The sequence below is a fragment of the Arthrobacter methylotrophus genome (genome assembly GCF_039539965.1).
GTDB lineage: Bacteria > Actinomycetota > Actinomycetes > Actinomycetales > Micrococcaceae > Arthrobacter > Arthrobacter methylotrophus.
In genome coordinates, this window is sequence record NZ_BAABED010000001.1 from 4344467 (window position 1) to 4402137 (window position 57671).

The 57671-nt window shown below is 61.8% G+C and carries 45 protein-coding genes and 6 rRNA genes (2 of these 51 running past the window's edge); 23 read left to right on the forward strand and 28 right to left on the reverse strand.

Features of this window, described 5'->3' with window-relative positions; translation table 11 throughout:
* Both ABD884_RS22425 and ABD884_RS22430 read left to right on the forward strand, forming a co-directional pair.
* Positions 1–87 carry the final stretch of a DUF47 domain-containing protein gene (locus tag ABD884_RS22425; RefSeq protein WP_028268034.1) on the forward strand. Its footprint begins 531 nt before the window's first position, so only the last 87 of its 618 coding nucleotides appear in the window; its start codon lies beyond the left edge, outside the window; its stop codon occupies positions 85–87.
* A 1-nt stretch (position 88) separates the two neighbouring features.
* Entirely contained in the window at positions 89–1102 is a 1014-nt protein-coding gene (locus ABD884_RS22430; protein ID WP_345055206.1) for an inorganic phosphate transporter, read from the forward strand.
* 134 nt (positions 1103–1236) lie between these two features.
* Here ABD884_RS22430 and pstB read toward each other — a convergent pair whose 3' ends face one another.
* The 4 genes from pstB to pstS all read right to left on the reverse strand — a co-directional run bounded on the left by pstB (position 1237) and on the right by pstS (position 5364).
* A complete protein-coding gene (gene pstB, locus ABD884_RS22435) occupies positions 1237–2016 on the reverse strand; it encodes a phosphate ABC transporter ATP-binding protein PstB (protein ID WP_028268032.1) in 780 nt (259 codons plus the stop codon).
* Positions 2017–2064: 48 nt separating this feature from the next.
* Positions 2065–3174 (reverse strand): phosphate ABC transporter permease PstA, encoded by a 1110-nt coding sequence (pstA, locus tag ABD884_RS22440; RefSeq protein WP_345052174.1) that lies wholly within the window; start codon positions 3172–3174, stop codon positions 2065–2067.
* Positions 3174–4106 carry a phosphate ABC transporter permease subunit PstC gene (pstC, locus tag ABD884_RS22445; RefSeq protein WP_345052177.1) on the reverse strand — a complete coding sequence of 311 codons (933 nt, stop codon included), beginning with the start codon at positions 4104–4106 and terminating at the stop codon, positions 3174–3176. Before pstC (ABD884_RS22445) ends, pstA begins: the two co-directional genes overlap by 1 nt.
* A 139-nt stretch (positions 4107–4245) precedes the next feature.
* A complete protein-coding gene (gene pstS / locus ABD884_RS22450) occupies positions 4246–5364 on the reverse strand; it encodes a phosphate ABC transporter substrate-binding protein PstS (protein ID WP_345052180.1) in 1119 nt (372 codons plus the stop codon).
* A 279-nt stretch (positions 5365–5643) separates the two neighbouring features.
* Here pstS and ABD884_RS22455 point away from each other — a divergent pair, with 279 nt between their 5' ends.
* Positions 5644–6774 (forward strand): FUSC family protein, encoded by a 1131-nt coding sequence (locus ABD884_RS22455; RefSeq protein ID WP_028268028.1) that lies wholly within the window; start codon positions 5644–5646, stop codon positions 6772–6774.
* A 39-nt stretch (positions 6775–6813) separates the two neighbouring features.
* The gene (gene radA / locus ABD884_RS22460; RefSeq protein ID WP_345052187.1) at positions 6814–8187 is read left to right on the forward strand and encodes a DNA repair protein RadA; all 1374 of its coding nucleotides are present in this window, start codon (positions 6814–6816) and stop codon (positions 8185–8187) included.
* 131 nt (positions 8188–8318) lie between these two features.
* Here the strand turns inward: radA and ABD884_RS22465 are convergent, their stop codons facing one another.
* A complete protein-coding gene (locus ABD884_RS22465) occupies positions 8319–9932 on the reverse strand; it encodes a peptide chain release factor 3 (protein ID WP_345052191.1) in 1614 nt (537 codons plus the stop codon).
* Complete coding sequence (locus ABD884_RS22470) at positions 9914–10063, reverse strand: hypothetical protein (RefSeq protein ID WP_345052195.1); 150 nt, start codon at positions 10061–10063, stop codon at positions 9914–9916. The genes ABD884_RS22465 and ABD884_RS22470 overlap by 19 nt, the downstream gene beginning before the upstream one ends.
* A gap of 193 nt (positions 10064–10256) precedes the next feature.
* Here ABD884_RS22470 and ABD884_RS22475 point away from each other — a divergent pair, with 193 nt between their 5' ends.
* Together ABD884_RS22475 and disA are read left to right on the forward strand one after the other, a co-directional pair.
* Positions 10257–10505 (forward strand): hypothetical protein, encoded by a 249-nt coding sequence (locus tag ABD884_RS22475; protein WP_345052199.1) that lies wholly within the window; start codon positions 10257–10259, stop codon positions 10503–10505.
* 233 nt (positions 10506–10738) lie between these two features.
* Positions 10739–11815, forward strand: a complete 1077-nt coding sequence (gene disA / locus ABD884_RS22480) for a DNA integrity scanning diadenylate cyclase DisA (protein WP_028268024.1) — start codon at positions 10739–10741, stop codon at positions 11813–11815.
* A 26-nt stretch (positions 11816–11841) separates the two neighbouring features.
* On the opposite strand, the gene ABD884_RS22485 is transcribed toward disA, so the two are convergent.
* The 3 genes from ABD884_RS22485 to ABD884_RS22495 all read right to left on the reverse strand — a co-directional run bounded on the left by ABD884_RS22485 (position 11842) and on the right by ABD884_RS22495 (position 13538).
* Positions 11842–12567, reverse strand: coding sequence for a hypothetical protein (locus tag ABD884_RS22485; RefSeq protein WP_345052204.1), 726 nt, complete (start codon positions 12565–12567; stop codon positions 11842–11844).
* 104 nt (positions 12568–12671) lie between these two features.
* Positions 12672–13370 (reverse strand): molybdate ABC transporter substrate-binding protein, encoded by a 699-nt coding sequence (locus ABD884_RS22490; RefSeq protein WP_345052207.1) that lies wholly within the window; start codon positions 13368–13370, stop codon positions 12672–12674.
* 9 nt (positions 13371–13379) lie between these two features.
* A complete protein-coding gene (locus ABD884_RS22495) occupies positions 13380–13538 on the reverse strand; it encodes a hypothetical protein (RefSeq protein ID WP_345052210.1) in 159 nt (52 codons plus the stop codon).
* Between the two features lie 108 nt (positions 13539–13646).
* Here ABD884_RS22495 and ABD884_RS22500 point away from each other — a divergent pair, with 108 nt between their 5' ends.
* From ABD884_RS22500 to ABD884_RS22560, 13 genes are all read left to right on the forward strand, one after another.
* Positions 13647–13796 (forward strand): hypothetical protein, encoded by a 150-nt coding sequence (locus ABD884_RS22500; protein WP_345052213.1) that lies wholly within the window; start codon positions 13647–13649, stop codon positions 13794–13796.
* Between the two features lie 88 nt (positions 13797–13884).
* Positions 13885–14853 (forward strand): HhH-GPD family protein, encoded by a 969-nt coding sequence (locus tag ABD884_RS22505; RefSeq protein WP_345052216.1) that lies wholly within the window; start codon positions 13885–13887, stop codon positions 14851–14853.
* A 155-nt stretch (positions 14854–15008) separates the two neighbouring features.
* A complete protein-coding gene (locus ABD884_RS22510; RefSeq protein WP_345052219.1) occupies positions 15009–15698 on the forward strand; it encodes a hypothetical protein in 690 nt (229 codons plus the stop codon).
* A gap of 172 nt (positions 15699–15870) precedes the next feature.
* Positions 15871–17004, forward strand: coding sequence for a hypothetical protein (locus ABD884_RS22515; protein ID WP_345052222.1), 1134 nt, complete (start codon positions 15871–15873; stop codon positions 17002–17004).
* 214 nt (positions 17005–17218) lie between these two features.
* Entirely contained in the window at positions 17219–18436 is a 1218-nt protein-coding gene (locus tag ABD884_RS22520) for a RodZ family helix-turn-helix domain-containing protein (protein WP_345052225.1), read from the forward strand.
* Between the two features lie 243 nt (positions 18437–18679).
* Positions 18680–21460: a hypothetical protein gene (locus tag ABD884_RS22525; RefSeq protein ID WP_345052228.1), complete on the forward strand. Its 2781-nt coding sequence runs from the start codon at positions 18680–18682 to the stop codon at positions 21458–21460.
* On the forward strand, positions 21457–22476 hold the full coding sequence (gene pstC / locus ABD884_RS22530) for a phosphate ABC transporter permease subunit PstC (protein ID WP_345052233.1): 1020 nt from the start codon (positions 21457–21459) through the stop codon (positions 22474–22476). The genes ABD884_RS22525 and pstC (ABD884_RS22530) overlap by 4 nt, the downstream gene beginning before the upstream one ends.
* A gap of 2 nt (positions 22477–22478) precedes the next feature.
* Entirely contained in the window at positions 22479–23756 is a 1278-nt protein-coding gene (locus ABD884_RS22535) for a PstA family ABC transporter permease (protein WP_345052236.1), read from the forward strand.
* Entirely contained in the window at positions 23753–25450 is a 1698-nt protein-coding gene (locus ABD884_RS22540) for a substrate-binding domain-containing protein (protein WP_345052239.1), read from the forward strand. Before ABD884_RS22535 ends, ABD884_RS22540 begins: the two co-directional genes overlap by 4 nt.
* Positions 25447–26415 carry a sortase gene (locus ABD884_RS22545; RefSeq protein WP_345052244.1) on the forward strand — a complete coding sequence of 323 codons (969 nt, stop codon included), beginning with the start codon at positions 25447–25449 and terminating at the stop codon, positions 26413–26415. Before ABD884_RS22540 ends, ABD884_RS22545 begins: the two co-directional genes overlap by 4 nt.
* 31 nt (positions 26416–26446) lie before the next feature.
* The gene (locus ABD884_RS22550; RefSeq protein WP_345052249.1) at positions 26447–27304 is read left to right on the forward strand and encodes a phosphate ABC transporter ATP-binding protein; all 858 of its coding nucleotides are present in this window, start codon (positions 26447–26449) and stop codon (positions 27302–27304) included.
* Positions 27305–28027: a class F sortase gene (locus ABD884_RS22555; protein WP_345052253.1), complete on the forward strand. Its 723-nt coding sequence runs from the start codon at positions 27305–27307 to the stop codon at positions 28025–28027.
* Positions 28028–28138: 111 nt separating this feature from the next.
* Positions 28139–28627: a hypothetical protein gene (locus tag ABD884_RS22560; protein WP_345052258.1), complete on the forward strand. Its 489-nt coding sequence runs from the start codon at positions 28139–28141 to the stop codon at positions 28625–28627.
* Positions 28628–28649: 22 nt separating this feature from the next.
* Here ABD884_RS22560 and dhaM read toward each other — a convergent pair whose 3' ends face one another.
* The 9 genes from dhaM to lysS form a co-directional block, all read right to left on the reverse strand.
* Positions 28650–29345 (reverse strand): dihydroxyacetone kinase phosphoryl donor subunit DhaM, encoded by a 696-nt coding sequence (dhaM, locus tag ABD884_RS22565; RefSeq protein ID WP_345052261.1) that lies wholly within the window; start codon positions 29343–29345, stop codon positions 28650–28652.
* Positions 29342–29992: a dihydroxyacetone kinase subunit DhaL gene (gene dhaL, locus ABD884_RS22570; RefSeq protein ID WP_028268001.1), complete on the reverse strand. Its 651-nt coding sequence runs from the start codon at positions 29990–29992 to the stop codon at positions 29342–29344. The genes dhaM and dhaL overlap by 4 nt, the downstream gene beginning before the upstream one ends.
* Before the next feature lie 2 nt (positions 29993–29994).
* Entirely contained in the window at positions 29995–30996 is a 1002-nt protein-coding gene (gene dhaK, locus ABD884_RS22575) for a dihydroxyacetone kinase subunit DhaK (protein WP_345052266.1), read from the reverse strand.
* 152 nt (positions 30997–31148) lie between these two features.
* On the reverse strand, positions 31149–31658 hold the full coding sequence (locus ABD884_RS22580; RefSeq protein WP_028267999.1) for an amino-acid N-acetyltransferase: 510 nt from the start codon (positions 31656–31658) through the stop codon (positions 31149–31151).
* Between the two features lie 21 nt (positions 31659–31679).
* Entirely contained in the window at positions 31680–33782 is a 2103-nt protein-coding gene (locus tag ABD884_RS22585) for a S9 family peptidase (protein ID WP_345052273.1), read from the reverse strand.
* 147 nt (positions 33783–33929) lie between these two features.
* Positions 33930–36422 carry an ATP-dependent Clp protease ATP-binding subunit gene (locus ABD884_RS22590; protein WP_345052276.1) on the reverse strand — a complete coding sequence of 831 codons (2493 nt, stop codon included), beginning with the start codon at positions 36420–36422 and terminating at the stop codon, positions 33930–33932.
* Positions 36423–36795: 373 nt separating this feature from the next.
* Positions 36796–37122 (reverse strand): histone-like nucleoid-structuring protein Lsr2, encoded by a 327-nt coding sequence (locus tag ABD884_RS22595; RefSeq protein WP_028267996.1) that lies wholly within the window; start codon positions 37120–37122, stop codon positions 36796–36798.
* 151 nt (positions 37123–37273) lie between these two features.
* Complete coding sequence (locus tag ABD884_RS22600) at positions 37274–37450, reverse strand: hypothetical protein (protein ID WP_197023346.1); 177 nt, start codon at positions 37448–37450, stop codon at positions 37274–37276.
* Positions 37451–37452: 2 nt separating this feature from the next.
* Positions 37453–38982 (reverse strand): lysine--tRNA ligase, encoded by a 1530-nt coding sequence (lysS, locus tag ABD884_RS22605; protein WP_345052287.1) that lies wholly within the window; start codon positions 38980–38982, stop codon positions 37453–37455.
* A 100-nt stretch (positions 38983–39082) separates the two neighbouring features.
* On the opposite strand from lysS, the gene ABD884_RS22610 reads away from it, so the two are divergent.
* Genes ABD884_RS22610 through ABD884_RS22620 form a run of 3 tightly spaced genes read left to right on the forward strand, consistent with a single transcriptional unit; the run spans position 39083 to position 41700 of the window.
* A complete protein-coding gene (locus ABD884_RS22610) occupies positions 39083–39976 on the forward strand; it encodes an alpha/beta fold hydrolase (protein WP_345052291.1) in 894 nt (297 codons plus the stop codon).
* 4 nt (positions 39977–39980) lie between these two features.
* Entirely contained in the window at positions 39981–40835 is an 855-nt protein-coding gene (locus ABD884_RS22615) for an alpha/beta fold hydrolase (RefSeq protein ID WP_345052297.1), read from the forward strand.
* A 31-nt stretch (positions 40836–40866) separates the two neighbouring features.
* On the forward strand, positions 40867–41700 hold the full coding sequence (locus ABD884_RS22620; RefSeq protein WP_345052303.1) for an alpha/beta fold hydrolase: 834 nt from the start codon (positions 40867–40869) through the stop codon (positions 41698–41700).
* Between the two features lie 209 nt (positions 41701–41909).
* On the opposite strand, the gene rrf (ABD884_RS22625) is transcribed toward ABD884_RS22620, so the two are convergent.
* From rrf (ABD884_RS22625) to ABD884_RS22640, 4 genes are all read right to left on the reverse strand, one after another.
* Positions 41910–42026, reverse strand: a 5S ribosomal RNA gene (gene rrf / locus ABD884_RS22625).
* A gap of 146 nt (positions 42027–42172) precedes the next feature.
* Positions 42173–45310: ribosomal RNA gene (locus tag ABD884_RS22630) — 23S ribosomal RNA — on the reverse strand.
* 544 nt (positions 45311–45854) lie between these two features.
* Positions 45855–47379 (reverse strand): 16S ribosomal RNA (locus ABD884_RS22635).
* The 16S, 23S and 5S rRNA genes sit together here, the layout of an rRNA operon.
* A 578-nt stretch (positions 47380–47957) precedes the next feature.
* Positions 47958–48224, reverse strand: a complete 267-nt coding sequence (locus tag ABD884_RS22640) for a hypothetical protein (protein WP_345052305.1) — start codon at positions 48222–48224, stop codon at positions 47958–47960.
* Positions 48225–48614: 390 nt separating this feature from the next.
* Between ABD884_RS22640 and ABD884_RS22645 the strand changes: the two genes are divergently transcribed.
* Positions 48615–48842, forward strand: a complete 228-nt coding sequence (locus tag ABD884_RS22645; protein WP_345052308.1) for a hypothetical protein — start codon at positions 48615–48617, stop codon at positions 48840–48842.
* Between the two features lie 27 nt (positions 48843–48869).
* On the opposite strand, the gene ABD884_RS22650 is transcribed toward ABD884_RS22645, so the two are convergent.
* The 6 genes from ABD884_RS22650 to panC form a co-directional block, all read right to left on the reverse strand.
* Positions 48870–49124: a hypothetical protein gene (locus tag ABD884_RS22650; RefSeq protein ID WP_345052311.1), complete on the reverse strand. Its 255-nt coding sequence runs from the start codon at positions 49122–49124 to the stop codon at positions 48870–48872.
* 646 nt (positions 49125–49770) lie between these two features.
* A 5S ribosomal RNA gene (gene rrf, locus ABD884_RS22655) occupies positions 49771–49887 on the reverse strand.
* Between the two features lie 146 nt (positions 49888–50033).
* A 23S ribosomal RNA gene (locus ABD884_RS22660) occupies positions 50034–53171 on the reverse strand.
* A gap of 544 nt (positions 53172–53715) precedes the next feature.
* Positions 53716–55240 (reverse strand): 16S ribosomal RNA (locus tag ABD884_RS22665).
* A gap of 673 nt (positions 55241–55913) precedes the next feature.
* A complete protein-coding gene (locus ABD884_RS22670) occupies positions 55914–57362 on the reverse strand; it encodes an MDR family MFS transporter (protein WP_345055210.1) in 1449 nt (482 codons plus the stop codon).
* Positions 57363–57509: 147 nt separating this feature from the next.
* A protein-coding gene (panC, locus tag ABD884_RS22675) for a pantoate--beta-alanine ligase (protein ID WP_345052316.1) crosses the window boundary here: on the reverse strand, positions 57510–57671 show its 3' end. Its footprint extends 741 nt past the window's final position; only the last 162 of its 903 coding nucleotides appear in the window; the start codon falls outside the window, past its right edge; it ends in the stop codon at positions 57510–57512.

Here is a 57671-nt window from a genome sequence, read left to right on the forward strand (position 1 = left end):
GATGTCGCCAACCAACTGGTGGACGTCACCAAGGACATGCGCCGCGTCGCCACTCAGGTGGGCAGCATCATCGTCAAGGAAGCATGAGGTGGCGGTCGCGTTCTTCGCCCTTGTGGTGGTACTGGCGGCTGGCTTCGCATTCCTGAACGGCTTCCGCGACGTCTCCACCGCCGTCGCGCTCTCCGTGCGGACACGCGCCCTCACTCCATCTGTTGCCGTCATCTTGGCGGCCGTTTTCAACTTTGGCGGCGTGCTGCTCAGCGGCGGTTTTGCGATGATCTTCAGCCAGTCGTGGGTGCGTCTACCCTCAGGGACAACTGGGCTGATTGTGCTCATCTCAGGGCTGTGCAGCGCCATCCTTTGGGGAATCTACGCTTGGTGGCGTGGGATACCCCTCTCGTCGACCCATGCCCTGGTGGGGGGCTTGGTGGGCGCCGGAGTTGCAAGCGCCGTCATGGGAGGCAGCCCCGTCAACGGGGAGGACAATATTTTGCTGGTGCAGGTGATCTTGCCCCTGCTTTTGTCCCCCGTCGTAGCCTTCCTTGGCGCCTATCTTCTCGTGTGGCCTGTCACGTGGGCGGCGCGATACACCCAGCCTGATGTGGTGCACGGCCGTTTCCGTCATGCCCAATCCGTCTCGGCCGCCGCGGTTGCATTCGGCCACGGCTTGCAGGACGGGCAGCGAACCGTCGCAGTGTTAGTACTCGGGGCTGTGGCCGCCGGGGTGTCAGAGCCTGACGCCCTCCCAGCCTGGGTCGTTCTTCTGACAGCTGTCATGCTCACGGCGGGGACGCTTTGCGGCGGCTGGCGCATCTCCTACACCCTCGGTTACAAACTGACCAGGGTGGATCCGTTGCGGGGATTCATCGCCCAAAGCCTCACCTCGTTGATGCTTTTCGTCGGCGCCATCGGCCTGCACTTGCCGCTTTCCACCACTCACACCGTGACGTCGGCGGTGCTCGGCGCCGGAACCAACCAGAACTTTTCCGTCACCAACCGGCGCATGGTGCTGCGGATCCTGGGGTTCTGGGTGGCGACGCCCATCGTCACCGCCGCAGCCGCCTTTGTCTTGGGATTGGCACTTTCTCCCCTATCCCGCTGAGTTCAGGGAAACCCGCCAAGCACGCAAAAGCCCGACGCCGGCGTTCACCCGGAAGGTGGCTGCCGCCGTCGAGCTTGGGCCCACAGCGGCGAGGGCCCCGGCCTGAGCTTGCGAAGGTTGGGAGCCGGTGGGGACTATCCGAAGCGGCCGGAGACGTAGTCTTCCGTGGCCTTCTGGGACGGATTGTTGAAGATGGTGGTGGTGTCTGCGAACTCGATGAGCTTGCCAGGCTTCCCGGTGCCGGCGATGTTGAAGAACGCCGTTTTGTCGGAAACACGCGCGGCCTGCTGCATGTTGTGGGTCACAATGACCACGGTGTATTCGTCTTTGAGCTCATTGATGAGGTCCTCGACGGCCAAAGTGGAGATGGGGTCCAGCGCGGAGCAAGGCTCATCCATGAGGATGACCTGCGGTTCCACGGCGATGGCGCGGGCGATGCAGAGACGCTGCTGCTGGCCGCCGGAGAGTCCTGAACCCGGCTTCTCGAGGCGGTCCTTGACCTCGTTCCAGAGGTTGGCGCCCCGCAACGATTTCTCCACGAGGGCGTCCGCGGCCCCCTTGCTGATCCTCTTGTTGTTCAGCTTCACGCCGGCCAGCACATTGTCGCGGATGGACATGGTGGGGAACGGGTTGGGCCGCTGGAAGACCATGCCGATCTGGGCGCGGACCGACACGGGATCCACACCGGGACCATAGAGGTTATCGCCGTCGAGCAACACTTCGCCTTCAACTCGGGCGCCGGGCAGCACTTCGTGCATGCGGTTCAGGGTCCGCAGGAAGGTGGACTTGCCACAACCGGACGGGCCGATGAACGCCGTCACCGATTTGGCTTCGATGTTGATGTTGACGTCTTCAACGGCGAGGAAGCTGCCGTAGTAGACATTCAGATCCTTGACGTCGATCCGCTTAGACATGGTGTTCCTTCGGTGCTGTGGTTGGAAGTTCGTGGAGAGCCTGGTAGCTCAACGGCCGGTCTTGGGGGCGAAGATCCGGGCGATCAGCCTGGCGCCGAGGTTCAGGAGCATCACCAGGATGATCAGTACCAGTGCGGCACCCCATGCCCTCTGGCTCGACGGGTCCGGGTTGGACGGTGAGGTCGGGTTCAGGATCTGCGTGTAGATGAACGTGGGCAGCGAGGCCATCCAGCCGCCGAACACGTTGTTGTTGATGGTGGTGGCAAAACCTGCGGTGACCAGGATCGGTGCTGTCTCGCCAATGACGCGGGCAATCGCCAGGGTGACGCCGGACGCGATGCCCGAGATCGCCGTCGGGATGACCACTTTGAGGATGGTGCGCCATTTGCGGACGCCCAGCGCGTAGGCAGCTTCACGGAGTTCGTTCGGCACGATCTTGAGCATTTCCTCGCTGGAGCGAACCACCACCGGGATCATCAGGACCGAGAGCGCGACGGCGGCAACCGCACCGGTCTTGGTGCCCGGGCCAACCACGGCGAAGAAGAAAGCCGCGGCAAAAAGACCTGCGACGATCGAGGGGATGCCGGTCATGACGTCAACGAAGAATGTAATGGCGCGGGCCAGGGTCCGGTCGTTACCGTATTCCACCAGGTAGATTGCAGTCAGCAGGCCCACCGGCACCGAGATGACAGTGGCCAGGAGGGTGATCTGCACGGTACCCACGAGCGCGTGGTAGACGCCGCCGAGGACCTTCGTGCCTTCATCAACGCTCTTGTTGTCGAGGGATCCTGTGACGCCGTTCATGGATGTCGTCAGGAAGCCGGGGGTAATGATGCCTGGGATTCCATTGACCAGGACGGTCCAGATCACCGAAATCAGCGGCAGCAGGGCCACGAGGAATGAGCCGACAATAAGGCACGTGGCAAGCTTGTCCCTTGCCTTGCGTTCCCCTTCCACGGCAGCGCTCCAGCCGACCAGACCGATCGCAAAGAGGATGGCGGACACGACGCCCCAACCGAAGGCATTGAAACCGATCAGCGCAAGGATCGCTGCGCCGAGGACCAAGGCAACAACCAAGACGACGTACGGTGCGAAGGCGGGCAACTGACCCTTGGTCAAGGCAGAGCGTTTGCGCGCCACGGGGGCTGTGACAGTCATTAGTTGGCTCCCGAAAATTCTTTGTGCCGGGTGATGATCCAGCGTGCAATCATGTTGACACCGAGGGTGATGACGAACAATACCAAACCGGCAGCGATCAAAGTGCTGACCTTGATTCCGCTGGCTTCGGGGAAGTTCAAAGCGATTTCCGCGGCGATGGTCTGGTTGCCAGACTGGATCAGGCTCGCGGTCAGGACACCGGAGGAGAGGACCAGCGCAACGGCCATCGTCTCGCCAAGTGCACGGCCGAGGCCCAGCATGATGGCGCTCACGATGCCGGGACGTCCAAACGGCAGAACAGCCATCTTGATCATTTCCCAACGCGTCGCACCGAGGGCCAGAGCGGCTTCCTCATGGAGCTTGGGGGTCTGCAGGAAGATTTCCCGCGACAAGGAAGTGATGATCGGGAGGACCATGACGGAGAGGACAATGCTCGCGGTCAGGATGGTCTTGCCGGTAGCCGAAGCAGGGCCCTGAAAGATCGGCAGCCAACCCATGTTGCTGGCAAGCCAGCCATAGGCGGGCGAAATCTGCGGGGCAAGGAAGGCCGCCCCCCAGGCCCCGTAGACCACCGAGGGAATGGCAGCGAGGAGGTCCACCACGTAGCCGAGGCCCGAGGCGAGCTTGCGGGGCGCGTAGTGCGAGATGAACAACGCGACGCCGATGGCAACGGGGGTGGCGATGACAAGCGCGATGACCGCGGCAATCAGGGTCCCCACCACGATCGGCCAAATGTAGGCGAAGAAGCCTTGGCCGCCCTGGATGTCAGCAGGCGGAGCCACGAGCGCAGGGATGGCCTGGACTACAAGGAAAAGTGCGACGCCGAAGAGAACCGCGAGGATCAGGCATCCCGCGGCCAAAGTGGCTCCGGAGAAGACCTTGTCCCCGGCGCGTCCGGCACCTTGGGAAGTGGTCAAGGAGTTGGTGGTCACTTCACGATCCTTCAGGTTCACTCAAAAATGGCCAAGTTCCCCGCCCCGTCCGGTGATGTTTCACCAGCGCGGGACGGGGAACCTTGATATTCAGGGTAGTGGTATCGCCGTCAGCGGCACCACTACTCCGTTGTGATCCTTAGGCCTTGGCCTTGATGGAGTCAAGAGCGGCCTTTGCCTTGTCCTGCAGCGCCTTGGAGAGCGGGGCGGACTTGGCGGAGCCGGCGGCAGCCTGCTGGCCGGCGTCGGAGACTACGTAGCTCTCGAATGCCTTGACCAGGTCAGCGGTTTCCTTCTTGTCGTAGGTGGTGCAGACGACGTGGTAGGAAACCAGGACGACCGGGTAGGCCGAGGAATCCGTGATGGTGCGGTCAAGCTTGATGGAAAGGTCGCCGGTGGGGCGGCCAGCAACGGGCTTGCCGAGTTCAACAGCCTTTGCAGCAGCGTCAGCGGAGATCTTGACGAAGTCCGAGCCAACCTTGATCTGCGCGGTTCCGAGCTTGCCGGAGACTGCGGAATCGTCAGCGTAGGTCACGGCACCCGGGGTGTCGGTGACCGTCTTGACGACGCCGGAAGTGCCCTTGGCGTTCTCGCCCTTCAAGGAAGCAGGCCAAACGCCAGCAGCCTTGTCGGTCCAGACCGAGGGAGCAGCAGCGGCCATGTAGTCGGTGAAGTTCTGGGTGGTGCCAGAGTCGTCCGAGCGGTTGACCGGGGTGACCTTGAGGTCCGGAAGCGTGACGCCGGCGTTCAGGGCGGCGATTGCGGGATCGTTCCAGTTGGTGATCTGGCCGCGGAAGATGTTGGCAACCGTGGTGGCGTCGAGCTTCAGGTCCTTGACATTGGGGATGTTGAAGGCGACGGCGATCGGCGAGATGTACACCGGGATGTTGATGGCGCCATCGGGGCCGCATTTGGTCTTGGAGCTGGCCAGTTCGGCGTCAGTCAAGTAGGCGTCGGACCCTGCGAACTGGGCCGAGCCGTCGAGGATGGCCTTGCGTCCTGCGCCGGAACCATCCGGGGAATACTGCACGGTTGCGCCTGCGTTGGCGGAAGCGAAGTTGGTCTTCCAGGCGTCCATTGCGGCGCCCTGCGCCGAGGAGCCGATACCTGTCAGCGTGCCGGTGACCTTGACGCCTGCGGTGGTCTGAGTTGCCGCCGGCGTGTTGGTTGCGTTGTCCGAACCGCAAGCTGTCAGCGCAAGGGCGCCGACTGCGAGGACCGCGATTGCCGCGTTGCGGCCGAAGCGAGTTGCCTTCACTAGGATGTACCCCTTCCAGGGATTCTCTGATGCGTGCCGAGGAGAATCGGCAAAAAAGATTTGCGTACGTGTTTGTACCTTTATTGACGGTAGGAGCCGCAGGTAACGGGATCGGCCCTCCAAAGTGAATGGAAGGTTAACAAGGGGCGACGATTGCCTTACATGCCCGGCGTTGCCCTTGCGCTTGGCGCGCCACAAGGGATTATGTGACACCCCTCACCCGCGGGTCCCCCTCGGCCCGAGCCGACGCCGATGCGATCTCCTGAATAGACTTGAGCCATGGCCGCCCCCCAAGGACTTTCAGCAAGCAAGAAATTCCTGCGGGCGCGGCTGCGCACCGGCTTCGTCCGCAGCCGGAACTCGCTGGTTCCGGCCGTCCAGATGACCGTGTGCGCCGTGGGCGCCTACGCGTTCGCTGAGTACATTTTGGGGCACTCGGGGCCGCTTTTCGCGGCTACCTCGTCACTGATCGCGCTCGGCTTCTCGCGGGATCCACGGCTTCGCCGGGTCGTGGAGGTGGGGCTTGGCTGCACCCTCGGGATCGTCGTCGGCGATTTGCTCCTCCACTGGCTGGGTTCGGGGATCTGGCAGGCCGCCGTCGTTCTTCTTTTCTCCATCCTGTTAGCACGCTTCCTGGACAGCGGCTCCATTTTCACCACCCAACTGGGCCTGCAATCACTGCTCGTGGTGCTGCTTCCTGCGCCGGCCGGCGGACCTTTCACGCGGAGCATCGACGCCGTGGTGGGCGGGGTTTTCGCGCTGCTCGTCACCATGCTGGTCCCCAAGGACCCGCGCCGGGAGCCTCGCCAGGACGTACGCAAACTCCTGCACGAGCTCTCGGAGGTGCTCCGCGAGTGTGCCGAAGCATTGATCAACAGCGACTCGACCCAGGCGTGGCACGCTCTCATCCGGGGGCGGAATTGCCAGCCCTTGGTGGACCGCATGCGCCAATCCCTCAAGGCGTCCGGCGAGGTGGCGACGATCGCTCCCGCGTATCGGCGGCACCGCGACGAGCTGACCATGCTTGCGGAATCGCTGGATTCCATCGACCTCGCCCTCCGCAACGGCCGGGTGTTCGCCCGGCGGCTCACCAGCGCCATCAACCATGCCGCCCTGACGGACGAAGCCACGGACAGCATCTCGGAAGTGCTGCTGGACACCTCCGCGGCCGTCGAGGAACTATCGCTGGGCCTTGCGGAAGTGCACGACGGCGCCCGACGCGCCCACCTGCGCGGCGCGCGGCAGGACTTGGCGGACATTTCCACCCGGCTGCACCCCAAAATGCTCCACGTCCAAAAGCTCGAGGGCGAAACGGTGGTGATGCTCTTCCGCCCGCTCATGGTGGATTTGCTCGAAGCCGCGGGCATGGACCCCCGGGAGGCGAGAGACATACTTCCCGAGCTGCAGTGAGGAGCTTGACTGTCCTACCCCTCCACTAGCCTTGTACGCATGGCTTCCAAGACTTCACGCACCTCCAAAACACCCGCGTACAAGTGTGCCGAATGCGGGTGGAGCACGGTCAAGTGGGTGGGTCGCTGCGGCGAGTGCCAGGCGTGGGGCACCGTGGAGGAAGCAGGCGTCACGGTTGCGCGTACGACGGCGGCAACAACGGTTCTGGAGCCGGCCCGCCGCATTGCCGAGGTAGACGGGACCACGGCCGCGTTCCTGCCCACTGGTGTCGACGAACTGGACCGCGTCCTGGGTGGCGGGCTCGTCCCGGGCGCGGTGATCCTGCTTGCCGGGGAGCCCGGCGTCGGGAAATCCACCCTCTTGCTGGATGTCGCGGCGAAATTCGCCCGCACGGGGCAGGATGTCCTCTATGTCACGGGCGAGGAATCGGCGGCCCAGGTCAAACTCCGTGCGGAACGGATTGACGCGGTCGCGCACAGCCTCTATCTCTCGGCGGAAACGGACCTCGGGCAGGCGCTTGGGCAAGTGGAGAAACTTGAACCGAAGCTCTTGATCGTGGACTCTGTGCAGACGCTCAGCAGCGCCGACGTCGAGGGCAGCGCGGGCGGTGTGTCACAGGTCCGGGAAGTGGCTGCGTCCATCATCGCTGCTGCGAAGCGCCGCGGCATGACCACCCTCCTTGTGGGACATGTGACGAAAGACGGCTCCATTGCCGGCCCGCGTCTCCTTGAGCACTTGGTGGACGTGGTGTGCCAGTTCGAAGGCGAGCGCCATTCCCGGCTCCGCTTGTTGCGCGCGGTCAAGAACCGTTACGGGGCCACGGACGACGTCGGCTGCTTCGACCTGAACGAAGCCGGCATCGAAGGCCTCGCCGATCCCAGCGGCCTCTTTGTTTCACGGACGCGAGAGCCCGTTTCCGGCACCTGCATCACCGTGACCATGGAAGGCCGCAGGCCGCTGCTTGCCGAGGTTCAGTCGCTCCTGGCCGAAAGTGCCAGCTCACAGCCGCGCAGGGCCACCAGCGGGTTGGACAGTTCGCGCGTCGCCATGCTCCTGGCCGTACTCCAACAGCGGGCCGGTTGCATCCTGCACAAGGACGACTCCTACGTTGCCACCGTCGGAGGAGTGAAGTTGAGCGAACCTGCCACCGACCTCGCCGTCGCGCTTGCCGTGGCATCGGCAAAGGCCCGGAAGGCGCTGCCGCAAAGGTTGATTGCCTTCGGCGAGGTTGGCCTTGCCGGGGAAGTCCGCCCCGTTCCAGGGATCAACCAGCGCATCCTCGAGGCCCAGCGGCTTGGTTTCACGCATGCCGTGGTGCCCGCCAGCCCCAACGGGCCGGGCCCGATCCCGGAAGGCTTCTCGGTCCGCGAAGTGGCACATCTGGCCGAAGCCTTGGAACTGCTGATCACTTAGCTTCGATCCACCGGTCGGCCACCACCGGACATGCCCCCTGCACGAACCAGGCAGTGGACATAACAGCATTATGTCCACTCCTCGGCTGATACGAGGGGCATGTCCAGACGGATTGCGGCGCGGTTGGAGGACTATTTCGCGGGGTTGTGCGTGCCGATCGGCAGCAGCGTGAGGTTCGGGTGGTTCTTCTCGATCCGGCGCAGCGCCCAGACGTCGTTGAATAACGCCAGGTATTCGCCGTCGGACCGCAACAGCACCTCAGCGCCAGGGACGTTCGCGAGCGCGGGCATGGCTTCCGCCGTCGAGATCCTGGCCATCGAGTACGGGAGGCGCTCCAAGCGCATCGGGGCGTTGAAGTCGTGGGCCATGCGGTCCTCCACCACTTCGAACTGCATGGGACCGACAGCGGCGAGCACCGGCGCCTGGTCCCCACGGACGTCGGAGCGGAGCACTTGAATGACGCCTTCGTGCTCAAGTTGCTCGATCCCGCGGCGGAATTGCTTGAAGCGGCTGGGGTCCTGGGACCTGGCCACCTGGAAATGTTCGGGCGCAAAAAGCGGGATGGCCGGGAATTCCACGGGCTCTTCCAGGAACAGGCTATCCCCTACGCGCAGGGATGACGCGTTCACCAAGCCAACAACATCGCCGGGGTAGGCTTCGTCGATGACTTCGCGTTCACGCCCGAACACCTGCTGGGCGTACTTGGTCGCGAAGGACTTACCGGTGCGGGTCTGCGTGACCACCATGCCACGCTCAAAGACACCCGAGCACACACGGATGAACGCGACGTGGTCACGGTGGGCCTTGTTCATGCCGGCCTGGACCTTGAAGACAAAACCAGCGAAGGGCGCGTCAACGGAACGGGGCTCGCCGTCGATGTCCGGGCGGGGCGCGGCCGGAGGCGCGAAATCCACCAATGCGTCCAGGATTTCCTTGACCCCGAAGTTCAAGGCTGCCGAGCTGAAGAGGATAGGCGTCGCCGTTCCTGCATGGAAGCTTTCCACGTTGAATTCAAGGTTCGATTCGATCACCAGCCCGGCTTCGTCGACGGCGTCGCTCCAGTTGTTGCCCTGCGTTTCCGCTGCTTCTTCCGGGGTGAAGTACTCAGTGATGGCGATGTTGGCGCCGGCGTTGTTACGGGCGAACCGGGCGAAGCGGTCATTGCGCAGGTCCCAGACTCCACGGAAGTCGCCGGAAATGCCCACAGCCCACGTCAGCGGCATGGGTTGGAGGCCGGTACGTTCTGTGATTTCGTCCATCAGCGCGAGGGCGTCCAGGCCCGGCCGGTCCCATTTATTGATGACCGTGATGATGGGCAGGTTCCGCTGTTTGCAGACCTCGAACAGTTTCATGGTCTGGGTTTCCAGGCCCTTTGCCGCGTCCACCAGCATGACGGCGCAGTCAACGGCGGCGAGAACCCGGTAGGTGTCCTCGGAGAAATCGGCGTGACCCGGGGTATCCAGCAGGTTGATCACGGTGTCCCGGTAGGAGAACTGCAAGGCCGCGGAGCTGATGGAAATACCGCGGTCCTTTTCCATCTGCATCCAGTCCGAAACGGTTTCCTTGCGGTTGGCCTTGCCACTCGACGCGCCTGCGGTGCCGATGACTTTGGCATGCAGGGCGAGGGCCTCCGTCAGTGTGGACTTGCCCGCGTCAGGGTGCGAAATGACCGCAAAAGTCCGACGCCGGGACGCCTGGTGGTGAATTTCCTGGACTCGGGCGGGGTTCAGGACTTCTTGGGACACGGTGCTACTTTCGCTGCGATCTGGGCGTTGCCCGCACTGAAGAACGACGGGCCATGCGTGGGATGGAGGCTGGATCCGGGCCCGTTGCCGGCCGGGGCCAACTCAGGGAGCGGCACGGTTGCGCCAGCCAAGGTACTAAGTTTATCCCAGCCCGCCAAGCTGGCCGAAGGCAGCGTTTAACCGGATTGAAACGAGGTGCACAAACCTCCGAAATCACGGGCCGGTAGTTTGAATTGTCGGCAGTCCGGCACATCTGAACAACGTAGACGCCTTCGCCAAGGAAGCACCCGATCAGCCGGCGATGGCACGAAAGGACAGGGCAAAATGAAACCGGGAAATGACTTGTTCTACGATCCACTCGGCCCCTCCTCCGCCGCGAACGCCGGCCCGAACTCCCGTGCGGCCATGGACTGGCCCCAACAGGGACGCCGCCCGGAAACCAGTGCAAGCGGAACCGGCGTTCCCGGAAGGCAATCACATCCGGACAACGGAAAGGCTGCGGCCAGGGAAGCAGCACTCTTGAGCGTACGACGCGACCTTGAGCGGCTCGCCCGGCTTCGGATGACTCCCTGAGCTTCGGGGAACCCGACGCAAAGTGGCGGTCTGGCGACCGCCGTCGAACGCGTTTCAAGGCCCTCGTCACGTAACCTTCTTTGGGGCACTTTAAGGCTTGCCTGTGCGGTTCTTGCCGGTCTATACCTCTATCATTGAGCTTGCGGGAAACCAAGTATTTTGATCCTGTCGGCTCACTGCTGAAACCGGCATACTTGCGGGCGCGATTGCCTGCACCTTTGAAGGGAACACCTATGGCTCGGAGCCCCGAAGAATCGCTCAAGGCGACTCTGGGCAGGGTGGCCCCCGGAACGCCGCTGCGCGACGGCCTGGAACGTATCCTCCGCGGGCGCACTGGCGCCCTGATCGTGCTGGGAACGGACCGGACCATCGAGTCGATCTGTTCCGGCGGCTTTGAAATCGGCATCGACTTCTCCCCGACCCGACTGCGTGAGCTCGCGAAGATGGATGGTGCCATCATTTGCGACAAGGATGCCGGGAATATCCTTCGTGCCGCGGTCCAGCTTGTGCCGGACTCCAGCATCGAGACCCAGGAGTCTGGAACGCGCCATCGGACAGCGGAGCGCGTGGCCATCCAGACCGGAGTACCGGTGATTTCGGTCAGCCAGTCGATGCAGATCATCGCCCTGTATGTCAACGGCTTGCGCCACGTGCTGGAGGGCTCCGAGAAGGTCCTGGCACGCGCCAACCAGGCCCTCGCAACCCTTGAACGCTACAGTGCCCGTTTGGACCAGGTCACCAGCGCCCTGTCGGCCCTCGAGATCGAGGCCATGGTCACCGTCCGGGATGTGGCCGTCACCCTCCAGCGCCAGGAAATGGTCCGGCGTATCGCCGAGGAAATCTCACAGTATGTCCTGGAGCTGGGCGAAGACGGCAGGTTGCTGTCCTTGCAGCTGGAAGAGCTCACCACTGGCCGCGGCCCGGGCAGCGACGTGATCATCCGCGATTACGCCGGTGCCGACGCCTCGCCGGACGAGATCGACGGCGCGGTCCAGGCTCTTCTGGAGCTTGGCCCCACCGAGCTGATTGATCTGGGCAAGATTTCCGGCATCATCGGTTTCGCCGGGGGCTTGGACGTTCTCGACGCCGGGGTACAGCCCCGCGGATACCGCCTCCTGTCCGGGCTGAAGTCGGTTCCGAAAGCCGTGGCCGACCGTTTGGTGGAACATTTCGGCGGACTCCAGAACCTCATGGCCGCCACTATCGACGACCTCATGACCGTGGACGGCATAGGCGACCAGCGCGCCCGGACCGTTCGCGAAGGGCTCAGTCGCATGGCTGAAGCCAGCCTGCTGGACAGGTTCCTTTAGCCTGCACAGGCTCCTTGCTCCCGCCTTTAGCCGAGTTGGAAGACGGCCTTGGTGCTCGCCTTGTTCCCCAGCATGGCCTTGAATGTGTAATACGCGCCGCCAGCGCCGGGCTTGGCTGAGACCACGCCGCAGCCCTCCGTTGTCCGGTTCCGTTGCCACACGAAGTTGGCCGTCTCGCTCTTGCCCGGATCAATCTGCTTCACGAGGTCCTCACCCTTCGCCTGGCAGTCCTTCGAGGAGAAAATCCGGTCCTCGCCACTCGTCACCAAGAACTCCATCTGGGAGGTCCCCACATTCACTTGGCATGGGGCGGACCCGCCGTTGGTGATCTTCATGCTCAGCACCGGGTTCTGCCCAGCCGCATAGGAAGGCTGGTCCGTCGACGCGGTTACCGTCACCAGGTTGAGGTCGCACACCGGGGTGGGCGCAGGCGTTGTGGTGGCGGCCACAGTGGGAACCACCTGCGGGGCCTGGGCCGCTGCGGCTCCGCTCGGGTCATTCTTGGAGGCACCGGAATCGGCGTTGCTCGCAAGCGAGGAACTCATGGCCATAACCCCGGCTACGAGCATCGCCAAGACCACCAGCAAAGCACCAAAAACCACTAGCCTCCGACGGCGGTACACGGCACGGCTCGGCCGGCGCCTTTGCGGATTTGCGGCACCCTGCGATCGGTTTGCGCTTGAGTTCCGGGCCGGGCCTTTCGCCGACGGCGACGTGCGCGCGTTTGACGGTGGCTTGCCCTGGTTGACCATACTTCTAGGCTAGGCAACGCCGGGCCTGCTTGGGGCCGCACCACGCCGCCGCGGCCCGATTAGAGGCTAGTTTCCGGGAAATGGTGGCCAATGTAGCCGCGGCCTCAGCTTGGTTCCAGACCTGCATCGCGGTAGGCAGCGCGCGCCAGCTTTGAACCTAAGAACATGAGCAGCGAGGCGGAGCCTGGCCTGTTCCTTGTCTGGGCGGAGACCGCAGCGGAGAAGGGCGTGTATTGCTGGACGTCGGCTGGTAGCGGTCCAGCGATCTGGGCCTCCGGGACGAACATGAGTTCGCTCATCTGCTGGATTGCGAGATCGGCACGGCCATCGAGAAGCGCCGCAGCGGTGAAGCCCTGGTCGATGATGGTGGCATTTCCGTTGACTTCTTCGGCGATGCCCAGGTCCTGCAGCAGGCGGGCGAAGTAGATGCCGCTTGGCCCGTTCCGTGAGTAGGCCACGGAACGGGCTGCCGTCAGCGCTTTGGTGAGTTTTGAGACGGTCGAAACGTCGGGAATCTCGACGTCGGGGGCGACTGCGATGCCGATACCGGTTTGGGCCAGTGGCGTCAGGGTTCCGGCGTCGATGGTTGCTACGGTGCCGGGCGCTGTCAGTGAGGCGGTGATACCGATGATCACGTCCGGGTCTGCTCCGGCGGTGATTTCCTGGATCAAAGAGCTGGTGGGGGCAAAATGGGCATTCACCGCGGTTCCAGTGTCTTGGCTGAATGCAGGCAGGATGGAGTCCTTGAGGGCGCCTTTGAGGGCGACGGCGCAGAACAGGCTCAGGGCTGGGCGGGTAGTCAAGGTTCCAGCTTAGATCTTGGCGGGTGCGAGGGTGATGTCGAAGCGGGTGCGGGTCCAGGTCTGGTTGTCCAGGTCTCGGTGGTCGGGGGTGGGTGTGCCGGCCGGTTGGGGTTCGACCGCGGTCTGTTCGGGGCTGATAGCGGTTTCGGTAGGGGTGGTTTCGGACATGCTGTACTTTTGAAATTTTGCCTGGGAACGCGTGTGTCGCCGGAGGTTGCTCAGAGGTCCAGGAGGACGCGGGGGTCTTCCCCGGTCAGGGCCGCTTGGAGGAGCCTGGTGAAGTTTTCGGTGGTGGCCGGGCTCTTCACGCTCTACGCCGGATCGGCCGTGCTGTGCCCACTGGTCAGTGTTGGCCTCTTCTACGCACAGCGGGCGGCGGCCCGCCAGCCTGCTGACAGGCCCATCCCTGTCCTTGTGGAAGGCTGACGTCGGTCATCTCCGGCCGGCTCCACTACAGTGGATGGCAGGAATCGGCCGCCAAGGGCCAGCCACGAACCGCCGCACGAGGAACCCCATGTCATTAGCAGGCGCCGCTGAACTTGCCGGCACCCGTCACCTCGCTGACTTGCACCGGTCCATGCAGCGATGGTTCTCCGAGGCTGCCCGGGTATTGCCGTGGAGGTCACCGGATTGCAGCCCATGGGGAGTTCTGGTCAGCGAGGTGATGCTCCAGCAGACACCGGTGGTTCGTGTCCTGCCGGTATGGGAGGACTGGCTGCAACGCTGGCCCCATCCAGCGGGTCTGGCCAAGGAACCTTCGGGCGAGGCCGTGCGACATTGGGGCAGGCTCGGTTATCCCCGCCGCGCGCTCAGGCTCCACGCGGCCGCCGTCGTGATAGCCGAAGAACATGGCGGCAAGGTGCCGGACACGCATGCGGCGCTCCTAAGCCTTCCCGGCGTCGGCGAGTACACGGCAGCGGCAGTGGCTGCCTTTGCCTTCGGGCGGCGCGAAACCGTGGTGGACACGAACATCCGGCGAGTGCATGCCCGCCTCGTTTCGGGACTGGCGCTGCCGTCGCCGTCGCTCACCGCGGCCGAGATGCGCCTCGCCGAATCCCTCATGCCCGACGACGTCGCGCTCTCCGTGAGCTGGAACGCTTCCGTCATGGAGCTCGGTGCGCTGGTCTGCACGGCCCGCTCCCCCAAGTGTTCCGAATGTCCCGTCCGTGAGTCCTGCGCGTGGCGTGCCGCGGGTGAGCCGCCGCCGACGTACACACCCAAAGGGCAAGCGTGGCACGGCACGGACCGGCAGCTCCGGGGCGCAGTCATGGCCGTGTTGCGTGCGGCCGAATCGCCCGTGGCGCGGGAAATATTTGAGCGCCCGGCAGCTGACCTTGGCTTTGTCGCCGACGGCGCAACGGTGCCGCTTGCCGCCTTGCATCGCCTGAATTCCGCGCCGGAACAGCTGGAACGGGCGCTTGAAGGACTCGTGCGCGACGGTTTGGCCGAGATGCACGACGGCGGACTGCGGCTCCCGGCCTGAGCTTCCTTTACACCGCTTCCGCACCTGAAACATTGGAAGGGTGGGAATCTGAGTGCCGCTGGCGGCAGACATTCAGCCTCCGGCCCGATGTCCTTAACCTGCGTCCCCCCGCCCGTTAAGACCTCGGACTGAGCGTTATCACGACTACGGACGCGATGTCCAGTCACATTATTCGGGGGGTCACCATTTCCAATGAACGTATTTCTTTCACATCCTTTGTCAGCCGGGCGCTTCCTGCTGCGACGCGCTGGAACGAGCGCGAACTCGCGGTCCTGGGCGCAGCAGTCCAGGACGGGTATGTACCGACGCTGGCGCCACTGAGTAAACGGCAGCAGTTGACCCAGCTGGTACTTCAGTACGCCGAGGTACTGGTGCAAGCGCCCCGCCTTCAGTCCAACCATCAGATGGTGCGCCGGATGGATCATTTCAACCAACCCTTGGTTGTCTGGCGCCTGATCTCGGGTAACCATCGAGAACTCGGGCGGGGTGTGGGCCTTTTCCCGGACTACGCGGCGGCGGCCGCTCATGCGCGCTCCGTGCAGCGGGCAGTCGGGGAACTCACGATTACTTTCGTGCAGAGCCAGCCCGCCCGGGAGTTCGGGTGGTACGCAAGCCTGCGGGGGCGCCCTGTATTGACGGCCAGCTCCTGGTACCCCACGATCCGGGAAAGGGACCGCAGTGCCGCCGCCGCACTGGATCTGCTCGGCGCCGCGCGCCTGCTGGAAACAGTGATCCGGCACGGACATCGGCATCTTTCGGTCGAACTGTCGAGTGAACAGGTAGGGCCGCGGGATGCTGTCGAGGGCCCAGTTCCCGAGGACCCGCTGCCCGCGCTTTCACCGTAAGTTCACCTGATCGAGGGTGTTTCTTAGTCGAACAAATCGAGGTGGCGGGCAACGATGCCCCAGACTCATAGCGGTCGGCTCTGTCCCGACAACTTCAGCAGCCGAGCAAGCGCCATGGCAGTAAAGGTACTGCGCGGCGGCGCAACGGCAACGCACACCACCCGGAACTAAGATGGGGAATCTTGACATGAATTTAAAGTCCTTTCAGGCTGTCGGCGCCATCTGCGTCACTGCCCTGGCGTTCGGCCTGATCAGCACTGCAACCGCGACTGCGGAACCCACCACATCCAATCGCCCGCTGGCGGCCGTTGGTTCGGACACCATCCAGGACGTCTGGAATGCCTTGAGCAACACGGGTCCGATCAAGTCGGTGGCCTCTTACAACGCCTTTGGCGACGCCGCCACGATCGTGACGAAGACCGGCGTTGCCCCCATTACCCGGCCGAACGGTTCCGGAGCCGGAGTCAAAGCCCTGAGTGCCAGCCTGAATCCGCTTAACCACGTCTACAAGGACTCGGCCAACAACTCGTTCACCCTGAAGAAGAACGACGTCGACATCGCCCGGTCATCTTCCTCCCCCAGCGTGACGGGCACCGACCTCACGTTCCTTCCTTTCGCGCGCGATGCGGTCACCGTAGCCGTGAAAGACGCCGCCAACAGGCCGCTGAGCCTGACCACGCAGCAGGTCGCCAACATTTTCAGCTGCACGGCCGGTGACGGTGTCACCATCGACGGCGCCACCGGAAAGCCTGTCCTCGGAACCATGACGTTCACGCCCAAGCTGCCCCAGGCCGCTTCCGGTACGCGTGCCTTCTTCCTCAAGGCAATCGGTGTCACGCCGAATACCACCTGCATTTCGGACGCGGAACAGGTCTATCCCGAAAACAACGGCGAGGCACTCGTCAACGACGGCGACATCTTCCCCTTCTCGGCCGCACAGTGGATTGCACAGAAGAACGGTGCGATGACCGACACTACGACTGCCGGTCAGTTGCTGGCGGACATCGACGGGCTCAAGGCCATCGACCAGAATACGGCTGCCCCGGCTCTGGCGCCGGGCGACCTCTACGGTGATCCGGCTGTTGCGCCCGCGAGCGGTAAGGGCATCTTCGCCCGGGACACTTACAACGTTGTCTCCAGCGGGGTCCAGACCAGCAAGTTGACCTACAACGTGGTCCTCAACAACGCCGTCTCGACCAGCCTGAAGACCACCGCGGGCAAGAGCATCATCACCAAGTTCGGCTTCAAGACGCTTTCCTACGTCGGCGACTGGACGATGGGAAAGAAGTCCGGGTACACCAACTAGGCATTCAACCGGCATTCCCTGGGCCAATTCATCAAACGTTTGCGCGCAATACCAGCTTGCTTTACTTAGCCACGCGCACAGAATACGGCTGATGACCCAGAATGATCGGTAATTCTTGGCATTATCTCCGCACATAGCGGCGAGAAAATCGGCCGCGGGTGCAGGACGTTAATTCAGCACAAATACTTTTTTACCTGAGAGAGAAGATAAGATCATGGCTAACGCCACAACAAAGAAAACCCGCTGGGGACTTAATGCGACGGCAACAGTTGCCGGGACTGCGCTCCTGCTTGGCGGAGGAATTGCCGTTGCCAGCGCCGCCTTGCCAGTTGGTTCAGCCGGCACGGTAACCGCCAACAACCACACCGGCTCCTGGTCACCAGCAGACCTGGTTGCCCTCAAGCTGCACAGTGACATGGCTTGCCCGACGGTCGGCGGCATGATGGCCGGTGCATTGATCTTCATGTCCGAGGTGGGGCAAGAGATCAAGCCGGCGACGAGCGCTACAGAGGCACAGAACCTCTACCCGTTCACGCAGGATCCGATGTCCCAGATGTCCCTGACGGGCACGGCCATCGCGGACGACAACAACCTGGAGTCCGGATTCGTTGACGGCACCAAGGCGCCCATTGCCGATATGACAGCCGTGGTCCAAGCCAGCCACACCTACAGCATCGGCTACGTCTGCACCGTCCTGTCCGACGATTTCAGGACCGCCACGATCAATCCGGTAGGCGGCACGACCGTGGCTTCCTGGGCTACGCTCACTACCGACGCGTCGAAGAACTGGACGATCAGCCAGCCCGTCGTCGCCACCCCGACGCCAACAGCAACGCCGTCCGACACGGAGACGGCAAGTCCTTCCCCGAGCGCAACGCCTTCAGCTACCGAAACGGCCACTCCGTCAGCGAGCGCAAGCCCAAGCGGAACGCCCTCGGCAACCGAAAGCGTAGCGCCGACGACGGGCGTGACCGTTCCGGCGACCACTTCCGCCGATGCCCAGGCCCTGAAGGCCGGAGATCAGCTTTCCATCGGCCAGAAGTACGTTGTCAACGCCCCTAGCAACACTTTTGCGGCCGGCGAAACGGTCTCGGGTGAAATCCACTCGGATCCGATCCTTTTGGCCGAAACTGCAGTAGCCGGCTCGGACGGATCAGTCAGCTACACCTTCTCGGTCCCGGCGAGCCTTCCGGCCGGAACCCACACGCTGATCCTGAAGGGTGCTTCGGGCGCAACGTTCCAGGTAGCCGGGCTGATTGTTACCGCCTCGGCGAACGCTCCCTTCCTCGCCGACACCAACTGGGTCCGCACTGCTACCGCCAACCCGGCAAGCAGCGCAGGGCTGGCCGCAATGGTCATCGGTGGCCTGACGCTCGTGGGCGTGGGCGGCGGCATTTACCTTTCCCGACGCCGTAAGGGCAGCAGGGTCTGATCTTTATCAAGGAATTGCCCGGACCTCCTGAGGTCCGGGCAATTCCATTTTCAGCCCCGATTCCTTTTGTTCACCTGCAGGAAATACTTTCTTTGTCCATGCACAACGGGCCGGGGCTTGGTTCGGGAAACAATAGTCCAGCAGCTTCCGCTGCCATTCGGCTAAACACTCCATTGATAGGCCCGAAATAGTCGGCCCACAGGACTTCGCGGCCGATCCCTTAATAATGGAAAGAAAGTATTCATGCCGCTTCCATGGAATACCCGACGGGTACACACCGGGACCCGCCAGCGACGGGCCGGGCGGTGGGCTTCCCCCTTGGCCGCGACTGCGGCTATGGGCGCCCTCCTGTTGCTCTCCCTTCCTCCTGGCTCGGCGGCCCCGGCGGTTCCGGGCACCGATTGGGGGCCGGCCGGCTCCATGGTCAGCGACACCGCTGCGACCGTCGCTTGGGACAACACCAACAACGCTCCCGACAGCACGGTCCCGCGCGGGGCTCAGCAACAGCTGCCCCATACCGCAGGTAAGTCCTACAACGACGTCGATAAGCGGCTGCGCGACGCAGCAGCCGCCGCGTTCGGGCCGGGCAACGGACGGACTGGCCTTTCCCTGACGGTTTCCCAAACAAGGAACCTGCAGAACCAGTCAGTGACGGTCAGCTTCAGCGGCGCCGATCCTGCTGCCGGCGCCAACGGTGCCAGCACTTCCTACCTTCAGGTGTTCCAGTGCTGGGGCAAGCCGGGCGCGGACAACAAGCCTGATCCGGCCGCCACCGAACCTGACCCAGCCACGTGTCAGTTCGGGGCTACCGGCCTGGACGGTGACATCTCCAACACGGCACACCAACGCTCCCTCCTCAACGATCCTCTGGTCCGCGGCGGGGACTGGGAAGCCGCCGATCCGGTTTCCCCCACCATGAACCTTCCCGCGCCCTTCAAGGCCGTCACCGGGGAACAAACACGGATCGCTGACGGCTTCAACCTCAGCGAGTACCGCAACCCGTTCTTCAACCGCACCACCACCAACGAGTTCTCTCGTTTCCTGTCATCGGAACAGGGGTCCGGCTCGCGAACCTTCGAAGTGCAAAGCGGTGCTGAAGCCTCCGGGCTGGGCTGCGGTCACCGGCCGGATGCACCCAGCGTTGCCAAATGCTGGCTGGTTGCGGTGCCCCGAACGGCTGCGATGGACGCCATTCTCCCTGCCGGGCCATTGGCGCCCAGCCTTTGGGCGATGCGCCTGCAAGTCCCCCTCCAGTTCCAGGACGTCGCGGCTGTATGTCCCACCGATCAGGCGGCGACCCTCAGCGTGGGCTCAGAGGCACTGAGTGCGGCAATGAAGTCGTGGATTCCCGCCGTGTGCGACACCAAGAAATTTACTTTGGGCTTCTCACCGCTGGCGGACCTGCAAGCCCGCACCCAGCTCCAGCAGCCGGACACGCTCGCTTTCATCACCCGCCCCGCGCCTGCCAACGTTAACGCCCTCTACGTGCCGACTGCACTCGCCGGAGTAGTCATCGCCATGACGATTGACAATGCTTGCACGGCATCCTTCACGCCCTACACGCTGGCTGATTGCGGCTATCGGGACAAAGCCGAGTGGGAAGCCGACAAGGCACGTAGTGCCGGTCTGGTGCGCGATCTGAAACTCAATGCCCGCCTTCTGGCCAAGCTTCTCACGCAGAGCTACGTCCAGCACACGGCTCCTGCCGCTGCCGCCGACGCCCCCTTTACCAAGCCTGGCAGCACAAGCTACGGGCAGCCGATGACATACTCCATCCAGAATGATCCGGAGTTCAGATCCCTGAACCCTAAAGGCCTTGGCTCCTCCGGTAACGTCAGCCCTCCCGTCGTTGAAGGACTGCGCTCCGACGCAGCAGCCGCCGTCTGGGACTGGTTGCTCAACGACAAGGACGCGAGGGCCTTCCTGAACGGATGCCCGGATCCTTCAGGCATGACGATCAACCCCTTCTACTCGACCCGGAGCTATGGCGAATGCCAGGAACAGGCCACCACACTGGACCAGCTGGCGGGCCGGAAAATTTCCGAAACGAAGACTCCCGACGGCTTCACCTACGCTCCCGTGTCCTACCCTTCCGAGGGTGCCGCCTATCCCCAGGTCTATTGGGCCCAGGGGCAGGCCATCAGGAACGGCGACGGGACCATTGACCAGCCGGCACTGACCGTGGGCGACCAGTACGCGCGGGTACAGGACATGGCCGCCGCGGCCCAGAACACTGTGCGCGCCCAACCCGCCGCCACTACGGCGTGGTGCGCGGATTGCAGCCCGCCCGCCTACAAGTCGGTGCCCCGTCAGGAGTACGGCAGCCGTAGCATCCTGTCAATTACCGATGCCGCCTCAGCAGCGAAGTTCCAGCTGCCTACGGCTCAGCTGTGCAATGTCAGCGGCGCACAATGCATCGGCGCCACCACCGCCAGCATGCAGGCGGCCGCCGCGCAATTCGAATCCACCGAAGTCCCCGGAGTGGCGCGGCCGGCTGCTGCCCCGGACTACGCCAAGGCCTATCCGCTCACCCTCCCCATTTACGGCGCGGTGAACCTGGCCTCGGTCAGCCAGACCCAGGCTGCGACCTTTGCCCGGCTTTTCTCCTACATCAGTACTGAAGGCCAGAAACCCGGCTTCAGCAGCGGGATGTTGCCGCCAGGATATGCGCCCCTCACCCCGCCCCTGCTGCAGTTGGCCGCCACCGGGATCCAGAAACTACAGAGCGTGTCCGGGCCCCAGCAGACCGAGCCCGCCACCACCCAGCTGCTCCCCGTGGAATCCGGAACCAGCGGAAACGTGTCCTCCACAATGCCGGTAACCGCAGGATCAATATCCGCCACGACGGATGCCGTCCCCGCGGCAGCGCCGGCGGCCGGCCCCGCACCCGCCGCGGCAATAGTGCCCGGCCGGACCGCGTCCACCAGCAGTGCCTGGCCGCAGTACACGCTGGCGATCGGGCTGGCAGCGGCCTTGGCCAGCGCCGCCGCCGCACCGTTGCTGGCAAGGGGGCGTCGGAAATGAGCACAGTACTGCCCGGAACCCGCCCCGAGGAAGCGCAGGACAGTCCCCGCCCCTTGCACCAGCTCTTGGAGCAACCGGACTATGTGTTCCGGGCCATCACAAGGGTGGGAGGCGGAATCGTGCTGGCCATCATGGCTTTGGTGGGCCTCTTTCTGGCTGGCAACGGCGTGGGCGCAATCAACGCAGTGGGGCTGGGCACCTTCCTGACCACGCAGAATTGGGCCCCGGAAACCAATGACTTCGGCATTGCCGCTGTTTTGTGGGGCACCGTGCAGATCGCCGCGGTCGCGCTGGCCGTCGCGATGCCCCTGTCCCTGGGGACCGCATTATTCATCACCGAAGTGACCACCGGATGGATGCAGAAGGCCCTTACCAGCTTGATTGATCTCCTGGCTGCCGTTCCCTCAGTGGTCTTTGGCCTGTGGGGCGCCTACATGCTTCAGCCCAACGTGGTGGACTTCAGCAAATGGCTGTCCACCTGGTTCGGCTGGATACCCTTCTTGCAAGTCGACGGTGTGGACCCTGGCAGCCCGCTGCGGGATACCGTGCCCTTCACCGCATCCGCCTTCATCGCCGGACTGGTCGTAGCCATGATGATTGTCCCGATTCAGACCTCGATCATGACCGAATCCTTCCGGCGGGCGCCAATAGGTGAGCGCGAAGGCGCCTACGCCCTGGGAGGCACCCGCCTGGGCATGATCCGGACGGTCGTGCTGCCATTCGGCCGCGGGGGGATCATCGGCGGCACCATGCTCGGGCTGGGGCGGGCACTTGGCGAGACCATCGCCATTTACCTCATCATCAGCCCCGTCTATGCCATCAATTTCCACGTGTTGGAAAAAGGCGCCAACTCGATTGCTGCCATGATCGCCCTGAAGTACTCCGAGTCCAACGAATCCGCCATGAGCGCACTGATGGCCGCCGGATTGACTCTCTTCGTGATCACCATGCTTGTCAACATCACGGCCTCAGCCGTGATGGCTAAATCCCGGTCCGGTGCAGAGAGCGAGGGCTGATCATGACCACAACCGACGACGGGCCCGCCATCCATGTGAGCCCGCTGCCCACCGCCGCCGAGCCGCTCCGCCCGGCTACCATACTCCCGCTGCTGGCCAAACCTTCCACCGGCCCTGAAGAGGCCCGGGTACGGCCGGGAGCCGGCCGTACCCACGTCCTGACGCTGTCCGGCTCAGCCGCCGGCGGCTTCGGCATGGGCCTCCTGTTGACCGTAGCGCTCGGACTGATTCCCCTGGGCTGGTTGTTCATCGTCTCCTACCTGTGGTTCCTGCTGTTGTACACCGCGCTGGTGTACCTGCGTCAACCGGCTCCGGCAGTACGCAATGGCCTGCTGACAATCCTGCTCAGCTCCGCCGGTGCCGCCGTCGCGGGCACGCTTGGCCTCGTGGTCGTGTTCACGTTCGCCCGAGGCCAGGACGCCTTGTTCCACCTCAATTTCTTCACCACGGACATGTCCGGCGCCGGGCCATTGTCCGGACTGGACCAAGGCGGTGTCCTGCATGCCCTCGTAGGAACGCTGGAACAGATTGCCATCGCCCTTGCCATCACCATCCCGCTGGGACTGACGACGGCGGTATTCCTCAACGAGGTCGGCGGACGGTTGGCGCGCATCGTGCGTACGGTTGTTGAGGCGATGACGGCGCTCCCGTCGGTCGTAGCGGGCCTGTTCATTTACGCCGCTGTGGTCATGTCCATCACCCATCAGACCAACGGTTTTGCCGCTTCGCTGGCAATCACCGTCCTGATGCTGCCGATCATGATCCGCTCGGCCGACGTCGTGCTCCGCCTGGTGCCAGGAAATCTGCGCGAGGCAGGCCTGGCCCTGGGCGCGGGCCAGTGGCGTGTGGTGTGGCACATCGTGTTGCCGACGGTCCGCTCGGGCCTGACCACCGCCATCATCCTGGCGACGGCCCACGGAATCGGGGAAACAGCCCCGGTTCTACTCACGTCCGGCTTTACCGGAGTAATGAATGCCAATCCGTTCTCCGGGCCCCAGACCCCGCTGCCGCTGGCAGCACTGGACTATGTCCGTTCCCCGGTGCCGGGGATGGTTGCGCGCGGCTTCGCCACCGCCGCATTCCTGCTGTTCGTGGTGCTGGTGCTATTCATCTTGGCCCGGATCATTGGCGGGCAGGACCCGGGGAAGCAAACGCCGGGCCAGGCTCGCCGAGCGGCCGCGAAGTCCCGGCGCGAGCTACCGCGCATCGAACGCAACCACGCCCAGCTGCTGGCGAACCCGGGTGCGGCCCCTTCCAACAACCTGCAGGAGAACCAATGATCCGCCACCTTTCCAAGCGACGGAGCCTCCCGGCGGTCCTGGGAATTCTATTGTCCTTGGGCCTGGTGCTGGCCGGCCTCGCGCCGGCGCATGCAGCCAACTACCTGCGCATCGGCGGTTCCGGCTCCTCTTGGGCCGGCAACGCTCTGCAGGACTGGATTGCGCGGGTCGGCGCCCAAGGGGTGACCGTGGATTACGAAAACAAAGGGTCCTCCACCGGCCGTAAGGAATTCGCGGACCAGATGAAGCAGTTCGCCATCTCCGAGATCCCCTATAGCGGTGACACCGCGGACCCGCGCGACAACAGCATGCCCGGGTTCTCCTACGGCATGCTGCCCGTGGTGGCCGGCGGCACCGCGTTCATGTACAACCTCAAGGCCGGCAGTTCGAGGATGAACAGCCTCAAGCTCTCCCAGCCGGCCATCGCCAAAATCTTCACCGGCCAGGTCACCCGCTGGAACGATCCCATCGTCGCCGCCGACAACCCAGGGGTCGCACTGCCGGACGCAACCATCAACGTCGTTGTCCGCTCGGACGGCTCCGGGGCAACAGCCCAGTTCACCCTGTGGCTCTTGCGCCAATACCCGGGCGACTACGCGAAGTTGTGTGCGGTCACCGGCTGCGATCCTCAGCACGCCACCTCCTTCTACCCCACGCAGGGACTGAAGAACTTCGTGGCACAGAACGGCTCCCAAGGCGTCACCACCTACACGGCTAACAATCAGTACACGATCAACTATGACGAGTACTCCTACGCCCAGGGGATCGGCTTCCCCGTGGCGCAGGTCAAGAACGCAGCTGGCTTTTACACGCTGCCCACCGAGTACGCAGTGGCCGTGGCCCTGACCCAGGCGAAGATCAACCAGGACAAAGGTTCGCCCAACTATCTCTCCCAGGACCTCTCTGCGGTGTATGGCTACAAAGACCCCCGCACCTACCCGATGTCCGCCTACTCCTACATGATCGTCCCCACGCAGGCCACCAATGCCGTGAACCCGGCCCAAGGGGCCACGCTGGGATTCTTCGCAAACTACGCCTTGTGCGAGGGGCAGCGTCCCATGGGCCAACTCGGATACTCGCCGCTGCCCATGAACCTCGTCCTGGCCGGAATGGAACAGATCCGCAAGATACCGGGCGTGGACCAGGACACCATGCGCAAGATGGATGAAACCCGGGCGAGTGTCTCAAGCGGCTCGGCAACTGCCTGCAACAATCCCACTTTCAAGCCCGGCGACTCCCCCTCAGCCAACCAACTCGTGCGGACGGCCCCCTTCGACAAAGCCTGCGACGCTGCCTGCCAGGCAAACTGGCGTGGTGTCGACGCGGCCGTCAACCAAGGTCCGGCCGGGGCCACGGTAACCGCCGGAGCAGAAACGGCCGCCGCCACAGCAGGGGGTTCGGCCCAGGCCGGCGGCGGGGACCTTCCCGGGGCTGATCCAACCGCTGGAGCGGCCGCCTGCGACCCGGATAGCGGAACCTGCGCCGCAGCAGCAGCCGGGGCTGCTGGCGGTGCCGGGGCAGCCCAGCAGCTGACGCCGGTCACCACCACGCTGGCCTCCAGCCGCGGGTGGGGACAACCGCAGAACCTCTTGCTGATCATCGGCGGCCTGGTTGGCCTCCTCGTGTTTGTTCCGCCACTGGCCGCCGGGGCCTTATCCCGGCGCACGCGCAGGAAGGGCGGCATGAAGGCATGATCGCGACGCTCACCGGACGCCGCCAAACCGGGCCACGCCCGGTACATCGTGGACTGCTCGACTGGCTGCGTCGCGCCCCCCGGACCAGACGCCGGGCCACACCGGTCAGGCTCCCGCCGTCATCCGGCCAGAAGGCACTTTCGCTGGGGTTTGCGATGGTCTCAGTTCTCCTTTTCGGACAGATCATCAACATTGTGATCATCTCCCACGTGCAGCATGCCACGAGCCAAACCCGGTTGTTTGAAGAGCTGCGGACCAGCCTGGCGGAAGGCTCTGCCCCACTGGGACAGACAGACAAGGATGGAGGGTTGGTCGCCCCCGGGACACCGCTGGCACTGCTCTCCATTCCTGCCTTGAACGTGCAGGAGACAGTGGTCGAGGGAACGTCGTCACGGGAACTGATGGATGGCGTCGGCCATCGCCGGGACACTCCCCTGCCCGGACAGAGCGGCACGAGCGTCCTCATGGGCAGGGCGGCCGCGTATGGCGGAGCCTTTGGCCAGCTGGGACGCCTTTCACCGGGAGAACGTTTTACTGTCACCACCGGGTTAGGCGTGGCCGAGTTCGAGGTGACCGGCCAGCGCCGCGCCGGTGACCCCGGCCCGGCCCTGCCCGTCGGTAACGAAGGGCGCCTGACGCTGACCACGGCGGCCGGGCCGGCGTTCCTCCCCGACGGGGTTCTGCGGATTGACGCGAAACTGCTCTCAAAAGCTGTACCGAAGGCGCCACCCGTCCTCTATGCAGCCTCCCTGGAGCCCGCTGAACTTCCCCTAGGATCCGACACCTCGGACCTCGTAGGGCTCCTGGTGTGTCTGGAATTGCTGATTCTGGCCGCCCTGGCCGCCGTCTGGTCATGGTACCGGTGGGGTCAACGGGAGACGTGGCTGGTCTTCCTTCCCGCCCTGGGTGCCCTGTCCGTGCTGACCGGCACGCAGGCCAGTCTCCTGCTGCCGAACCTGCTGTAGTGAATACGCAAAAGAAAGAACCCTCATGACCATGCCATCAACCCCCGGCCACGCTCTGGCCGTTTTCGATCCGACCGAGGGCGAGGACGTCCAGGATCCGTTCGCCGGCAGCGAGGCGGCCGAACTCAACGCGGAGTCAGTCAGCGCCTGGTTCGGTGAGCGAAAAGTCCTGGACCGCGTCTCCCTGAACATGGCCGCAGGACAAGTAACAGCCCTGATCGGTCCCTCCGGCTGCGGAAAATCCACCTTCCTACGGATCCTCAACAGAATGCACGAAATGGTGCCTTCGGCTTCGCTCGCCGGCAAGGTGCTGCTGGACGGCTCGGACATCTACGATCCAGGCCGGCAGGTTACACTCGCCCGCCGGAGTATCGGCATGGTCTTCCAGAAGGCCAATCCGTTCCCTGCAATGTCGATTTATGAGAACACCGTCGCCGGCCTGAAGCTCGCTGGGATCAAAGCCGGCAGGGCCGAAAAGGACTTCCTGGTGGAGGATTCGCTGCGCAAGGCATCCCTCTGGGAAGAGGTCAAAGACCGGCTGCACCAGCCAGGCGGCGGCCTGTCAGGCGGCCAGCAGCAAAGGCTCTGCATCGCCCGGTCCCTGGCCGTTTCCCCGCGAGTGCTGCTGATGGACGAACCGTGCTCGGCGCTGGACCCAACGTCCACCCGCCGTGTCGAGGAAACCATCGCGTCGCTGCGGGGACTTGTCACCGTCGTCATCGTCACGCACAACATGCAGCAGGCTGCGCGCATCTCCGACAACTGCGCGTTCTTCCTTGCAGCGCAGAATGCCCCCGGTGCGATCGTGGAGCACGGCCCAACTGATGCCATGTTCCACTACCCCCAGGACCCGCGCACCAGCGACTACGTGAACGGGCGTTTCGGGTAGATGCGAAGAGCAACCTCACCTACCGCCCGCGTTCGCCACCGGATCCGGAACCTTGCCGCCGGTGTCTTGACCACACTGGGCCTGACCGTTGTGCTCATTTACGGAATTCCCCTGATGACGGGGGCCCAGCCGTTGCTCGCCGTCCCCGGGCAGAGCAGCGAACCGGTGCCGTCATCCGCCGGCACGACGGATACAGTGCCCCCCGTGGTCAGCACCCCGGCGGAGGCAGAGGCGGCGGCAACCCGAGAATTGGAACGGGCTCCCGCCGGACCCGGCCAGCCAGTGCGGGTGCAAGTGCCGAGGCTGGCCCTGGATATTCCGGTGTTACCCATGGCGTTGCCCGCCGACCACCGGGTCAATCCGCCCTCCAACGGCTTCGCCTATTGGATCAGCGATTACGGCCCGGCAGGGCCCGGAGCCACAAATACCACCTATCTGGCCGCTCACTCGTGGAACCTCGGCTACGCAGCTTTCAACGCTCTGATGGACATCCAAGCCGGCGCGGGCCGGGTGCAGCCCGGCGACGCTGTCCTGGTCACCACCCTCGAGGGCGTCACCCACTATACGGTCACCTCTACGGCCGGTTACGCGAAGTCCACCCTGGAGTCAAGGGATGACCTCTGGGCCGCCGTGCCCGGGCGGCTGGTGCTCCTGACCTGCTTCCAGCTGAACGACGCCGGTGCCACACAAAACTATGTCGTTTACGCCAAGCGAACGGACTAAAAAGTATCTGCGTCCCACCGGTCCTTAACCAAACTGCCATAGTCATAACGATGTGCCTGCCAGTTGCGGGCATCCCGTTCCGGGCATAGCGCCGCGGGATACCCTCAAATTATGCGCAGGTTGTGGGCCGTTATCGCATTAAGCACGACGGCGGCACTCTGGTCAGGCTGCCAACCTCAAGTGAGCGCGTGCCCGGCAATTGCGGTTGCCCCGGTGGTGTCCCTCACGGTTGCGGCAGACTATGCACCCATGGTCAAGACCATCCATGTGAAAGCCTGCCAAGACGGGAAATGCCATGAGGCTGAGTTGGAATTGCGCCCGGGCAGTGTGGCGGTCCCGCAATCCTGCAGTCCCGAACCCAGCTCGGCCTGCTCAGCCGTCTCGTCCCCGGACGGTACCCTCTACGGTGCCCTGAGCATGGGGACGTTGACGGCGTCGCCCATCACTGCCGAAGTAACCGGCTCGGACGCAACCGGCGGAATCTTGCCGGTCAGGACACTGGACTTTAAACCGAAAAGCGCCAAGCCTTGGGGCGAGCAGTGCCAGACCGTCATCACAGCAAGCCTCCTGCTCGATGCCCACGGCCTACGGCAGTCCTGAGTCGAGAAGCTCCGCGCCCGCCTCAGATCTCGCCGAATCCCTGTTCCACGAGGCGCCTGACGTAATCCACGGCTTTCGATGAATCCTTGCCCCGCGCTTCGACTTTGAGCTTGCCGCCTTGGCCCACGGCGAGGCTCATGAGTTCCATGACGGATGTGCCGTCGACGCCGTTCACCGTTGCCTCGACGTCCAAGCCAGCGAGTCCACCGGCAATTTTCGCCGCGGGCCTGGCATGCATTCCCATCGGGTTGATGAGCTCGAATTCACCGCTTTCCGCCGGTTCACCCTTCCCTTGGGATGGTGGCGATCCCGCGGCATCAAAAGCGGTCTCCGGTCCGAATCGGACCGATTCCGCGGCCGCCTTCACGGCGGCGGCCAGGGCACCACCTTGCGTAGCCACGGCGGCCGCAACGAGGCCTTCCACCAAGGGCGCGTCGGCAAGGAGGACTTTGTCCGGCTCGGTGCAGAACTCCGTCGCTGATTCTGCGGTCATGACGGCGGAACCAAGGTCCGCCAAGACCACCAGACCATCTCCTGAAGCCTCCGTAAGACCTGACTCGAAGGCGGCTATTGTCTTCTCCAGGTCCGTGCCGATCCGGCCATCGGCCGTGCCACCAACGGCATAGAACTTCACATCGGGGGCCATCTGGGCAGCCAATTCCACTGCGCCTTCGGCGATTTTCCGGCTGTGCGAGACCACCACCAAGCCGACCGTCATTCAGCAGACCCTTCGGGGAACCCGGCGGCAGTGGCAGCTGCGCGCAACAGCAATGCCGACGATACGGCCCCGGGATCGCGGTGGCCGGCGCTGCGTTCACCGAGGTAGCTCGCGCGTCCCTTGCGGGCAATGAGGGGATCCGTAGTCACGGCTCCCACTTCTGCAGCCTCGGCCGCAGCAGCCAGCACCGCCACTGCATCTCCACCATCGGCCAGGACCTCATCCGCCGCTTCCACAGCGGGGGACCAAGCATCCACCATCGTTTTGTCTCCCAATTCCGCCTTGCCTCGGGCAACAATTCCGTCGCGGGCCGCAGTCAGTGCTCCGGCGAGCGCAGCGGCGTCGATTTCCGCAAGTTCTCCCAGGGACGTGGCTGCGCGAAGATACGCGGTCCCGTAGAGCGGACCGGCGGCGCCGCCCACCTTGGACATCAGCGCCATCGCGGCCAGCTTAAGTGCCGCGCCAGGTGTTTCCGGTGGAGTTTGGCCCAGTTTCTCTATCACGGCCCGGAACCCGCGGTCCATGTTTTCGCCGTGGTCCGAGTCGCCGATCGCACGGTCCAAGGCAATCAACTCCTCACGATGCTCGGACATGAGCCGCGCGGAGAGCGTCAACCACTGAACCGCCCAGTCGACCCCCAAGTCCACTGTCACATCCCCCAACGCAGGGCCGGAGTGTGGACGGGGGCATCCCAGAGGGCCGTTAGTTCGTCATCGAGTCGCAGCACCGAAATGGAGCAGCCCTGCATCTCCAGCGATGTGACGTAGTTGCCCACCAGCGAGCGTTCCACTTTGGCCCCTCTTTCCGCGAGGATCCGGGCCGCGCGGCGGTACACAATGTACAGCTCGCTGAGGGGCGTGCCACCCATTCCATTCACAAAGAGCAGCACTTCTTCTCCGGCTTTGATTCCCAGATCTTCCAGTACGGGTTCCAACAATCGGCTGGTGATGCCGTCGGCGCTCTCCATAGCGATCCGGTGCCGGCCCGGCTCGCCGTGAATGCCAATGCCGATTTCAATTTCGTCTTCGGCAAGCTCGAAGCTCGGTACGCCGGCATGTGGCACGGTGCATCCGGACAGGGCCACTCCCATGGTGCGTACGTTGCGGACAACCCCTTCCGCGACACCCGCGACGGCCTCGAGGGAATCTCCCCGCTCAGCGGCTGCTCCGGCAATCTTTTCCACCAGCACGGTTCCGCCCACGCCACGGCGGCCTGCCGTGTACAGCGAGTCTTCTACCGCGACGTCGTCATTGACGAGAACCGAGCGGACGCTGATTCCTTCGGCCTGGGCCATCTCCGCCGCGGTCTCGAAATTCAGAACGTCGCCGGTGTAGTTCTTCACAATGTGTATGACGCCCGCCCCGGAATCCACTGCCGCGGTGGCCGGAATGATCTGGTCCGGCGTAGGCGAGGTGAAGACGGCACCGGGCACGGCGGCGTCGAGCATTCCGTGCCCCACAAAGCCGGCATGAAGCGGCTCATGGCCACTCCCCCCTCCCGACACAAGTCCCACTTTGCCAGCCACCGGAGCACCTTTTCGAACGATATAGATGGGGTCCGTATGGACATCCACGAGGTCGGCATGGGCCATGCCAAAACCCTCGACGGACTCGTCCACCACTGAACGGGGATCGTTGATGAGCTTTTTCATGGCGCGCTCCTGATGCGTTGCTGGTAGGTGATTTGACCCTACTACCAGCGCCCCGGGCACGGTAGGGGATTGCTCCCCGGAGAGAAAGCTGCAGCCCGGAAAAACCGATGGCACAGCCTCCCCTGGCTAAGAACCAGGAGAAGTACTCGAAGCTAGAGGACCTTGATCATTCGGGTGTTTCCCAAGGTATTGGGCTTCACCCGGGCCAAATCGAGGAACTCGGCCACGCCTTCGTCATGGGAGCGGAGCAATTCCGAGTAGACCTGGGGGTCGACGGCGGTCTGGTCCGCCATGACTTCGAATCCGTGGCGCTTGAAGAAATCCACTTCGAACGTCAGGCAGAAAACCCTGGCTACCCCCAATGCTCGCGCGTCTTCCAAGAGCTGCTGAACAAGGACGTGGCCTACGCCCTTGCCCCGCCAACTGTCCTCCGCCGCCAAAGTGCGCACCTCGGCCAGATCTTCCCACATGACATGCAGGGCCCCGCAACCAATCACCTCGCCGTCGGACGACTCGGCGATCCGAAACTCCTGAAGGCTCTCGTAGTAGGCCACTGTTTCCTTGGCCATCAGGATTCGCTGCTCTGCCAGCGGTGCCACAAGCCTCTTAATCGCGGCAACGTCACCAGTGCGGGCAGGGCGGATACTGAAGGTCGAAGTCACAGCCCTATCCTATGTGCACCCCTATAGCCCGAGCTCCTCGGGAACGGGGATGTCCTGTCCGAGCACCTGCTTGGCCAGGAAGTGCTCCACAACGCCGTACCAGACCTTGGCGTGCTGCGGCTGCAGGATCCAATGGTTTTCGTCCGGGAAGTACAGGAAACGGTGTTGTGTCTCGCCGTTCTCGTCGGCCGGCAGCCCGGAGCTGGAAAGCAGCTCGTACCAAAGCCTCAGCCCCTCGCCGATTGGCACCCGGTAGTCCTTGTCACCGTGGATCACCAACATGGGGGTTTTGATCTTTTCGACGTGGAGATGGGGTGAGTTTTCCATCGCCATCTCGGCGGTCATTTCCTTGAGCCAATACTGCGAGGCGTCCGTGGTGGGCCCAAACTGGTCCAAGGCCCACAAACTGGCGTGCGTCACGATCGCCTTGAAACGGTCCGTCTGGCCCGCCACCCAGTTGGCCATGTATCCGCCGAATGATCCGCCCATTGCGGCAGTCCGCGTCTGGTCAATATCAGGCCGCCTGACCACCGCGTCGGTAATGGACATGAGGTCCGTAAACGGCGCTTTGCCCCATTCGCCCCAACCGCGCTGGATGAATTGCTGTCCGTACCCGGTGGACAGTGCGGGGTCCGGGAGCAGCACGGCGTACCCTTTTGACACGAGCAGCCAAGGATTCCACCGCCACGTCCAGGCATTCCACGAGCCCAAGGGACCACCGTGGATCCACAACAGCAGGGGCACCGGGTTCGCCTCCGATGCTCCTTCCGGGAGCGCGAGGTAGGCCGGAATCCGCGATCCGTCGGCCGCGTTGGTCTCCACCCGCTCCAACGAGCCTTTGATCGCTGGGCGTTCGGCCGGCGCAGGAAGCCGCTCGACGTCCCCCGTGCCAAGGTCGATCCGGACGGGCTCCGCCGGGAATTCATATGAGCTGCGCAAGGCGAACGCGGTCAGCCCGTCCGGAGAAACCACGACGTCGGTGTACGCCGCCGTGTCTTGTGTGACGCGGGTGACCGTACCGCCGGCGAGGGCGACCCGGAAAACCGGCGTGGCGCCGTCGTCGTCGGCTGTGACGAGGAGCGAGCGCCCATCCGGAAGCCAAGCCGCCGGGCTGCCCCAGCGGTCCCAGCCGGGCGCGAGCGGTTCAAAGTCGGTGCTCTCTCCCGCCGAGACGTTGAGGAGATGGAGCTTGACCTCGGGCGCCTTCCCGGGAGTGCTGTCGCTTTCGCTGACGACCGCAAGGAGGTTGTTATCAGGGCTGACCGGGCCCGGAAAATAGCTCATTCCCTCATGATCAAGGAGCACCTTGAGGGACCCGGAGGCAATGTCGACGGCGGCGAGTACAAAGCGTGTATCCGCCTTCGCGAGCGGCTTGGCGAGGCTCGTATAGATCGTTTTCCCGTTCGGACTGACCACTGCCCGGGTGTTGCGGAGGTTGCCGCCGACGCCGGGAGTCAGGTTGCGCAGCTTCAGGGGCGCGGTAGCGTCCACGGTCGCTGGCTTTCCAGACTCCGCAGCATCCCCGTTTTCCACGGCAAACAGCCGGGGCTGGGCAGGGCCGAGATCGGCGTCCCAATAGCGGACCGGGTACCCCGCGTGAAGAATGGCCGCTACTTTGTTGTCCTTGCGGCTCTTCCGCCGCGCCTCGTCGTTTTCCTCGTCGCTTGAACCGGCCAGGACCGAGGCAGTGACGAAAGTGGCATCCGCGGCCGATGCGGCCATGACGCCCCCGACGCCGCCAGAACGCGAGTGCACCACCCGGGCCTCGCCGCCGTCGGCAGGCAGAAGCCACAATGCGCTCACGGGCTCGGTTTCGGGGCTGTCCGGGTCGGGACGGGCGGAAGTGAAATAGAGGTCGCCGTTTGCCGCAAATACAGCACCGGTCTCGCCCTTGGCGCTGCGCGTGATCCGGCGCGCGTGTTTTCTTCCCGCTGGATCAAGCTCCCAGAGAGCCGTGACGTATTCAGTTCCTTTGGCATTGAGGGTGGAAACCGTCGTGACCAGGCGGTTTCCGTCTGGACTAAGGGCCAGGCCGCTAACCCGGGGGATGGCCAAGTAGTGGTCCAGATCGTGGAACGGAGTTTCGGGTTGTTCACTCGGGGTCTCTGAGGCAATCGAATCCATGCTCCGATTCAACACGTAATGTGGGACAGATCACAGAAGGTTCACTATGAGTGAAACAGTTATTTCAGACCTGGGCCTTTAAGCGCCAGGAACGCAAAAACCCCGTCCGCTCCTTTTCGGGAGGGGACGGGGCTCTTGGTTCGAAACTTACGCGCTCGGAGCGATCTCCGGGATGCGAGGCTTGGCGTTGCCCGCGAAGGTGAACTTCGCTTCATCGCCTTCGCCGTCCACGTCGACCACCACGATGTCGCCCGGGTGGAGCTCGCCGAAGAGGATCTTCTCGGAGAGCTGGTCCTCGATCTCGCGCTGGATGGTGCGGCGCAGCGGCCGGGCACCCATGGCGGGATCGTAGCCGCGGGTCGCCAAGAGAACCTTGGCGGCCGTGGTGAGCTCGATGCCCATGTCCTTGTCCTTGAGGCGGCCCTCGAGGCGCGTGACGAACAGGTCCACGATCTCGATGATCTCGTCCTGCGTGAGCTGCGGGAACACCACGACGTCGTCAACGCGGTTGAGGAACTCGGGGCGGAAGTGCTGCTTGAGCTCTTCGGTGACCCGCGCACGCATCCGGTTGTACCCGGTGGTGGTGTCCGTGCCGGACTGGAAGCCCGTTGCCACGCTCTTGGAGATATCGCGGGTGCCCAGGTTGGTGGTCATGATGATCACCGTGTTCTTGAAGTCCACCACGCGGCCCTGGGAGTCGGTCAGGCGGCCGTCTTCCAGGATCTGCAGCAGCGAGTTGAAGAGATCGGCGTGGGCCTTCTCCACTTCGTCGAACAGCACCACGGAGAACGGACGACGGCGGACCTTCTCGGTCAGCTGGCCACCCTCTTCGTAGCCAACGTAGCCCGGAGGTGCACCGAAGAGACGCGAAACCGTGTGCTTCTCGGAGTACTCGGACATGTCCAGCGTGATGAGGGCGTCCTCGTCACCGAACAGGAATTCGGCCAGCGCCTTGGCGAGCTCGGTCTTGCCGACACCGGTGGGTCCGGCGAAGATGAACGAGCCACCCGGCCGCTTGGGATCCTTCAGGCCTGCACGTGTACGACGGATCGCCTGGGAGAGGGCACGGATGGCCTCGTCCTGACCGACAACCCGCTTGTGCAGTTCGTCTTCCATCTTCAGCAGACGGCTGGATTCTTCCTCAGTGAGCTTGAAGACCGGGATACCGGTTGAATTTGCCAACACCTCGGCGATCAGTTCTTCGTCCACCTCGGAGATATCGTCCATACCGCCGGACTTCCAGTTGCGTTCCTTCTCGGCACGCTCGGCAATGAGCTTCTGCTCCTTGTCGCGCAGCGAGGCAGCACCCTCGAAGTCCTGGGCGTCGATGGCCGATTCCTTCTCCATCTTGACCTCGGCGATGCGCTCATCCATGGCTTTGAGCTCCGGCGGAGCCGTCATGCGGCGAATGCGCAGGCGTGCACCGGCCTCGTCGATCAGGTCGATCGCCTTGTCCGGCAGGAAGCGGTCCGAGATGTAGCGCTCGGCGAGCGTTGCCGCAGAAGCAAGGGCGCCGTCGGTGATGGTCACACGGTGGTGTGCTTCGTAGCGGTCACGCAGGCCCTTGAGGATCTCAATCGCGTGCGCGACGGAGGGCTCCTTGACCTGGATCGGCTGGAAGCGGCGCTCCAGAGCGGCATCCTTCTCGATGTGCTTGCGGTACTCGTCCAGGGTGGTGGCACCGATGGTCTGGAGTTCACCACGCGCCAGCATCGGCTTGAGGATCGATGCGGCATCGATGGCACCCTCAGCAGCACCGGCACCGACCAGGGTGTGGATCTCGTCGATGAAGAGGATGATGTCCCCGCGGGTGCGGATTTCCTTCAGGACCTTCTTCAGCCGCTCTTCGAAATCACCACGGTAGCGGGACCCGGCCACGAGGGAACCGAGGTCAAGCGTGTAGAGCTGCTTGTCCTTGATGGTCTCCGGGACGTCACCGCGGACAATCGCCTGGGCGAGGCCTTCGACGACGGCGGTCTTGCCGACGCCGGGCTCACCGATCAGCACCGGGTTGTTCTTGGTGCGGCGGGAAAGGACCTGCATGACGCGTTCCATTTCCTGCTCGCGGCCGATCACGGGATCGAGCTTGTTTTCGCGTGCAGCCTGGGTCAGGTTGCGGCCAAACTGGTCCAGCACCACCGAACCAGCGGGCGTGCCTTCCTGCTGGCCAGGTCCCGAACCGGAGCCCGCAGCTTCCTTGCCCTGGTAGCCGGAGAGCAGCTGGATGACCTGCTGGCGGACGCGGTTGAGGTCGGCGCCAAGCTTGACGAGGACCTGCGCGGCAACGCCTTCGCCCTCGCGGATGAGGCCAAGCAGGATGTGCTCGGTACCGATGTAGTTGTGGCCGAGCTGCAAGGCCTCCCGGAGCGAAAGCTCAAGCACTTTCTTGGCGCGCGGGGTAAAGGGGATGTGACCGGACGGGGCTTGCTGGCCCTGGCCGATGATCTCCTGCACTTGCTCGCGGACTCCATCGAGCGAAATGCCCAGGGACTCAAGCGCCTTGGCGGCAACGCCTTCACCCTCATGGATCAGACCCAAGAGGATGTGCTCGGTACCGATGTAGTTATGGTTGAGCATGCGTGCCTCTTCTTGGGCAAGCACAACAACGCGACGGGCACGGTCCGTAAATCTCTCAAACATTTCGCCACACTCCTAGCTACGACGTACTTTGATGCTACGTGGCAACGCAGGAATTTTGGGGCGTGTTCGCCACAGGGGAAACATGCCGTGGCAGGGAATAAGTTGACACACGCCATCAACGAACTTCAGGACACCCGTGGAGGCTGCATCCAGGGGCTTGGCCAAGCAAGCGGAGTCGCGCCGCCACCCCCGTGAGCCGGCCGACCGCCGTCGCTCTTCCCAGCAGACGTCGTGTCGACATACTGAATATCCACGTCCGGCTCCAAGCCCCGCCGGATAGTGCCGCGATACTGCCAGCTCCACGAGCGAGCTGCGAAACTGATGCGGAAATGACAATACCCCGGCCCTCGGGCCGGGGTATTGATACTAGGTGTCAGGAATTGGCCTTCTGGTAGGCTTCCTGAATTTCAGCCTGAATACGGCCACGGCTGTTTACGGTATAACCGTTCTCGCGGGCCCATTGACGGATCTGTGCGGAGTCCTGATTTCTCCCCGCGGCAACACGACTACGCGTTGCGCGACCGGTGGAGGTCTTGCGTGCCTTGGCTACAAAGGGCCCAAGGGCGTCCCGCAGCTTGGCCGCGTTAGCACTGGACAGATCCATTTCGTAACTGACTCCATCGAGCCCGAAGCGGATAGTTTCATCCGCGGCGCCCTCGTCCAGGTCGTCAACGAGGATAATTTTGACTTTCTGTGCCATGAATGGACTCTCTTTTGGAGGTGTCGGATATGCAGAATAGCTGGACTGCTAATTAATGATTATCGTCCAGGTCATGGCACCTCGTCAAAGAGAACGTCAAAGAGGTCGCCTAAGGCGCTATTAAATCTTGTGGAGCAGCCCCAAGAAAGGGCTAATTGGCAGGTGTTGAACCGTCGCCAGTCGGCTTCGAAATTCCGAATCCGGCTTCTTCCTGCGCGCGGGCTTCTGCTTGGCGCTCTGATTTGTCTGCGTTGAAGATAGCCTTCATGGCAAACCAAAAGAGCAGCCCGACCACGACGGACGGTGCAAGAACGGCAATGTATTCCATGGTCAGTGACCTTCGGGCTTGAGGAGTGGGAACAAGATGGTTTCCCGGATGCCTACTCCGGTGAACAGCATGACCAAGCGGTCGATGCCGAGGCCGATGCCGCCCATGGGCGGAGCACCGTACTCAAGGGCTCGCAGGAAGTCCTCATCCAGCTGCATGGCTTCGACGTCGCCTGCGGCTGAACGGCGCGACTGCTCCGTGAGGCGTTCGCGCTGGATGACGGGGTCGATCAGCTCGGAGAATGCCGTGCCCCGTTCCATACCGCCGATGATGAGGTCCCACGCCTCGATCAGCCGGCCGTCCTCCCGATGCGGGCGCGCAAGGGGCTGCGCAGAAGGCGGGTAGTTGTAGACGAAGGTGGGGTTGAGCAGTGTGGGCTCGACGATCTCGCCGAATAATTCGACCACAACCTTTTCGACGTCCCAGTTCGGATCCACTTTGACCTCGTGCCTGGCGGCAATCGCCTGCAACTCCACCACCGAGGTGTCGGGGGTAATCTCCTCGCCGATCGCCGCGGAGAGTCCCGGGTAGACGGCAACCCAAGCCCATTCGCCGTCGAGGTCGATTTCTCCGGCGTCGGTCCGGATGGTGCGGGTGCCCACGACGTCCGCGACGTTCAGGATGATTTCCTTCATGCGCTCGGCCATGACGAACTGGTCTGCCCACGCCTCGTAGCACTCCAAGGTGGTGAATTCGGGGCTGTGCGTGGAGTCGACGCCTTCGTTGCGGAAGACGCGGCCCATGTCGTAGACGCGGTCGATTCCACCCACCACGGCGCGCTTGAGGAAAAGCTCGGTGGCGATGCGCAGCGTCATCTTCTGGTCGAAAGCATTCATGTGCGTCTCGAAAGGACGGGCCGTCGCGCCACCGTGGACGAGCTGCAAGATGGGGGTCTCCACCTCCACATAACCGCGCCGATCCAAAGTGTCGCGAATCGAGCGGATGATCGCAGCGCGGGTGTAGACCATTTCCCGGGCCTCATCGCGGACCATCAGGTCAACATAGCGTTGCCTGACGCGGGTTTCCTCGTTCAATTCCGCATGCAGCACCGGCAGCGGCCGCAGCGCCTTGGACGCCATGGACCAGGAGTCAGCCATCACCGACAGCTCGCCCCGCCGGGAGGAAATAACCTCGCCCTTGATGAAAACGTGGTCTCCCAGGTCCACCAGCGCTTTCCAGTCCGCGAGCATTTCCTCGCCCACGTTTGCCAAGCTGAGCATGGCCTGAAGCCGCACGCCCTTCCCGTCAACCCCGCCTTCCTGGAGGGTGGCGAAGCAAAGCTTTCCGGTATTACGCACAAAAACGACGCGGCCAGTGATGCCAACGGTGTCGCCGGTGGTTTCGTCTGCTTGGAGGTGGCCGTACTTTTCGCGGATCTCAGCGAGGGAATGAGTCCGCTCAACACCCACCGGGTAGGCCTCTGTGCCGCGCTCGATGAGCTTGCTGCGCTTTTCCATGCGGATGCGCATCTGTTCGCTGGCGTCGGCAGGCTCTGCGGAGGTATGCGGGGAAGGGGTGTTTGCGGAAGTCACAATTCCTAAGTTTACCGGGGATTCCCTAGAGTTCCCTATCCACCTCCTGAGAGTTCCCCAGTCCTCCCTTTCTGCGTTCACGGCAACATAGACTCGGGCTGTGGAGACATGGACAGTTGAAACGGGCGACGACGGCGGCCACCTTGAGGTGCATTCGTTCCGACCGGCGGCGGCGGCGTCCATTCCCGGCGCTCAAAGCGCAGCGGAGGGCCCCGGCGTCGTACTTGTTCATGGCACCTTGGTGACCGATTCGCTTTACTGGCCCTTCGCGAGGAACCTCAGCGTCCTGCTTGGCCGGCCTGTGCATTCCTACAACCGACGCGGCCGTGGCCGCTCGGCACCGCAACCGCCTGACTACTCCGCCGCGACGGAGACCAGCGATTTGCTTTCCGTCATGGAGGCGAGCGGATCCACAGATGTTGTTGGGCACAGCTACGGCGGATTCGTGGCGCTCCAGGCAGCCTTGCGCGCACCCATTTCACGCCTCGTCACGTACGACGCCGCTGTTTCCCTCTCCGGCAACTTGAACGGGCGCTGGCGACCGCAACTGGAAGCAGCCGTCACGGCCGGCCAACTCGACCATGGGTGGGCGCATTTGGTCCAGGGGCTAGGCACGGCCGGCCCGATTTCGTATTTGCCGCTCAGGGCCTTGCGGGTGATCAGCATCCTCTCCGCCAAGACGAGGTTAGGATCCGAGATGAGGGAGCTGCTGCCGACGGCGGTACTGGAGATGCGGGCGATCATCGACACCGACTCGCATATTCAAGACTTTGCGGAGTTGAAAACACCAACCCTGATGCTCAGCGGAGGGTGGAGTCCGGCGTACTTTGCCGAAATCGCCGGGCAGCTCGCGGATGCCGTTCCAGTGGTGGATTTCGCGGTAGTCCCCTTGCAATTCCACGAAGGTCCCCTCAGGCCGGGGAAGCAGCTCGCGGTCAGAATTGCCCGCTACCTAGCCAGAGGGAGGGGCGACGACAGCCCCGCCCTAGGATGAAACGGTGAGAGAACGTGAGGTCCCAACGCCCGACGGCGGCAAACTCGCCTTATACAGTTACGGCTCGGTGGATGCCCCCGGAGAGCGCCGGGTGGTGCTCATTGGCGGCGCGTTCCTGACCGCACTCATCTACCGGCCTTTTTCCATGGCGCTGTCCAAGGGACTCGGCGAGGACTGGGCGGTCGACGTCTACGATCGCAGGGGTCGGGGCAGCTCATCGGAACTACCCGCAAACTATTCCATGGCCACGGAAATCTCGGACGTCCGCAGCATCATGGACGCAACAGGAGCCAGAAACCTCCTCGGCCACAGCCTAGGCGGGTCCGTGGCGCTGAACGCTGTCCAGGAGTTTGCGGGAACCAGCTACGAGCCGGACAAGCTTGCTGTCTACGACGCCGCCGTGAATATCGACGGGAGCGTGGACACCGGCTGGCTGGACGGCTTTGCCCAATCTGTGGATAGCGGGAAGGTGGGGCGCGCCATCGCCAGGATGAAGCGGGGAATGCAACCCGGGACGGCCTTGGCCCGCATACCGGAGCCCATCTTGGCAGGGCTCATGGCCGTCGTTTCCCACACCAAGGTCAATAAGATGCTCAGGGAACTCATGCCAACGGGCGTAGCCGAGCTCAAAGCCGCCTACAACGAGGCCGCACGCCCCCGGGACTTCTCCGTGCTTCCCCGAAGCACGCGGTTCATGGTGGGTAGCAAGAGCCCGGAGTACTACAAGGTCATCGCCGAGAGACTGTACGCAGCGGTCCCAGGAAGCACGATCGTGGTGTCGCCGAAAGGCTTCCACGGGTCCATACCAGCTGCGGTCAAGGAACTCGTGACGGACATTTCCAGCTATTTCAGGAACTGACGGAACCCTGCGGCTCCGTTAGGCTCGAAGCATGACGCGCGAGAACATCACAACGGCCGACGGCGGAACCCTCGAGCTCTTCACGACGGGCGGTGAACGGGCCGCTGCCGGCTCCGGCGTCATCGTCGTGCCGGCCTCGATGGTGACCGCAGCAGACTACTCCAAGTTCGCCCAGAAACTCAGTGCTGCCCTTGGCCGACCCGTGCACACATTCAACCGCCGTGGCCGTGGCGAATCGTCACCACAACCCGAGGACTACACCCTGGACGTCGACATCCGGGATCTTTCCGAAGTCATGAAGCACACGGCCAGCACCGACGTCTTCGGCCACAGTTTCGGAGGCGCAGTGGCACTTCACGCGGCGCGCACGCTGCCCGTGGAACGCCTGGCGGTCTACGACCCCGCCGTCTCCGTCAACCACAGCGTGAAAGCCGATTGGACGAGCGAATACGAGCGCGCGACGGCGGCCGGAGACTTTGACCGCGGGCTCGCTGTTCTCGTGAAGGGCGTCGAAACGGAAGGCGCCTTCGCAAGGATGCCGCTGTCCATGCTGACGCTCGTCAACAAGCTAACGGCCGGGACCCCCATGGGCAAACAGATGCGCGAACTCATGCAGGCCGGTGTCCGGGAGATCAAGGCAGTCATCGCCGCTGACATGCCCGCAGAACCCTTCCTCGAACTCCCGCTCGAGACGCTCATTGTGGTGGGGGAAAAGAGCCCGGCCTACTTCGGAGTGGCCTGTGGCCAGATCCACGACGTCCTCTCCGGCTCGAGCTACACCATCCTGCCCGGCCACGGCCACGACGGAGTGATCAGGGCACCGGACAAACTCATCGCCGAGCTCTCGGACTTCTTCTCGGGCTAGACGCCCGCTCACGTATGCCGGGTTCTGTCCGGGCGCCCGCTCACGTATGCCGGGTTCTGTCCGGACGCCCGCTCACGTATGCCGGGTTCTGTCCGGACGCCCGCTCACGTATGCCGGGTTCTGTCCGGGCGCCCGCTCACTTGTGTATGGTTGGTTGGTTAAATGGTTCAGGCCCCGACATCGTGGTCGGGGCCTGAACGTTAATGGTTGTCCGGCGGTGTCCTACTCTCCCACACCCTCCCGGGTGCAGTACCATCGGCGCTGTGGGTCTTAGCTTCCGGGTTCGGAATGGGACCGGGCGTTTCCCCCACGCTATGACCGCCGTAACCCTGTTACCCGTCCCCCCGTGTTGGCGGGGGGTGGGAAGACTGTGGTTACAACATGGTGGTGTTGTTATTCAGTTGTTTGGTTCCTGGAGCAACGGGTTTTGTTGTTCGGGAACCACATAGTGGACGCAAGCAGTAATGGTTGTGTGGTGTAAGTTATCGGCCTATTAGTACCGGTCAGCTTCAACAGTCTTTAGTCCTGTCTTCCACATCCGGCCTATCAACCCAGTGGTCTGGCTGGGGGCCTCTCACACACGAGGTGTTTGGAAATCTCATCTTGAAGCGAGCTTCCCGCTTAGATGCTTTCAGCGGTTATCCCATCCGAACGTAGCTAATCAGCGGTGCACTTGGCAGTACAACTGACACACCAGAGGTTCGTCCGTCCCGGTCCTCTCGTACTAAGGACAGCCCTTCTCAAATTTCCTGCGCGCGCAGCGGATAGGGACCGAACTGTCTCACGACGTTCTAAACCCAGCTCGCGTACCGCTTTAATGGGCGAACAGCCCAACCCTTGGGACCTACTCCAGCCCCAGGATGCGACGAGCCGACATCGAGGTGCCAAACCATGCCGTCGATATGGACTCTTGGGCAAGATCAGCCTGTTATCCCCGAGGTACCTTTTATCCGTTGAGCGACGGCCATTCCACAATGTACCGCCGGATCACTAGTCCCGACTTTCGTCCCTGCTTGAGATGTCTCTCTCACAGTCAAGCTCCCTTGTGCACTTACACTCGACACCTGATTGCCAACCAGGCTGAGGGAACCTTTGGGCGCCTCCGTTACTTTTTAGGAGGCAACCGCCCCAGTTAAACTACCCATCAGGCACTGTCCCTGACCCGGATCACGGGCCGAAGTTAGATGTCCAAAGTGACCAGAGTGGTATTTCAACGATGACTCCACCCGAACTGGCGTCCGGGCTTCAACGTCTCCCACCTATCCTACACAAGCCACTCCGAACACCAATACCAAACTATAGTAAAGGTCTCGGGGTCTTTCCGTCCTGCTGCGCGTAACGAGCATCTTTACTCGTACTGCAATTTCGCCGAGTTTATGGTTGAGACAGCGGGGAAGTCGTTACTCCATTCGTGCAGGTCGGAACTTACCCGACAAGGAATTTCGCTACCTTAGGATGGTTATAGTTACCACCGCCGTTTACTGGGGCTTAAATTCTCAGCTTCGCCTTGCGGCTAACCGGTCCTCTTAACCTTCCAGCACCGGGCAGGAGTCAGTCCGTATACATCGTCTTGCGACTTCGCACGGACCTGTGTTTTTAGTAAACAGTCGCTTCCCCCTGGTCTCTGCGGCCCCGATCCCCTCCCACCAGCAAGTGGTGTTCAAGGTAGGGGCCCCCCTTCTCCCGAAGTTACGGGGGCATTTTGCCGAGTTCCTTAACCATAATTCTCTCGATCGCCTTGGTATTCTCTACCTGATCACCTGTGTCGGTTTGGGGTACGGGCGACTAGAACCTCGCGTCGATGCTTTTCTAGGCAGCATAGGATCACCGGATCCCCCCGAACGGGGGTCCCATCAGATCTCAGGAACGTCATCAAAGACACAGCGACGGATTTGCCTATCGCTGACCCTACATCCTTAGACCGGGGCAACCATCGCCCGGCCCGGCTACCTTCCTGCGTCACACCTGTTAATACGCTTACCTCCCGGGATCAGATCCCGCGCTCGGCCAAAACCCGCACACCACAAGGGTGATAGGGCAGGCTCCGGGCGGTTAGTATCCCCCGCTTGGCATGGGCGGTCCTTCGCCGGTACGGGAATATCAACCCGTTGTCCATCGACTACGCCTGTCGGCCTCGCCTTAGGTCCCGACTTACCCAGGGCAGATTAGCTTGACCCTGGAACCCTTGATCATTCGGCGGACGGGTTTCTCACCCGTCTTTCGCTACTCATGCCTGCATTCTCACTCGTGTAGGCTCCACCGCTGGTTTACACCGCGACTTCACCGCCCACACGACGCTCCCCTACCACTCCAGACGACTGAACCACGAAGGCTTGTCTACTATCTGAAATCCACAACTTCGGCGGTGTACTTGAGCCCCGCTACATTGTCGGCGCGGAATCACTTGACCAGTGAGCTATTACGCACTCTTTCAAGGATGGCTGCTTCTAAGCCAACCTCCTGGTTGTCTTCGCAACTCCACATCCTTTCCCACTTAGCACACGCTTAGGGGCCTTAGTTGGTGGTCTGGGCTGTTTCCCTCTCGACTATGAAGCTTATCCCCCACAGTCTCACTGCTGCGCTCTCACTTACCGGCATTCGGAGTTTGGCTGACGTCAGTAACCTTGTAGGGCCCATCGGCCATCCAGTAGCTCTACCTCCGGCAAGAAACACGCAACGCTGCACCTAAATGCATTTCGGGGAGAACCAGCTATCACGGAGTTTGATTGGCCTTTCACCCCTACCCACAGCTCATCCCCTCCATTTTCAACTGAAGTGGGTTCGGTCCTCCACGACGTCTTACCGTCGCTTCAACCTGGCCATGGGTAGATCACTCCGCTTCGGGTCTAGATCACGCCACTAACTCGCCCTATTCAGACTCGCTTTCGCTACGGCTACCCCACACGGGTTAACCTCGCGACGTAACACTAACTCGCAGGCTCATTCTTCAAAAGGCACGCCGTCACAACTACAAGGCTGCTCCGACGGATTGTAAGCACACGGTTTCAGGTACTGTTTCACTCCCCTCCCGGGGTACTTTTCACCTTTCCCTCACGGTACTGGTCCGCTATCGGTCATTAGGAAGTATTTAGGCTTATCAGGTGGTCCTGACAGATTCACACGGGATTTCTCGGGCCCCGTGCTACTTGGGATCCTCTCCAGGCGGTACACAACATTACGGTTACGGGGCTAACACCCTCTCCGGCCGGCCTTTCAAGACCGTTCACCTATGCCTGCACCCACACCCCACCGGTCCGGCAGAACCAGTACGGAAAGTCCCACAACCCCGCCCATGCAACGCCCGCCGGCTATCACACATGGAACGGTTTGGCCTCATCCGCGTTCGCTCGCCACTACTAACGGAATCACTCTTGTTTTCTCTTCCTGCGGGTACTGAGATGTTTCACTTCCCCGCGTTCCCTCCACACACCCTATGTGTTCAGATGCGGGTCACCAGATCACGCCTAAACGCCCCTGGCGGGGTTTCCCCATTCGGACATCCTGGGATCACAGTCCGGTTATCGACTCCCCCAGGCTTATCGCAGATTCCTACGTCCTTCTTCGGCTCCTAATGCCAAGGCATCCACCGTGTGCCCTTAAAAACTTGACCACACAAAGATCAAAAACTCTCGAAAGAACCAAACCACCAAAATGGCCGGGTTCATAAAAAAGAAATTGCTGTAAGACACGGACCAAACCCGAAAGCCCGCCCGTGCCTAGATGCTCGCGTCCACTATGTAGTTCTCAAACAACAACCCCGTACCACACACCCCGCACCAGCCCCCACCCCCACAAAAAACACCAGGAACAGGAAACCACACGCACGAACCATGCAGCCAGGAAACCAGAAACAAACAAACCCGGAACAAACCACGCAACCCTCACAGGCCACGCAACCCCTCCCGACCCTGTTGCCTCAGGACCCAACAGTGTGCCAAACACGAACACCAACACCCTCCCCGCACCCTTCCAGACCACCCCCCGCAAAACGAGAGACAACCGTACTAAGCACAGAAAAAACACCGGCCGCTATCTGCTGAAATTCCACCCATGAGCACCCACCGCAGAACGAACGCCTGCGCAATGGGCTTTGCTTCCACACACCCCCGAACCATCCATGCAGACAGCACAGGGGCAATAATGGTGCTCCTTAGAAAGGAGGTGATCCAGCCGCACCTTCCGGTACGGCTACCTTGTTACGACTTAGTCCCAATCGCCGGTCCCACCTTCGACAGCTCCCTCCCACAAGGGGTTAGGCCACCGGCTTCGGGTGTTACCAACTTTCGTGACTTGACGGGCGGTGTGTACAAGGCCCGGGAACGTATTCACCGCAGCGTTGCTGATCTGCGATTACTAGCGACTCCGACTTCATGGGGTCGAGTTGCAGACCCCAATCCGAACTGAGACCGGCTTTTTGGGATTAGCTCCACCTCACAGTATCGCAACCCTTTGTACCGGCCATTGTAGCATGCGTGAAGCCCAAGACATAAGGGGCATGATGATTTGACGTCGTCCCCACCTTCCTCCGAGTTGACCCCGGCAGTCTCCTATGAGTCCCCGCCATCACGCGCTGGCAACATAGAACGAGGGTTGCGCTCGTTGCGGGACTTAACCCAACATCTCACGACACGAGCTGACGACAACCATGCACCACCTGTGAACCAGCCTCAAGAGGGGAACGCATCTCTGCGCTTTACTAGTCCATGTCAAGCCTTGGTAAGGTTCTTCGCGTTGCATCGAATTAATCCGCATGCTCCGCCGCTTGTGCGGGCCCCCGTCAATTCCTTTGAGTTTTAGCCTTGCGGCCGTACTCCCCAGGCGGGGCACTTAATGCGTTAGCTACGGCGCGGAAAACGTGGAATGTCCCCCACACCTAGTGCCCAACGTTTACGGCATGGACTACCAGGGTATCTAATCCTGTTCGCTCCCCATGCTTTCGCTCCTCAGCGTCAGTTAATGCCCAGAGACCTGCCTTCGCCATCGGTGTTCCTCCTGATATCTGCGCATTTCACCGCTACACCAGGAATTCCAGTCTCCCCTACATCACTCTAGTCTGCCCGTACCCACTGCAGAACCGGAGTTGAGCCCCGGTCTTTCACAGCAGACGCGACAAACCGCCTACGAGCTCTTTACGCCCAATAATTCCGGATAACGCTTGCGCCCTACGTATTACCGCGGCTGCTGGCACGTAGTTAGCCGGCGCTTCTTCTGCAGGTACCGTCACTTTCGCTTCTTCCCTACTGAAAGAGGTTTACAACCCGAAGGCCGTCATCCCTCACGCGGCGTCGCTGCATCAGGCTTTCGCCCATTGTGCAATATTCCCCACTGCTGCCTCCCGTAGGAGTCTGGGCCGTGTCTCAGTCCCAGTGTGGCCGGTCACCCTCTCAGGCCGGCTACCCGTCGTCGCCTTGGTAGGCCATTACCCCACCAACAAGCTGATAGGCCGCGAGTCCATCCAAAACCGCAAAAGCTTTCCACCACCACCACATGCGTGGAATGGTCGTATCCGGTATTAGACCCAGTTTCCCAGGCTTATCCCAGAGTCAAGGGCAGGTTACTCACGTGTTACTCACCCGTTCGCCACTAATCCCCCCAGCAAGCTGAGGATCATCGTTCGACTTGCATGTGTTAAGCACGCCGCCAGCGTTCATCCTGAGCCAGGATCAAACTCTCCGTTGAAGTAAAACAAAAACAGACACAACCACCACCACCGGAAATAACGGCGACAGGGCTGCACAAAATTTGAAACCAGCCGTAAAAACCAGCCCCACACCACAAAAAGTGACACAAGACCAGCCAAAACAACCAATTCAATAAAAAATCGGTATCAACAAACTTGGCACACTATTGAGTTCTCAAACAACAGACACACCCGACACCACCCAAACCACACGGTCCAAGATCGCTCCGGAGCAACTTCCCAAAGTTACCCGAATCATCATCAACTTGCAAATTGGCATTTCTACCAGTTGCACAGGATCATCATTCGAATTCCTCCGAATTGTGGCGCACAAAGCGCAAGCTGTTTAGGCTCAATTCGAAGGGGTTGTCCACCCGTGGTTCCCAGCTCTAGGCTGTCTCCCTCGCGGCGACTTAGAAGACATTACACGCCTTCTTCGGGCTGCGCAAATCGGGCCCCCACACCAAAGCATTTACCGATCTGGTTTGGCCCGGCACGCCGGGGAGTGCCTGATGGTGAGGACCTGATCGTGCGCGGAACCATGGATCCCATGGAGCCTGAAGTGGGTCAGCAACAGTTAGCGCAGCAGCTCCCGGCCGGGCCAAGAGCAGGGCATTGAGCTCGTCGCCCCGGACGGGCTGTTGAACCGGCTGACGAAAGGTTCTGGCGACCGCTCTGGAAGCGGCAGCCAGACGAAGGAAATCGCGGCCCTCTTCGCCGACGTGTCCGGCGCAAGAGCCTCAAAGGCACCTTCCCGGGGATCACTGAGAATGTCGTCGGCGAGATGACCGGATGGCAGAACCGACTGCTGGGCCGGGGACGGCGGCCAAGGGACCAAATTCATGCTCTCGAGCCTGACTGAGATCAAGAATCAGGGCGTCGAGGACATGGCATCACCGTCTGTGACTGGCGCAAAGACCTACCGGAGACGCCCAACACGGTCTGGGACGTGGAGTCCTCCGCCAAATGGGGCCAGCGGCACCTCGAGATCACCCGGCTCTGAGAGAACGCCTGAAGCAGGTTCATGCCGTTCCTGGTGACAATGTCAATCTCATTTGAGCCCGCTTTGGTGCGAAATCGCAGTTTGGTCCGGACCCACGTTCAAGCAAGTCTAGGGATTGATCACGGCTTGATTTGAGTCGTCTGGTCGCGCGTGCGTTCGTCACAATCCAGGCGGCCTATCCTGCCCGGTCTTTCCCGGCGGCAACAGGGAACTCCTGGTCTGAGGAAAAGGATGAAGAAGCCTGCTCCTGCGCTGCTCACGGAGCTTTCGAGCGCGGTTCAGGGTCCCCGGCTCAGAAACGAAATGCACGGTACCTTCGAAGGCATTGCATTGCCACTGCGCAGATACGGGCGCGCATGGTTCCCACAGCCCAGCAAATGCCGCCCGTGGAGGCAGCGTAGCCTCTGGTTGCGAACCATCCTGGCCAGCACGACTTGCCTGACCAGCCTGCGGCGGTGATGGCTGGCCCGGTATTGACGGTCGAAGTCAGGGTGAAGTTTCCGGGCTTGGGCCGTCTGCTTCTTCTGGCTCGCAACGACGGGCGGGCTCCCCTTCGGGCCGGCCCGTGACGACTTCGAAGATTTTGCCTCTAACTCTCGCGACGAACAGGTTAACTTCGTGCTGCGTGAGGGCAGCGGCAAGCCCGCCCCACCGCCTGCTCCAACCGAACCGACATGGGAGATGAGGAAGCTGGAGAACTCCTGGCTGGACGTCAACGTCTTCAGCCTGCCGGCGAACCATGCCGGTCGGTGTTCTTTGCGATAGCGACCGAAACAGGCACCCCTTGAGCGTCGCTGGCTTTCGCTAAGCCGAGCGTGCCGTCACTTCTTCTCCACAGCGGCCGGACCGGCGGCTTAGCGGCCGCGAGACTTGCCGAACCGGCCTTCGGGAAACATGACTCCCGGGCAAACGTGCGGATCGGGCTCCTTTGACGCCCGCGTCACGACGGATCCTTGCAAATAGCTCCACTCTCAACTCCATCACTGCCCACCATCGTTGGACGAACAATCCCGATGAAATCAACGCTGGAGTGGGCTTGAGTTCAAACTGCGATTCAACGACCGGCGAGGCGCCAAGTTGGCTCGACTCAAGCTGCAGAAGTGGGCTCCGTTCAAACTGCCGCAATCGCAACCAAACACCAACCGCGGATCCACCGTTAAACGGACACTCCTCCGGGAGAATCCGCGCATACGTGGGGGAGGGTTGGGGTGAAGCGCCTGATATGTGATGGAGGGTTGGGGTTCTGGCTGGTTGCCCGGTCGCGTGTGTGGGGGTTCCGGGGATTGTTCGGGGCGCCCGCGGGCTGGTGGCCCGTGGGTGGCCCGTGGTTGGTTGGTTAAATGGTTCAGGCCCCGACATCGTGGTCGGGGCCTGAACGTTAATGGTTGTCCGGCGGTGTCCTACTCTCCCACACCCTCCCGGGTGCAGTACCATCGGCGCTGTGGGTCTTAGCTTCCGGGTTCGGAATGGGACCGGGCGTTTCCCCCACGCTATGACCGCCGTAACCCTGTTACCCGTCCCCCCGTGTTGGCGGGGGGTGGGAAGACTGTGGTTACAACATGGTGGTGTTGTTATTCAGTTGTTTGGTTCCTGGAGCAACGGGTTTTGTTGTTCGGGAACCACATAGTGGACGCAAGCAGTAATGGTTGTGTGGTGTAAGTTATCGGCCTATTAGTACCGGTCAGCTTCAACAGTCTTTAGTCCTGTCTTCCACATCCGGCCTATCAACCCAGTGGTCTGGCTGGGGGCCTCTCACACACGAGGTGTTTGGAAATCTCATCTTGAAGCGAGCTTCCCGCTTAGATGCTTTCAGCGGTTATCCCATCCGAACGTAGCTAATCAGCGGTGCACTTGGCAGTACAACTGACACACCAGAGGTTCGTCCGTCCCGGTCCTCTCGTACTAAGGACAGCCCTTCTCAAATTTCCTGCGCGCGCAGCGGATAGGGACCGAACTGTCTCACGACGTTCTAAACCCAGCTCGCGTACCGCTTTAATGGGCGAACAGCCCAACCCTTGGGACCTACTCCAGCCCCAGGATGCGACGAGCCGACATCGAGGTGCCAAACCATGCCGTCGATATGGACTCTTGGGCAAGATCAGCCTGTTATCCCCGAGGTACCTTTTATCCGTTGAGCGACGGCCATTCCACAATGTACCGCCGGATCACTAGTCCCGACTTTCGTCCCTGCTTGAGATGTCTCTCTCACAGTCAAGCTCCCTTGTGCACTTACACTCGACACCTGATTGCCAACCAGGCTGAGGGAACCTTTGGGCGCCTCCGTTACTTTTTAGGAGGCAACCGCCCCAGTTAAACTACCCATCAGGCACTGTCCCTGACCCGGATCACGGGCCGAAGTTAGATGTCCAAAGTGACCAGAGTGGTATTTCAACGATGACTCCACCCGAACTGGCGTCCGGGCTTCAACGTCTCCCACCTATCCTACACAAGCCACTCCGAACACCAATACCAAACTATAGTAAAGGTCTCGGGGTCTTTCCGTCCTGCTGCGCGTAACGAGCATCTTTACTCGTACTGCAATTTCGCCGAGTTTATGGTTGAGACAGCGGGGAAGTCGTTACTCCATTCGTGCAGGTCGGAACTTACCCGACAAGGAATTTCGCTACCTTAGGATGGTTATAGTTACCACCGCCGTTTACTGGGGCTTAAATTCTCAGCTTCGCCTTGCGGCTAACCGGTCCTCTTAACCTTCCAGCACCGGGCAGGAGTCAGTCCGTATACATCGTCTTGCGACTTCGCACGGACCTGTGTTTTTAGTAAACAGTCGCTTCCCCCTGGTCTCTGCGGCCCCGATCCCCTCCCACCAGCAAGTGGTGTTCAAGGTAGGGGCCCCCCTTCTCCCGAAGTTACGGGGGCATTTTGCCGAGTTCCTTAACCATAATTCTCTCGATCGCCTTGGTATTCTCTACCTGATCACCTGTGTCGGTTTGGGGTACGGGCGACTAGAACCTCGCGTCGATGCTTTTCTAGGCAGCATAGGATCACCGGATCCCCCCGAACGGGGGTCCCATCAGATCTCAGGAACGTCATCAAAGACACAGCGACGGATTTGCCTATCGCTGACCCTACATCCTTAGACCGGGGCAACCATCGCCCGGCCCGGCTACCTTCCTGCGTCACACCTGTTAATACGCTTACCTCCCGGGATCAGATCCCGCGCTCGGCCAAAACCCGCACACCACAAGGGTGATAGGGCAGGCTCCGGGCGGTTAGTATCCCCCGCTTGGCATGGGCGGTCCTTCGCCGGTACGGGAATATCAACCCGTTGTCCATCGACTACGCCTGTCGGCCTCGCCTTAGGTCCCGACTTACCCAGGGCAGATTAGCTTGACCCTGGAACCCTTGATCATTCGGCGGACGGGTTTCTCACCCGTCTTTCGCTACTCATGCCTGCATTCTCACTCGTGTAGGCTCCACCGCTGGTTTACACCGCGACTTCACCGCCCACACGACGCTCCCCTACCACTCCAGACGACTGAACCACGAAGGCTTGTCTACTATCTGAAATCCACAACTTCGGCGGTGTACTTGAGCCCCGCTACATTGTCGGCGCGGAATCACTTGACCAGTGAGCTATTACGCACTCTTTCAAGGATGGCTGCTTCTAAGCCAACCTCCTGGTTGTCTTCGCAACTCCACATCCTTTCCCACTTAGCACACGCTTAGGGGCCTTAGTTGGTGGTCTGGGCTGTTTCCCTCTCGACTATGAAGCTTATCCCCCACAGTCTCACTGCTGCGCTCTCACTTACCGGCATTCGGAGTTTGGCTGACGTCAGTAACCTTGTAGGGCCCATCGGCCATCCAGTAGCTCTACCTCCGGCAAGAAACACGCAACGCTGCACCTAAATGCATTTCGGGGAGAACCAGCTATCACGGAGTTTGATTGGCCTTTCACCCCTACCCACAGCTCATCCCCTCCATTTTCAACTGAAGTGGGTTCGGTCCTCCACGACGTCTTACCGTCGCTTCAACCTGGCCATGGGTAGATCACTCCGCTTCGGGTCTAGATCACGCCACTAACTCGCCCTATTCAGACTCGCTTTCGCTACGGCTACCCCACACGGGTTAACCTCGCGACGTAACACTAACTCGCAGGCTCATTCTTCAAAAGGCACGCCGTCACAACTACAAGGCTGCTCCGACGGATTGTAAGCACACGGTTTCAGGTACTGTTTCACTCCCCTCCCGGGGTACTTTTCACCTTTCCCTCACGGTACTGGTCCGCTATCGGTCATTAGGAAGTATTTAGGCTTATCAGGTGGTCCTGACAGATTCACACGGGATTTCTCGGGCCCCGTGCTACTTGGGATCCTCTCCAGGCGGTACACAACATTACGGTTACGGGGCTAACACCCTCTCCGGCCGGCCTTTCAAGACCGTTCACCTATGCCTGCACCCACACCCCACCGGTCCGGCAGAACCAGTACGGAAAGTCCCACAACCCCGCCCATGCAACGCCCGCCGGCTATCACACATGGAACGGTTTGGCCTCATCCGCGTTCGCTCGCCACTACTAACGGAATCACTCTTGTTTTCTCTTCCTGCGGGTACTGAGATGTTTCACTTCCCCGCGTTCCCTCCACACACCCTATGTGTTCAGATGCGGGTCACCAGATCACGCCTAAACGCCCCTGGCGGGGTTTCCCCATTCGGACATCCTGGGATCACAGTCCGGTTATCGACTCCCCCAGGCTTATCGCAGATTCCTACGTCCTTCTTCGGCTCCTAATGCCAAGGCATCCACCGTGTGCCCTTAAAAACTTGACCACACAAAGATCAAAAACTCTCGAAAGAACCAAACCACCAAAATGGCCGGGTTCATAAAAAAGAAATTGCTGTAAGACACGGACCAAACCCGAAAGCCCGCCCGTGCCTAGATGCTCGCGTCCACTATGTAGTTCTCAAACAACAACCCCGTACCACACACCCCGCACCAGCCCCCACCCCCACAAAAAACACCAGGAACAGGAAACCACACGCACGAACCATGCAGCCAGGAAACCAGAAACAAACAAACCCGGAACAAACCACGCAACCCTCACAGGCCACGCAACCCCTCCCGACCCTGTTGCCTCAGGACCCAACAGTGTGCCAAACACGAACACCAACACCCTCCCCGCACCCTTCCAGACCACCCCCCGCAAAACGAGAGACAACCGTACTAAGCACAGAAAAAACACCGGCCGCTATCTGCTGAAATTCCACCCATGAGCACCCACCGCAGAACGAACGCCTGCGCAATGGGCTTTGCTTCCACACACCCCCGAACCATCCATGCAGACAGCACAGGGGCAATAATGGTGCTCCTTAGAAAGGAGGTGATCCAGCCGCACCTTCCGGTACGGCTACCTTGTTACGACTTAGTCCCAATCGCCGGTCCCACCTTCGACAGCTCCCTCCCACAAGGGGTTAGGCCACCGGCTTCGGGTGTTACCAACTTTCGTGACTTGACGGGCGGTGTGTACAAGGCCCGGGAACGTATTCACCGCAGCGTTGCTGATCTGCGATTACTAGCGACTCCGACTTCATGGGGTCGAGTTGCAGACCCCAATCCGAACTGAGACCGGCTTTTTGGGATTAGCTCCACCTCACAGTATCGCAACCCTTTGTACCGGCCATTGTAGCATGCGTGAAGCCCAAGACATAAGGGGCATGATGATTTGACGTCGTCCCCACCTTCCTCCGAGTTGACCCCGGCAGTCTCCTATGAGTCCCCGCCATCACGCGCTGGCAACATAGAACGAGGGTTGCGCTCGTTGCGGGACTTAACCCAACATCTCACGACACGAGCTGACGACAACCATGCACCACCTGTGAACCAGCCTCAAGAGGGGAACGCATCTCTGCGCTTTACTAGTCCATGTCAAGCCTTGGTAAGGTTCTTCGCGTTGCATCGAATTAATCCGCATGCTCCGCCGCTTGTGCGGGCCCCCGTCAATTCCTTTGAGTTTTAGCCTTGCGGCCGTACTCCCCAGGCGGGGCACTTAATGCGTTAGCTACGGCGCGGAAAACGTGGAATGTCCCCCACACCTAGTGCCCAACGTTTACGGCATGGACTACCAGGGTATCTAATCCTGTTCGCTCCCCATGCTTTCGCTCCTCAGCGTCAGTTAATGCCCAGAGACCTGCCTTCGCCATCGGTGTTCCTCCTGATATCTGCGCATTTCACCGCTACACCAGGAATTCCAGTCTCCCCTACATCACTCTAGTCTGCCCGTACCCACTGCAGAACCGGAGTTGAGCCCCGGTCTTTCACAGCAGACGCGACAAACCGCCTACGAGCTCTTTACGCCCAATAATTCCGGATAACGCTTGCGCCCTACGTATTACCGCGGCTGCTGGCACGTAGTTAGCCGGCGCTTCTTCTGCAGGTACCGTCACTTTCGCTTCTTCCCTACTGAAAGAGGTTTACAACCCGAAGGCCGTCATCCCTCACGCGGCGTCGCTGCATCAGGCTTTCGCCCATTGTGCAATATTCCCCACTGCTGCCTCCCGTAGGAGTCTGGGCCGTGTCTCAGTCCCAGTGTGGCCGGTCACCCTCTCAGGCCGGCTACCCGTCGTCGCCTTGGTAGGCCATTACCCCACCAACAAGCTGATAGGCCGCGAGTCCATCCAAAACCGCAAAAGCTTTCCACCAACACACCATGCGGCGATCGGTCATATCCGGTATTAGACCCAGTTTCCCAGGCTTATCCCAGAGTCAAGGGCAGGTTACTCACGTGTTACTCACCCGTTCGCCACTAATCCCCCCAGCAAGCTGAGGATCATCGTTCGACTTGCATGTGTTAAGCACGCCGCCAGCGTTCATCCTGAGCCAGGATCAAACTCTCCGTTGAAGTAAAACAAAAACAGACACAACCACCACCACCGGAAATAACGGCGACAGGGCTGCACAAAATTTGAAACCAGCCGTAAAAACCAGCCCCACACCACAAAAAGTGACACAAGACCAGCCAAAACAACCAATTCAATAAAAAATCGGTATCAACAAACTTGGCACACTATTGAGTTCTCAAACAACAGACACACCCGACACCACCCAAACCACACGGTCCAAGATCGCTCCGGAGCAACTTCCCAAACTTACCAGACCCGCCAGCCCCGCGCAACTCCCGAACCCGGGAACCACACCAGACAAAACACCATCCAGGACACCCCAAAACCACACCGGAACACAAAAAACGAACCAGAAAATGATTTCCATTTGGAAGGGAGTCGGTCGCAAACTTTCCGCACCAGCGGCGGCGACTCGAATAACTTTACACACCCCAACCACCCCACGCAAATTCACCCGACGTAAAGGTTCTGCACTCCAACAACCCCTACAACCCGGCAATTTCGGGCCCTACGCCACATCATTGGGCGCCTTTCGGGTCACTAGCCATAAACATGGCGTGCGTCACATCGATCGCGGCGCCGCCCGCCCACGGGAGAGGACGCCGCCCACCGACGGGAGAGACCGAAAGACGGCGCCGTCGAACTCCAAGCGCTCGAACTCCAGAAGCCGAGCTAGTGCGCGGCCGCCCCCTGGGTCTTGCGCATCATGGCAGAGAGCACAACGGCAGCCACTGCGATCAAAGTGGCTGTCAGGAAGGCCGCCTGCATTCCGGCCACAAAACCGGAGACGGCCGATACCACCGCGAAGATCGAGACCAGAAGCGCAGTGCCCGCAGCTCCCGCCACTTGCTGCAGCGTGCTCATGATGGCCGAGCCATGCGAATAGAGGTGCGGTGGGAGTGGGTTAAGGCCGGTAGTAAACGCGGGAGTGAACAACAAAGCCAGTCCCAAGCTGAGTACCGCGTAAAGGACAATAACCCACCACAACTGGCTATCCGCGGTCAGCATCGAGAACTGCCACAGCGTGAGCACCAAGAGGATGGAACCGCTCACGGTGAGCGGAAATGGCCCGAGCTTGTCGAACAGCCTGCCGACGACCGGCCCGAGCAAGCCCATCGCCAAACCGCCTGGAAGGAGTGCCAACCCGGTCTCCATCGGCTGGAGGTGCAGGACGTTCTGAAGGTAGAGCGGCAGCAGGATCACTACGCCGAAGAGCGCCATCATGGCGACCACCAAGAGGAACACGGACACCGTGAACATCCGAAATTTGAAGGCCCTGAGGTCCAGGAGGGGCGCCTCGGACTTCTGCAGCTTGAGCTGACGGAAAACGAACGCCACCATGCACAACACGCCAATGACCAGCGCGGCAATCGGCAGCGCAGCAGCTCCGCTATGGCCGCCGATCTGACTCAATCCATAGACCAGTCCGCCGAAAGCGGGAACGGTCAGGACCACTGAGACGAAGTCCAGCTTCACGTGTCCGCGTTCACCGACGTTTGTCAGGAACTTCGCCCCGATCGCCATCGCCAACAAGGCGACCGGCAGCACGAAGACGAACATGAAGCGCCACGAGAAGTGGTCGAGGATGATGCCGGAAACCGTGGGACCCAAGGCCGGTGCAACAGAGATCGCGATGGTCACATTACCCATCACCGCACCACGGCGGGACAGGGGAACGAGCGTCAAGATGGTGGTCATCAGCAGCGGGAGCATGATCGCCGTGCCGCCCGCCTGGACGATCCGTGCCAACAAGAGCACGCCAAACCCCGGGGCCACTGCAGCAATCAAGGTGCCGGCGCTGAAGAGCCCGATGGCAAGGAGGAACGCGGCCCTGGTGGTGAGCCTTTGGAGGATGAAGCCGGTGGCGGGTATCACCACGGCCATGGTCAGCATGAATCCAGTCGAAAGCCATTGAACCGTGGGGGCGTCAACGTTGAGGTCCGTCATGAGCCGCTGCAAGGCGACGTTCATGATGGTCTCGTTGAGGATCACCACGAAGGTGGCCACAAGCAGCGTGACGATGACGGTGACAGACTCGCGCGGCATTCTGTCGCTGGCTAGTTGTGTCTCCGTTTCCGGCACGCGGTTGCCGTGCTCGTCTGACGTGACGTCGGTAGACATGAGGATTCCTCGGCTGTGGGTGCGGTGGTTTGCAGTAGCGTTCGGGTTCAGCACCGGTGAAGACTGCAACAGTCTAAGCCTCTGGAGCATTCCCGTCAGCAGGTTATTCCAAACGTTTGTGAGCGGGCATCCGAAAGTTAAGAGTGTTCAGGAACTCAACGGCAGGTTGTCGATCAACCGCACGGGGCCAACCTTCGCCGCGATAATCGCGAGCCCCTCGCCGCGGAACGGGGTGTCCCGGCAGTTCTCGGCGAGCGGTTCCAAGGTGCGGGGATCGACCACCTCGAAATAGTCCAGGCGCACGAGCGG

Bases quoted from the DNA above. Each gene is read 5' to 3' on its own strand.
- ABD884_RS22515 (WP_345052222.1), top strand. From the start codon at position 15,871: ATGGGGAATCTTGACATGAATTTAAAGTCCTTTCAGGCTGTCGGCGCC.
- pstA (WP_345052174.1), bottom strand. From the start codon at position 3,174: ATGACTGTCACAGCCCCCGTGGCGCGCAAACGCTCTGCCTTGACCAAG.
- ABD884_RS22455 (WP_028268028.1), top strand. From the start codon at position 5,644: ATGGCCGCCCCCCAAGGACTTTCAGCAAGCAAGAAATTCCTGCGGGCG.
- ABD884_RS22495 (WP_345052210.1), bottom strand. From the start codon at position 13,538: ATGTCCGAAACCACCCCTACCGAAACCGCTATCAGCCCCGAACAGACC.
- ABD884_RS22600 (WP_197023346.1), bottom strand. From the start codon at position 37,450: ATGGAATACATTGCCGTTCTTGCACCGTCCGTCGTGGTCGGGCTGCTC.
- ABD884_RS22590 (WP_345052276.1), bottom strand. From the start codon at position 36,422: ATGTTTGAGAGATTTACGGACCGTGCCCGTCGCGTTGTTGTGCTTGCC.
- pstC (WP_345052233.1), top strand. From the start codon at position 21,457: ATGAGCACAGTACTGCCCGGAACCCGCCCCGAGGAAGCGCAGGACAGT.
- disA (WP_028268024.1), top strand. From the start codon at position 10,739: ATGGCTCGGAGCCCCGAAGAATCGCTCAAGGCGACTCTGGGCAGGGTG.
- ABD884_RS22645 (WP_345052308.1), top strand. From the start codon at position 48,615: ATGAAGAAGCCTGCTCCTGCGCTGCTCACGGAGCTTTCGAGCGCGGTT.
- ABD884_RS22540 (WP_345052239.1), top strand. From the start codon at position 23,753: ATGATCCGCCACCTTTCCAAGCGACGGAGCCTCCCGGCGGTCCTGGGA.
- ABD884_RS22525 (WP_345052228.1), top strand. From the start codon at position 18,680: ATGCCGCTTCCATGGAATACCCGACGGGTACACACCGGGACCCGCCAG.
- ABD884_RS22550 (WP_345052249.1), top strand. From the start codon at position 26,447: ATGCCATCAACCCCCGGCCACGCTCTGGCCGTTTTCGATCCGACCGAG.
- ABD884_RS22640 (WP_345052305.1), bottom strand. From the start codon at position 48,224: ATGAATTTGGTCCCTTGGCCGCCGTCCCCGGCCCAGCAGTCGGTTCTG.
- ABD884_RS22475 (WP_345052199.1), top strand. From the start codon at position 10,257: ATGAAACCGGGAAATGACTTGTTCTACGATCCACTCGGCCCCTCCTCC.
- radA (WP_345052187.1), top strand. From the start codon at position 6,814: ATGGCTTCCAAGACTTCACGCACCTCCAAAACACCCGCGTACAAGTGT.
- ABD884_RS22670 (WP_345055210.1), bottom strand. From the start codon at position 57,362: ATGTCTACCGACGTCACGTCAGACGAGCACGGCAACCGCGTGCCGGAA.
- ABD884_RS22505 (WP_345052216.1), top strand. From the start codon at position 13,885: ATGTCATTAGCAGGCGCCGCTGAACTTGCCGGCACCCGTCACCTCGCT.
- ABD884_RS22650 (WP_345052311.1), bottom strand. From the start codon at position 49,124: ATGGTTCGCCGGCAGGCTGAAGACGTTGACGTCCAGCCAGGAGTTCTC.
- ABD884_RS22595 (WP_028267996.1), bottom strand. From the start codon at position 37,122: ATGGCACAGAAAGTCAAAATTATCCTCGTTGACGACCTGGACGAGGGC.
- ABD884_RS22520 (WP_345052225.1), top strand. From the start codon at position 17,219: ATGGCTAACGCCACAACAAAGAAAACCCGCTGGGGACTTAATGCGACG.
- ABD884_RS22585 (WP_345052273.1), bottom strand. From the start codon at position 33,782: ATGGATTCGATTGCCTCAGAGACCCCGAGTGAACAACCCGAAACTCCG.
- ABD884_RS22535 (WP_345052236.1), top strand. From the start codon at position 22,479: ATGACCACAACCGACGACGGGCCCGCCATCCATGTGAGCCCGCTGCCC.
- dhaM (WP_345052261.1), bottom strand. From the start codon at position 29,345: ATGACGGTCGGCTTGGTGGTGGTCTCGCACAGCCGGAAAATCGCCGAA.
- ABD884_RS22555 (WP_345052253.1), top strand. From the start codon at position 27,305: ATGCGAAGAGCAACCTCACCTACCGCCCGCGTTCGCCACCGGATCCGG.
- ABD884_RS22560 (WP_345052258.1), top strand. From the start codon at position 28,139: ATGCGCAGGTTGTGGGCCGTTATCGCATTAAGCACGACGGCGGCACTC.
- dhaK (WP_345052266.1), bottom strand. From the start codon at position 30,996: ATGAAAAAGCTCATCAACGATCCCCGTTCAGTGGTGGACGAGTCCGTC.
- ABD884_RS22510 (WP_345052219.1), top strand. From the start codon at position 15,009: ATGTCCAGTCACATTATTCGGGGGGTCACCATTTCCAATGAACGTATT.
- ABD884_RS22485 (WP_345052204.1), bottom strand. From the start codon at position 12,567: ATGGTCAACCAGGGCAAGCCACCGTCAAACGCGCGCACGTCGCCGTCG.
- ABD884_RS22545 (WP_345052244.1), top strand. From the start codon at position 25,447: ATGATCGCGACGCTCACCGGACGCCGCCAAACCGGGCCACGCCCGGTA.
- pstB (WP_028268032.1), bottom strand. From the start codon at position 2,016: ATGTCTAAGCGGATCGACGTCAAGGATCTGAATGTCTACTACGGCAGC.
- ABD884_RS22620 (WP_345052303.1), top strand. From the start codon at position 40,867: ATGACGCGCGAGAACATCACAACGGCCGACGGCGGAACCCTCGAGCTC.